54 protein-coding genes and 1 pseudogene (2 of these 55 only partly in view) are annotated in these 55,765 nt (G+C 72.0%); 21 read left to right on the forward strand and 34 right to left on the reverse strand.

The annotated features are described in order from the left end of the window. Nucleotides 1-2,446: the 5' portion of a S8 family serine peptidase gene (locus tag ACFYUZ_RS20280; protein WP_389311111.1), read on the reverse strand. It extends 1,136 nt beyond the left edge of the window; only the first 2,446 of its 3,582 coding nucleotides appear in the window; its start codon is at nt 2,444-2,446; the stop codon falls past the left edge of the window. Between the two features lie 918 nt (nt 2,447-3,364). After that, nucleotides 3,365-5,428, reverse strand: a complete 2,064-nt coding sequence (locus tag ACFYUZ_RS20285; RefSeq protein ID WP_389311113.1) for a SpoIIE family protein phosphatase — start codon at nt 5,426-5,428, stop codon at nt 3,365-3,367. Nucleotides 5,429-5,978: 550 nt separating this feature from the next. Here ACFYUZ_RS20285 and ACFYUZ_RS20290 point away from each other — a divergent pair. The 6 genes from ACFYUZ_RS20290 (at nt 5,979) to ACFYUZ_RS20315 (ending at nt 14,230) form a co-directional block, all read left to right on the forward strand. Further along, nucleotides 5,979-8,645 (forward strand): SpoIIE family protein phosphatase, encoded by a 2,667-nt coding sequence (locus ACFYUZ_RS20290; RefSeq protein ID WP_389311115.1) that lies wholly within the window; start codon nt 5,979-5,981, stop codon nt 8,643-8,645. Between the two features lie 122 nt (nt 8,646-8,767). Next, entirely contained in the window at nt 8,768-9,910 is a 1,143-nt protein-coding gene (locus ACFYUZ_RS20295) for an ABC transporter substrate-binding protein (RefSeq protein WP_389311117.1), read from the forward strand. 740 nt (nt 9,911-10,650) lie between these two features. Further along, on the forward strand, nt 10,651-11,487 hold the full coding sequence (locus ACFYUZ_RS20300) for an SAM hydroxide adenosyltransferase (RefSeq protein WP_389311119.1): 837 nt from the start codon (nt 10,651-10,653) through the stop codon (nt 11,485-11,487). A gap of 208 nt (nt 11,488-11,695) precedes the next feature. Next, on the forward strand, nt 11,696-12,571 hold the full coding sequence (locus ACFYUZ_RS20305) for an ABC transporter substrate-binding protein (protein WP_389311121.1): 876 nt from the start codon (nt 11,696-11,698) through the stop codon (nt 12,569-12,571). A 10-nt stretch (nt 12,572-12,581) separates the two neighbouring features. Beyond that, nucleotides 12,582-13,490: an amino acid ABC transporter permease gene (locus ACFYUZ_RS20310; protein ID WP_389311123.1), complete on the forward strand. Its 909-nt coding sequence runs from the start codon at nt 12,582-12,584 to the stop codon at nt 13,488-13,490. Next, nucleotides 13,487-14,230 (forward strand): amino acid ABC transporter ATP-binding protein, encoded by a 744-nt coding sequence (locus ACFYUZ_RS20315; protein ID WP_389311125.1) that lies wholly within the window; start codon nt 13,487-13,489, stop codon nt 14,228-14,230. Before ACFYUZ_RS20310 ends, ACFYUZ_RS20315 begins: the two co-directional genes overlap by 4 nt. A 200-nt stretch (nt 14,231-14,430) precedes the next feature. Here ACFYUZ_RS20315 and ACFYUZ_RS20320 read toward each other — a convergent pair whose 3' ends face one another. Beyond that, nucleotides 14,431-14,655, reverse strand: a complete 225-nt coding sequence (locus tag ACFYUZ_RS20320; RefSeq protein WP_389311127.1) for a hypothetical protein — start codon at nt 14,653-14,655, stop codon at nt 14,431-14,433. 159 nt (nt 14,656-14,814) lie between these two features. Here ACFYUZ_RS20320 and ACFYUZ_RS20325 point away from each other — a divergent pair, with 159 nt between their 5' ends. Then, a complete protein-coding gene (locus tag ACFYUZ_RS20325; RefSeq protein WP_389311128.1) occupies nt 14,815-14,949 on the forward strand; it encodes a hypothetical protein in 135 nt (44 codons plus the stop codon). A 193-nt stretch (nt 14,950-15,142) separates the two neighbouring features. Here ACFYUZ_RS20325 and ACFYUZ_RS20330 read toward each other — a convergent pair whose 3' ends face one another. From ACFYUZ_RS20330 to ACFYUZ_RS20355, 6 genes are all read right to left on the reverse strand, one after another. Next, on the reverse strand, nt 15,143-15,799 hold the full coding sequence (locus ACFYUZ_RS20330) for a histidine phosphatase family protein (RefSeq protein ID WP_389311130.1): 657 nt from the start codon (nt 15,797-15,799) through the stop codon (nt 15,143-15,145). Nucleotides 15,800-15,809: 10 nt separating this feature from the next. Next, nucleotides 15,810-17,510 (reverse strand): GMC family oxidoreductase, encoded by a 1,701-nt coding sequence (locus ACFYUZ_RS20335; RefSeq protein ID WP_389311132.1) that lies wholly within the window; start codon nt 17,508-17,510, stop codon nt 15,810-15,812. Nucleotides 17,511-17,527: 17 nt separating this feature from the next. Next, a complete protein-coding gene (locus tag ACFYUZ_RS20340) occupies nt 17,528-17,926 on the reverse strand; it encodes a sugar dehydrogenase complex small subunit (RefSeq protein ID WP_389311134.1) in 399 nt (132 codons plus the stop codon). 12 nt (nt 17,927-17,938) lie between these two features. After that, a complete protein-coding gene (locus ACFYUZ_RS20345; RefSeq protein ID WP_389311136.1) occupies nt 17,939-18,811 on the reverse strand; it encodes a thermonuclease family protein in 873 nt (290 codons plus the stop codon). Between the two features lie 211 nt (nt 18,812-19,022). Continuing rightward, entirely contained in the window at nt 19,023-19,613 is a 591-nt protein-coding gene (locus ACFYUZ_RS20350) for an Imm21 family immunity protein (RefSeq protein WP_389311138.1), read from the reverse strand. A gap of 148 nt (nt 19,614-19,761) precedes the next feature. Continuing rightward, nucleotides 19,762-20,163 (reverse strand): LysR substrate-binding domain-containing protein, encoded by a 402-nt coding sequence (locus ACFYUZ_RS20355; protein WP_389311140.1) that lies wholly within the window; start codon nt 20,161-20,163, stop codon nt 19,762-19,764. Between the two features lie 295 nt (nt 20,164-20,458). Between ACFYUZ_RS20355 and ACFYUZ_RS20360 the strand changes: the two genes are divergently transcribed. The 8 genes from ACFYUZ_RS20360 to ACFYUZ_RS20395 all read left to right on the forward strand — a co-directional run bounded on the left by ACFYUZ_RS20360 (nt 20,459) and on the right by ACFYUZ_RS20395 (nt 27,215). Next, nucleotides 20,459-20,950 carry a hypothetical protein gene (locus tag ACFYUZ_RS20360; protein WP_389311142.1) on the forward strand — a complete coding sequence of 164 codons (492 nt, stop codon included), beginning with the start codon at nt 20,459-20,461 and terminating at the stop codon, nt 20,948-20,950. A gap of 141 nt (nt 20,951-21,091) precedes the next feature. Further along, nucleotides 21,092-21,994 (forward strand): FAD-dependent oxidoreductase, encoded by a 903-nt coding sequence (locus tag ACFYUZ_RS20365; protein ID WP_389311144.1) that lies wholly within the window; start codon nt 21,092-21,094, stop codon nt 21,992-21,994. Nucleotides 21,995-22,092: 98 nt separating this feature from the next. Then, the gene (locus ACFYUZ_RS20370) at nt 22,093-22,236 is read left to right on the forward strand and encodes a DUF6126 family protein (RefSeq protein WP_389311146.1); all 144 of its coding nucleotides are present in this window, start codon (nt 22,093-22,095) and stop codon (nt 22,234-22,236) included. 164 nt (nt 22,237-22,400) lie between these two features. After that, entirely contained in the window at nt 22,401-22,583 is a 183-nt protein-coding gene (locus tag ACFYUZ_RS20375) for a hypothetical protein (protein ID WP_389311148.1), read from the forward strand. A 440-nt stretch (nt 22,584-23,023) separates the two neighbouring features. Then, a complete protein-coding gene (locus tag ACFYUZ_RS20380) occupies nt 23,024-23,341 on the forward strand; it encodes a hypothetical protein (RefSeq protein WP_389311150.1) in 318 nt (105 codons plus the stop codon). 110 nt (nt 23,342-23,451) lie between these two features. Then, a complete protein-coding gene (locus tag ACFYUZ_RS20385; protein WP_389311152.1) occupies nt 23,452-24,807 on the forward strand; it encodes a flavin monoamine oxidase family protein in 1,356 nt (451 codons plus the stop codon). An 870-nt stretch (nt 24,808-25,677) separates the two neighbouring features. Then, nucleotides 25,678-26,439: a peptidoglycan-binding protein gene (locus ACFYUZ_RS20390; RefSeq protein ID WP_389311154.1), complete on the forward strand. Its 762-nt coding sequence runs from the start codon at nt 25,678-25,680 to the stop codon at nt 26,437-26,439. Between the two features lie 17 nt (nt 26,440-26,456). After that, nucleotides 26,457-27,215 (forward strand): D-Ala-D-Ala carboxypeptidase family metallohydrolase, encoded by a 759-nt coding sequence (locus ACFYUZ_RS20395; protein WP_389311156.1) that lies wholly within the window; start codon nt 26,457-26,459, stop codon nt 27,213-27,215. Nucleotides 27,216-27,597: 382 nt separating this feature from the next. Here the strand turns inward: ACFYUZ_RS20395 and ACFYUZ_RS20400 are convergent, their stop codons facing one another. The 6 genes from ACFYUZ_RS20400 to ACFYUZ_RS20425 form a co-directional block, all read right to left on the reverse strand. Further along, nucleotides 27,598-28,152, reverse strand: a complete 555-nt coding sequence (locus ACFYUZ_RS20400; protein WP_389311158.1) for a hypothetical protein — start codon at nt 28,150-28,152, stop codon at nt 27,598-27,600. Next, the gene (locus ACFYUZ_RS20405; RefSeq protein ID WP_389311653.1) at nt 28,149-29,414 is read right to left on the reverse strand and encodes a molybdopterin-dependent oxidoreductase; all 1,266 of its coding nucleotides are present in this window, start codon (nt 29,412-29,414) and stop codon (nt 28,149-28,151) included. The genes ACFYUZ_RS20400 and ACFYUZ_RS20405 overlap by 4 nt, the downstream gene beginning before the upstream one ends. Nucleotides 29,415-29,551: 137 nt before the next feature. Continuing rightward, a complete protein-coding gene (locus ACFYUZ_RS20410) occupies nt 29,552-31,069 on the reverse strand; it encodes a glycosyltransferase 87 family protein (RefSeq protein WP_389311160.1) in 1,518 nt (505 codons plus the stop codon). Further along, entirely contained in the window at nt 31,066-31,809 is a 744-nt protein-coding gene (locus tag ACFYUZ_RS20415; RefSeq protein ID WP_389311162.1) for a methyltransferase domain-containing protein, read from the reverse strand. The genes ACFYUZ_RS20410 and ACFYUZ_RS20415 overlap by 4 nt, the downstream gene beginning before the upstream one ends. After that, complete coding sequence (locus tag ACFYUZ_RS20420; RefSeq protein WP_389311164.1) at nt 31,806-32,435, reverse strand: DUF2064 domain-containing protein; 630 nt, start codon at nt 32,433-32,435, stop codon at nt 31,806-31,808. The genes ACFYUZ_RS20415 and ACFYUZ_RS20420 overlap by 4 nt, the downstream gene beginning before the upstream one ends. Continuing rightward, nucleotides 32,432-33,127 (reverse strand): glycosyltransferase family 2 protein, encoded by a 696-nt coding sequence (locus ACFYUZ_RS20425; RefSeq protein ID WP_389311166.1) that lies wholly within the window; start codon nt 33,125-33,127, stop codon nt 32,432-32,434. Before ACFYUZ_RS20425 ends, ACFYUZ_RS20420 begins: the two co-directional genes overlap by 4 nt. A 125-nt stretch (nt 33,128-33,252) precedes the next feature. Between ACFYUZ_RS20425 and ACFYUZ_RS20430 the strand changes: the two genes are divergently transcribed. Both ACFYUZ_RS20430 and ACFYUZ_RS20435 read left to right on the forward strand, forming a co-directional pair. Continuing rightward, entirely contained in the window at nt 33,253-34,056 is an 804-nt protein-coding gene (locus ACFYUZ_RS20430; protein WP_389311168.1) for a response regulator transcription factor, read from the forward strand. Continuing rightward, nucleotides 34,053-35,174 (forward strand): sensor histidine kinase, encoded by a 1,122-nt coding sequence (locus tag ACFYUZ_RS20435; RefSeq protein ID WP_389311170.1) that lies wholly within the window; start codon nt 34,053-34,055, stop codon nt 35,172-35,174. The genes ACFYUZ_RS20430 and ACFYUZ_RS20435 overlap by 4 nt, the downstream gene beginning before the upstream one ends. 23 nt (nt 35,175-35,197) lie before the next feature. On the opposite strand, the gene ACFYUZ_RS20440 is transcribed toward ACFYUZ_RS20435, so the two are convergent. Continuing rightward, a complete protein-coding gene (locus ACFYUZ_RS20440) occupies nt 35,198-36,259 on the reverse strand; it encodes an NAD-dependent epimerase/dehydratase family protein (protein ID WP_389311172.1) in 1,062 nt (353 codons plus the stop codon). A 382-nt stretch (nt 36,260-36,641) separates the two neighbouring features. On the opposite strand from ACFYUZ_RS20440, the gene ACFYUZ_RS20445 reads away from it, so the two are divergent. Next, entirely contained in the window at nt 36,642-36,899 is a 258-nt protein-coding gene (locus ACFYUZ_RS20445; protein WP_389311174.1) for a DUF6400 family protein, read from the forward strand. Then, the gene (locus tag ACFYUZ_RS20450; protein WP_389311176.1) at nt 36,883-37,113 is read left to right on the forward strand and encodes a hypothetical protein; all 231 of its coding nucleotides are present in this window, start codon (nt 36,883-36,885) and stop codon (nt 37,111-37,113) included. The genes ACFYUZ_RS20445 and ACFYUZ_RS20450 overlap by 17 nt, the downstream gene beginning before the upstream one ends. Nucleotides 37,114-37,115: 2 nt before the next feature. Here ACFYUZ_RS20450 and hypE read toward each other — a convergent pair whose 3' ends face one another. From hypE to ACFYUZ_RS20525, 15 genes are all read right to left on the reverse strand, one after another. After that, nucleotides 37,116-38,156, reverse strand: a complete 1,041-nt coding sequence (gene hypE, locus ACFYUZ_RS20455; RefSeq protein WP_389311654.1) for a hydrogenase expression/formation protein HypE — start codon at nt 38,154-38,156, stop codon at nt 37,116-37,118. Nucleotides 38,157-38,205: 49 nt separating this feature from the next. Further along, a complete protein-coding gene (gene hypD / locus ACFYUZ_RS20460; protein WP_389311178.1) occupies nt 38,206-39,390 on the reverse strand; it encodes a hydrogenase formation protein HypD in 1,185 nt (394 codons plus the stop codon). After that, nucleotides 39,387-39,704 (reverse strand): HypC/HybG/HupF family hydrogenase formation chaperone, encoded by a 318-nt coding sequence (locus tag ACFYUZ_RS20465; protein ID WP_389311180.1) that lies wholly within the window; start codon nt 39,702-39,704, stop codon nt 39,387-39,389. Before ACFYUZ_RS20465 ends, hypD begins: the two co-directional genes overlap by 4 nt. Before the next feature lie 10 nt (nt 39,705-39,714). Further along, nucleotides 39,715-42,153: a carbamoyltransferase HypF gene (gene hypF / locus ACFYUZ_RS20470; protein ID WP_389311182.1), complete on the reverse strand. Its 2,439-nt coding sequence runs from the start codon at nt 42,151-42,153 to the stop codon at nt 39,715-39,717. Then, on the reverse strand, nt 42,150-42,845 hold the full coding sequence (gene hypB / locus ACFYUZ_RS20475; RefSeq protein ID WP_389311184.1) for a hydrogenase nickel incorporation protein HypB: 696 nt from the start codon (nt 42,843-42,845) through the stop codon (nt 42,150-42,152). The genes hypF and hypB overlap by 4 nt, the downstream gene beginning before the upstream one ends. Nucleotides 42,846-42,847: 2 nt before the next feature. Next, nucleotides 42,848-43,243 (reverse strand): hydrogenase maturation nickel metallochaperone HypA, encoded by a 396-nt coding sequence (locus tag ACFYUZ_RS20480; protein ID WP_389311186.1) that lies wholly within the window; start codon nt 43,241-43,243, stop codon nt 42,848-42,850. A gap of 135 nt (nt 43,244-43,378) precedes the next feature. Then, nucleotides 43,379-43,495: a DUF6893 family small protein gene (locus ACFYUZ_RS20485; RefSeq protein WP_373412864.1), complete on the reverse strand. Its 117-nt coding sequence runs from the start codon at nt 43,493-43,495 to the stop codon at nt 43,379-43,381. 20 nt (nt 43,496-43,515) lie between these two features. Further along, on the reverse strand, nt 43,516-44,046 hold the full coding sequence (locus tag ACFYUZ_RS20490; RefSeq protein ID WP_389311188.1) for a hydrogenase maturation protease: 531 nt from the start codon (nt 44,044-44,046) through the stop codon (nt 43,516-43,518). After that, entirely contained in the window at nt 44,043-45,440 is a 1,398-nt protein-coding gene (locus ACFYUZ_RS20495) for a hypothetical protein (protein ID WP_389311190.1), read from the reverse strand. Before ACFYUZ_RS20495 ends, ACFYUZ_RS20490 begins: the two co-directional genes overlap by 4 nt. Next, nucleotides 45,437-46,075 (reverse strand): DUF6084 family protein, encoded by a 639-nt coding sequence (locus ACFYUZ_RS20500; RefSeq protein ID WP_389311192.1) that lies wholly within the window; start codon nt 46,073-46,075, stop codon nt 45,437-45,439. Before ACFYUZ_RS20500 ends, ACFYUZ_RS20495 begins: the two co-directional genes overlap by 4 nt. Next, a complete protein-coding gene (locus tag ACFYUZ_RS20505; RefSeq protein WP_389311194.1) occupies nt 46,072-46,731 on the reverse strand; it encodes a DUF5947 family protein in 660 nt (219 codons plus the stop codon). The genes ACFYUZ_RS20500 and ACFYUZ_RS20505 overlap by 4 nt, the downstream gene beginning before the upstream one ends. After that, nucleotides 46,728-47,288: a hypothetical protein gene (locus tag ACFYUZ_RS20510; protein WP_389311196.1), complete on the reverse strand. Its 561-nt coding sequence runs from the start codon at nt 47,286-47,288 to the stop codon at nt 46,728-46,730. Before ACFYUZ_RS20510 ends, ACFYUZ_RS20505 begins: the two co-directional genes overlap by 4 nt. Next, on the reverse strand, nt 47,285-49,069 hold the full coding sequence (locus ACFYUZ_RS20515; RefSeq protein WP_030689662.1) for a nickel-dependent hydrogenase large subunit: 1,785 nt from the start codon (nt 49,067-49,069) through the stop codon (nt 47,285-47,287). The genes ACFYUZ_RS20510 and ACFYUZ_RS20515 overlap by 4 nt, the downstream gene beginning before the upstream one ends. Nucleotides 49,070-49,162: 93 nt before the next feature. Further along, nucleotides 49,163-50,245 (reverse strand): hydrogenase expression protein HypE, encoded by a 1,083-nt coding sequence (locus tag ACFYUZ_RS20520; protein WP_389311198.1) that lies wholly within the window; start codon nt 50,243-50,245, stop codon nt 49,163-49,165. A 56-nt stretch (nt 50,246-50,301) separates the two neighbouring features. After that, nucleotides 50,302-52,002, reverse strand: coding sequence for an enoyl-CoA hydratase-related protein (locus ACFYUZ_RS20525; RefSeq protein WP_389311200.1), 1,701 nt, complete (start codon nt 52,000-52,002; stop codon nt 50,302-50,304). Between the two features lie 260 nt (nt 52,003-52,262). On the opposite strand from ACFYUZ_RS20525, the gene ACFYUZ_RS20530 reads away from it, so the two are divergent. Next, a complete protein-coding gene (locus ACFYUZ_RS20530; RefSeq protein WP_389311202.1) occupies nt 52,263-52,646 on the forward strand; it encodes a hypothetical protein in 384 nt (127 codons plus the stop codon). A 45-nt stretch (nt 52,647-52,691) separates the two neighbouring features. Here ACFYUZ_RS20530 and ACFYUZ_RS20535 read toward each other — a convergent pair whose 3' ends face one another. The 3 genes and pseudogenes from ACFYUZ_RS20535 to ACFYUZ_RS20545 all read right to left on the reverse strand — a co-directional run bounded on the left by ACFYUZ_RS20535 (nt 52,692) and on the right by ACFYUZ_RS20545 (nt 54,749). Further along, nucleotides 52,692-52,973 carry a hypothetical protein gene (locus ACFYUZ_RS20535; RefSeq protein WP_389311681.1) on the reverse strand — a complete coding sequence of 94 codons (282 nt, stop codon included), beginning with the start codon at nt 52,971-52,973 and terminating at the stop codon, nt 52,692-52,694. Beyond that, a pseudogene (locus ACFYUZ_RS20540) lies at nt 52,956-53,601 on the reverse strand (alpha-galactosidase); the annotation flags it as partial. The pseudogene ACFYUZ_RS20540 and the gene ACFYUZ_RS20535, both read right to left, overlap by 18 nt. Before the next feature lie 518 nt (nt 53,602-54,119). After that, nucleotides 54,120-54,749 (reverse strand): hypothetical protein, encoded by a 630-nt coding sequence (locus tag ACFYUZ_RS20545; protein WP_389311204.1) that lies wholly within the window; start codon nt 54,747-54,749, stop codon nt 54,120-54,122. A gap of 237 nt (nt 54,750-54,986) precedes the next feature. Between ACFYUZ_RS20545 and ACFYUZ_RS20550 the strand changes: the two genes are divergently transcribed. After that, nucleotides 54,987-55,765: the 5' end (the start) of a phospholipase A2 gene (locus ACFYUZ_RS20550; protein ID WP_389311206.1), read on the forward strand. It continues 874 nt past the right edge of the window; only the first 779 of its 1,653 coding nucleotides appear in the window; the start codon lies at nt 54,987-54,989; its stop codon lies off the right edge, out of view.

Genomic DNA, 55,765 nt, shown 5'->3' on the forward strand with positions numbered 1-55,765 from the left:
AGGTGATCTCCTGGTCGCCGTAGCTCTCATAGAGCCGGCCGCGGGTGTCGTTCACGCTGATGATCATCAGCGCGCCCGCCGCCGCCGCGTTGTGGCCGCGTGTCGCGGCGCTGACCTCGTCGCTGCGGTCCGCGATGACGGCCTTGCCCCGGACGTCGATCCCGGCGTAGTCGCGGGCCGCGCCCCTGCCCACGTAGACGGTCGTCAACCGGCTGCGACCGTCCTGGAAGCGCGTGCCGTTCTGGCCGGTCAGCTCCACGTCGTGGCCGCTGCCGGTCTCCGCGTCGAGGAACTCCTCACGCAGACGCCAGCGCGTCATGTAACTGAACTCGCCGCTGGAGACCGGATCGGTCGACCCGAGGTAGACCGTGTCGTAGGAGGGCAGCATCACGAACTGGCTGTCGAAGCCCACACCGCCGGTGCCCGTGCCGTTCGGGAACATGCGGTGAAAATCGAGGACGGTCTGCGAGACCTCGGACTCCTTCGGCGCCCGGACGCTCGCCTCGTGTGCCTTGCCGGCGTCGAGGGTCACCGTCGTCGGCCCGTCCACCACCGCCTCGGGCTCGGCGAGGAACGCCGTCCCCAGAGAGTCGGGGCGGTCTCCCGCGACGCTCAGATAGGTCCACGCCATGTAGGTGCCCTTGGGCAGCCGCAGCGTGCGCCGGCCGTCGACGGCCACCTGGATCGGGGAGCGGTTGCCGTCGTACGTCAGGGAGACGGTGCCGGCGGCGGGCCGTCCTTGACGGTCCTTCAGCTCCAGGGTGAAGTCGTACAGTTCACGCTCCTTGGTGAGGGCGAAGCCCGTGTGGGCGGCGACCGCCCCGGTGGCCGCGTCGGTGGCGATGACCTGACCGGAGAAGACCGTGTCCGCGGGGACCGCGGTCGGGTCCAGGGTCAGCTCGACGTCGGCCGTACCGCCGGCCGGGACGGTGACGGAGGACGCGGCGAGGGAGTAGGCCGCGTCCCGGGTGTCCAGGGCCAGGTTCAGGGTGACCGCGGCAGGACCGGTGTTGCGGTACGTGATGGTGCGCTCCGCGGCAGCGGCCCCTGCGTGGGGCCACTTGTAGACCGCCGCCGGGACCGAACCGGTCGCCTCGATCGCGGTGTCCACGGCCTTGGCGACGTCGAGCCGACCCGTCCCCATCGCGTACGGGCTGTAGGCGTCGAGCTTCTTGGACGCGGACATCAGCGCGTTCTTGATCCGCTGACCGTCCCAGTCGGGGTGACGCTGCTTGAGGATGGCGGCGGCGCCCGCCACGTGCGGGGTGGCCATGGAGGTGCCGTTCATCGAACGGTACATGCCCCCGGTCCAGCCCGGCACCGCCTGCGACGCGGCGGCGTTGATCGCCACGCCGGGCGCGGAGATGTCGGGCTTCAGGGAGTAGGAACCGGTCAGCGGTCCCTGACTGGAGAAGGAGGCACGGCGGTCGGACTTGTCGACCGCGGCCACGGTCAGGGCCGCGGCCGCGGAGCCCGGGGAGCCGATGGCACCGGGCGAGGACAGGTTTCCGGCGGCGACCACGAAGAGCGGTCCGCCATCGGCCGACAGGGCGTTGAGGGCCAGGGCCTCCGGGGTGTTGCCGTCATCGCCGACCTGCGTGCCCAGACTCATCGAGACGACGTCGGCGCCTTGCGCCTTCGCCCATTCCATGCCCTCGACGATGCCCGATTCGGATCCGTGGCCGCTGTCCGAAAGGACCTTTCCCACCAGCAGTTCGGCGCCGGGAGCGACACCCTTGTTGACCCCGCCCGAGGCCGCGCCGGAACCGAGGACGGTGGAGGCGACATGGGTGCCGTGCCCGTGCCGGTCGGTCACCTCTTCACCCGGGATGAAACTCTTCGTACCGACGATCCGGTCCTTGACGTCCGGATGCGTCGCATCGATTCCGCTGTCCAGGACGGCGACCGTGGTGCCCGTGCCGTCGAAGCCCTTCGCCCAGGCGGAGGGGGCGCCCGTCTGCGGCACCGACTCACGGAGGTCGGCCTTCACCCGGCCGTCCAACCAGAGTTTGCCGATCCCCCCGTCGAGGGAGCGCGCGTCGGCCGTCGCGGGCGTGATGGCGTCCCAGAAGGCGCGAGCCCGGTGCTTGTCCGTCTTGAGGGCCGTCGCGTTGATCGACTCGAGGGTGCGGACCTTCACGGAACCGCGCGGAGCGGCGGCCGATCGTGCGTAACCGGGCCTCGAAGCGGTGGCGATGACCGGAATGGCGTTCGCGTGCGTGTCGTCCAGCTGCATCTCGGCGAGACGGGTGACGTTGAAAAGACGTGCGTCCAACCGGTCGGCGGCCAGCAGCGGCAGCACCTCGGAGGGCAGGACGTACGTGTCCTCACCGTAGCGCTGGATGTGCACTCCGCCTGTGGCCCCGTCAGGGCGGTCGACGGTCACGACGTCGTCACCACCCGGGAGCTCCCGATGGTGCACGACGTCACCGGTGATCAGGGTCATGTCATACATCTGCGCTTCGGTGGAGGCGGGTCCCTGTGATGCCCCGGGGGCTCCGGCCGTCGCCGTGTACGAGGGGAACAGCAGCCCGCCGCCTACAGCTACGGCGAGAGCGGTCGCCGTCAGCGCCGACCGGGGTCTGGGTATCGGTGTCATGGGGATGATCCAAACGGGAATCCACCCCTCCGGTAAGTGCTGGAGCGGGCGGCAAGCCGCCATGGCGTCAAACCGCCACGCGAACGAGGGGCCCTCTGGGTCGAGATCCCGGCGCCAGGCGCTGCGGTGACGCTCCGCCACATGCAAGCCCCTCCTGTCGGGATCCGGGGGGGCATGGGGCCTGACGGCCCACCAGGGCGGAGTGCGCTCGCCCTGTGCGCACGGTGGTCCGGTGCGGTGCTTGAAGCGATCGCATCGATCGCCTGCCGGTGATCGCGCCACCGCCCACCCATCGAGGCGCCGGTCCGGCGACAGCGGCTCGATGCTTCCCACTGGGCGTCGGTCAACGACTCACAGCAACAGACGATCAGATGACGCGCAGCCGCCGACCTCGTCCTGGATCAGGTCGGCCTGCGCAGCCACGAGTGCGGCGCGAGCGCGGAGCACCCACCCTTGGCCCCTCATGGAGAGGTCCCACGGGCAGCAGACGGTCCCCCGCGGGCTTGGCAGGACCTACGAGCTTCTTCGGCTTGCCTGCCCGCCGACAGACTCCACCGCAAACCGCCGCTCGACGAAGTGGAGGACCAAGAGAGGCGGGTAGGTCGCCGGCTCGCCGCGTGCTTCGTCCAGGACGTCGGCAAACTTGTCGGACACGGCACCACACTGCTCGGCACCCCCTGCATCGCCACCGTCCCGCACCAAGATCCGGACCATACGCGGTCCAGCACCCTGGAGCTGCCAAGCCACACCAGACCCGACGCCTCCTCAACGGGCGCGGCGGACGCGGGCGAGGACCAGAACCGCGTCGTCGGCCGGCGGGGCGGGCAGCAGGCTCGCGAGGACGCGGTCCGCCGTTGCTTCCAACGGGCCCGGGGCCCCGCCCAGTTCGGCGCGCAATGCCTTCAGACCGGCCTCGAGGTCCGCGCCTCGTGTCTCGATGAGGCCGTCGGTGTACAGGGCGAGACTCGCGTTCCCGGGGAGTTCGATCTCGATCGTCCGGAAAGGACAGCCGCCGACGCCGAGAGGGATTCCCAGGACGTCGTCGATGGTCTCCACCGTGCCGTCCGGCCGGAGCACCAGGGGCGGGGGGTGGCCGGCGCTGGCGATGCGGGCTCCTCCGCTTTTCGGGTCGTAGACGATGTACAGGCACGTCGCCAGCTCGATGCCGGCCTCCTGGGCGCATGCGTCGAGCTCGGTGAGGAGGTCGTCGGGCTCGCTGTCGTGCCTGGCCAGAGCCTTGGTGGTGATACGAAGGCGGCCCATGGCTGCGGCGGCCGACACACCGTGCCCCATCACGTCGCCCACCACGAGCGCGACTCGGCCGTCGGACAGGCTGATCACGTCGTACCAGTCTCCGCCGACCTCGGTGATCCGACTGCCGGGTACGTACCGGTGGGCCACGTCCACGTACGGGCTGGTCGCCAACGCGCTGGGCAACAGCGCCCGCTGCAGGGTGAGGGCGATGTCCTGGACGCGGCTGTACAGACGGGCGTTGTCCAGGCAGATCGCAGCCCGTGAGGCGAGCTCACCGGCCAGGCTGACATCGTCCCGGGTGAAGGCCGGCCGGCCCGTGGACCGGCCGAACATGGCGATTCCCTGGACCGTACCCCTGGCGATGAGCGGGGCGACGAGGACGCAGGCCAACCCGCTCTCGGCGAAGAGCCGTGAGCGTGACTCGATGAGGACGGTCCGGGCCAGGAGCTCCTCGTTCACCACGGCGGAGATGGCGCGACCGGTCCTCAGCATGTCGTGGATGACGGAGCCGGGCGGATACCGCACCGTCTCCACCCCGCTCACGAGTTCGGTGGCCGGAGGGGGCAGGATCGTCCCGGAGGCGATCCTGCGGGTGAACAGCGGTCGCGCCGGGTCGAAGTCCTCTGCCTCGTCCTTCCACTCCACGACTTCGACCACGGCGCCGTCGCAGAAGTCCGGCATCGAAGCGTCGACCAGCTCCTGGGCGGTGACGTTCACGTCCAGGGTGGTCCCGATGCGGGTGGAGGCCCCGTCCAGCAGGGCCAGCCGTCGACGGCTGGCGGTGGCTTCCAGGATGGCCTGTTCCCGGTCGGTCACGTCCAGCATCAGCCCGCCCACTCCGGGGCGCGAGCCGACCGCCTGGCTCAGGGGGAAGAAACTCACCGACCGCACCTGGTCACGGTCCGGATGCCCCCGCGGACGCATGCCCACCAGGGTCCCCACGACCGGTGCCCCGCCCAGGGCGACGCCGCGGAGCATGCGCCGGTACTCGCCGCCGTCGGACATGATCATGATTTCGTCCATGCGCCGCCCGAGGTGGGCCTCGATCGGCAGACCGTCCATGTCGGCGAGCGCCTGGTTGAGGTGGACGTAACGGAGGTCCTGGTCGAGCATGACCAGACCGATGGGGCACGTCTCGAAGAGGGCGTCGAGGAAGGCGAGGTTGGTCTTGACCCGATCGAGCTCGTCACTACGGCTCGCCAGGACCATCACCACCGAGGGTCCGCCGGATCCGGTCACGGAGAAGGCCCGGAAGCCGCAGTCGAAGACGGTGCGGTCACGATGCCGGGCCGGCAGCCGTCCCCTCCAGTAACCCTGGGTCCGGCCTCGCTCGGTCAGCCGGGAACACGGATCGGGGGCGCCCGGGGGGCCGTCGGCGAAGAGAACGGCGCCGGGCTTCGACAGGACGGCGGTGGCGTCATATCCGAAGAGGTCCCGCGCGCCGGGCCCCCAGTAACAGACGAGGTCCCCCTCATCGAGGCCGAAGACGGCCACGGGCACGCGCTCGAGCAGCGTCCCCGGCTCGGACCAGAACGGGCCGTGGATCTCCTCGCCCCCCGGCCGAGCCGATGGCACGGGATGTCCCCTTCCACTCGCCGTTCCATCCATTATCCGGACACCACGGGCATTCCGCGGCGCGAAGTGCGCCGTGGCGAGGACCGAGCCGGGAGAAACGCCCCCGGCCGCCGGTGGCCGGCTCAGCGCAGCAGGGCGGAAACGGCGGCCGGCACGTCGTAGCGCTCGTCCCGTCCCCCTCCGCTTCCCTGAACCGGCATGGCTTCCTGCACGGCGTGGGAGCGTGGGGGTTCCACATCAGCGCGGCGGCCCGGATCCCGCCCGCGCCCCCATGCGCCGCGCCGCGCCGCGCCCTCGCTCTGTGGGGGGGGAAACCCGGAGCGCCGGCTCGGCGACCGTCGCTCCCCGCTGCCGACGGCCCGTAGAGGTTGGAAAATAAAGTATGAGCGACCTGCTTGGACACGTCCGACGTCGGCTGCTCGGCTCGACCACGAGCTCTTCCTCTCCCCCTCGGCGTTCCCGCTCAGGAAGCCACCGGGAGCGTCAGGACCACGCCCAGCCCCCCGAGGGAGGGGCGCGGCGGCCGCAGCGTCTGTCCTCCCTTCTGAGCGTGCGCAGCGTGGCCGGCGAGGTGTTCCTCCTGCAGCTGGCCGTCGTGGTGCTGCTCGTCGCCGCCGCGGTGGTGGCGCTCGTGGTGCAAGCCCGGAGCGCCGGCATGGTGGACGCCCGGCACCGTACGCTCGCCGCCGCCGGAACGTTCGCGGAATCTCCGGGAATCGTCGCGGCCCTCCGCAGCCCCCATCCGAGCGCAGCGCTACAGCCGAGCGCCGAGGCGGCCCGGAAGATCGCCGGGGTCGACGGCATCAACGTGTACACACTCTCCGGGGTCACCCTCGCCCACAGCGACCCGCGGCAGATCGGGAAGCACGTCGTCGGTCCCTTCTCCAAGGCGGCGGCCGGCCAGTCCTTCACCGAGACCTTCGAAGGGTCCCTGGGACAGTCCGTGGTATCGGTGGTCCCCGTCAAGGACTCCGACGGCCGCGTCATCGCCATCGTCTCCTCCCCGGTCACGGTCCAGAACGTGCAGAGCATGGTGAACCGGCAGCTGCCGGTCGTCCTCGGCAGTGCAGCCGCGGTGCTCGCCCTGTCCGCGGGCGGAACCGCTCTGGTGAGCCGTCGGCTGCTGCGCCGGACCCACGGCCTGGGACCGGCCGAGATGACGAGGATGTACGAGCACCACGACGCGGTGCTGCACGCGGTGCGAGAGGGCGTGCTGATCATCGGCGGCGGCGGGCGGCTGCTGCTGGCCAATGACGAGGCGCGGCGGCTGCTGCGTCTGCCCGTGGACGCGGAAGGCCGCCCCGTCACGGACCTGGGTCTGGAGGAGGGAATCGCCGAGCCGATCGCATCGGGCCGTTCCGCGACCGACGAGCTGCACATGGCGACCGATCGGCTGCTGTCGGTGAACGTCCGGCCCACCGCCCCCTACGGGCCAGCCGGGACCGTCGTCACGCTGCGGGACACCACCGAGCTGCGGGCACTCTCCGGCAGGGCCGAGGTGGCCCGCGAGCGGCTGAAGCTGCTCTACGACGCGGGGGTGCGGGTGGGAACGACGCTGAACGTCGAGCGCACTGCGGAGGAACTGGCGGAGGTGGCGGTCCCGCGGTTCGCCGACGTGGTCACGGTCGACCTGCTGGACCCGGTACTGCGCGGCGAGGAGCCGACCGAAGCGAGCACCGAGATGCGCCGCACCGCCGCCGTCGGCCTTCAGGGCGACCACCCGCTCTACCCCGTCGGCGAGCTGATCCGGTTCGTTCCCGCCAGCCCCATGGCGGCCGGGCTGGCCGACGGCCGTGCGGTCCTGGAGACGGACCTGCGCGTCACCCACCGCTGGCGGACCCAGGACCCGGCCAACGCCCTGCGGATCCTGGACCGCGGCATCCACTCCTTGATCGCCGTGCCCCTGCGGGCCCGGGGCGTGGTGCTGGGGATGGCCGGCTACTGGCGGGGGCAGGACTCCCCGCCGTTCGACGAGGAGGACGTGTCCTTCGCCGAGGAGCTGACCGCCCGGGCGGCACTGGCCGTCGACAATGCCCGCCGCTACACCCGCGAGCACACCATGGCCGTCACCCTGCAGCGCAGCCTGCTGCCCCGGGGCGTACCGGAGCAGTCCGCCGTCGAGGTCGCGCACCGCTATCTGGCTGCCCAGGCCGGTGTGGGCGGCGACTGGTTCGATGTCATCCCGCTGCCCGGCACCCGGGTGGCCCTGGTGGTCGGCGACGTCGTCGGCCACGGCCTCCACGCAGCCGCCACCATGGGCCGCCTGCGCACCGCCGTGTACAACTTCTCCACCCTCGACCTGCCCCCGGACGAACTCCTGAGCCACCTGGACGAGCTGGTCGCCCACATCGACACCGACGAGCAGGAGTGGCAGGGGATCACCGGAGCCACCTGCCTGTGCGCCATCTACGATCCCGTCTCGGGGCAGGTGACGGCCGCCACCGCCGGGCATCCGGGTCCCGCTCTGGTCCGCCCCGACGGAACCGTGTCCTTCCCCGAGGTGCCCGTCTCCCCGCCGCTGGGCCTGGGCGAGGGCCTGCCCATGGAGACCATGACGGTCACCCTGCCCGAAGGCTCCCGGCTGGCGCTCTTCACCGACGGGCTGATCGAGAGCCGCGACCGCGATCCGGACGCGGGCCTGGCAGCGCTGCGCGCCGCCCTGGCCGGGCCCGCCCGCACCCCGGAGGAAACCTGCACCGCGGTGATCGACGCGATGCTGCCCACCAGGCCCAGCGACGACGTCGCGCTGCTGGTCGCCCTCACCCGCCGACTGGACCCCGCGCGGATCGCCGAGTGGGACGTGCGCCCCGACCCTGCGGCGGTGTCCCCGGTGCGCAACGCCTGCGCCCGCCGACTGGCGGACTGGGGCCTGGAAAACATCGCCTACACCACGGAGCTCATCCTCAGCGAGCTGATAACCAACGCCATCCGCTACGGCACCGATCCCATCCGGGTGAGGCTGCTGTACGACCGCAGCCTGATCTGCGAGGTCTCCGACGGGTCCAGCACCTCCCCGCACCTGCGCCGGGCCGAGGCCACCGACGAGGGCGGTCGCGGCCTGTTCCTCGTCGCGCAGTTCGCCGAGCGCTGGGGCACCCGCTACACCGCCCGCGGCAAGATCATCTGGAGCGAGCAGGCCCTCCTCGACGGGGCCGCGCCGCCCGCGGTGGATCTCGGGGAGGCGCTCCTGGCCGGGTGGGACGACGAGGGGCTCTGAGAACGCGCCGGTGCGGCAGCCGCGGGGAAGACAGCGGACACCACCGTCTGGGACTGCGCTGCCGAGGCCGCCGAACGTACGCTGGCCTCGATCAGTACGCGACCGCCCGTTATGGAGCCTTTGTGCCCGCACCTCGTCTCCGGACAGCCTCCGTCGCCGCCTGCCTGGTCCTCGCGGCGCCCCTCGGCGCCTGCGGAGAAAAGCCCGCCACCGCGCCCAGAGCACCCGCGGTGGCCACCTCCGCCGCGGACGCCGGCGGCATGGCAGCGCTGACCGCGGCGGCGAAGAAAGAGGGCTCGCTCCACGCGATCGCGCTCCCGAGCGACTGGGCCAACTACGGCGCAGTGATCGACGGCTTCGAGAAGAAGTACGGGATCAGGGTCACGGTGGAGGACCCGGAAGGTACCAGCCAGGACGAGATCAACGCCCTGAAGGAGCACAGGGGCGGAGGCCGCGTCCCCGACGTGATCGACGTGGGGGGCTCGTTCGCGCAGTCCGCGGCACGTCAGGGCCTGCTCGCTCCGTACAAGGTCGCCGCGTACGACGAGATCCCCGAGGAACAGAAGGACGACCGGGCCCGCTGGTACAACAACTACGGCGGTTACGTCTCGATCGGCTGTGACGCCAAGCGCGTCAAGAACTGCCCCGCGACCTTCGCCGACCTGCGCAAGCCCGAGTACAAGGGCATGGTCGCGCTCAACGGCGACCCCACCAAGTCCGGCTCCGCCTTCGCCGGGGTCTACGCGGCGGCCCTGGCGAACGGGGGTTCCTTCGACGACGTCCAGCCCGGCATCGACTTCTTCGCCGAGCTCAGCAAGAACGGCAACTTCATCCCGGTCGAATCCACCCCGGCCACGATCGCGAAGGGCCAGACCCCGATCAGCATCGACTGGGACTTCCTCAACCTCGGATACGCCGACGAATTCCGCGAGAAGGGCACGGACGTCGACTGGCGGACCGCCATCCCCTTCGACGGCAGCTTCGCCCAGTACTACGCGAACGGGGTGAACAAAGACGCTCCGCACCCCGCGGCGGCACGTCTGTGGCAGGAGTACGTCTTCAGCCCGGAGGGCCAGAACCTCCGGCTCGGCGCCTATGCGCGCCCCGTCCTCATGGACGCCATGGAGAAGGACGGCACCCTCGACAAGGCCGCCGCCGAGAAACTGCCGACGGTCGAGGGCACGCCGACGTTTCCGACGGAGGCGCAGAGGGAGAAGGCACGAGAGACCGTCAACCGCGGCTGGGCCGAGGCCGTCTCGAGCTGAGGGCCACGGGCGCTCCTGACCAGGCGTGCACCCGCCGGTCCGGGCCTCACACCGGTGGCCACGGCCCGCGCGGCCGCCGTCCGCCCCCCCCTACCGGCCATGCTCACCGTTTGGCGATCAGATCGAGGAGCTCGGCGAGCCGGTCCCTGACCGCCTCACGGTGGTGAAGGGCGTCCGGTGTCGACTCGGCGCTCGGCGGCACGCCCCGGCCGCGAAGACAGGAAGCCCGCGCGGCCACCGCCACGACCTCGGCCGGCGCGGCACCAGCCCTGCCGCCATGGTGCTCACCCGCATCGACCGCGAACAGTCCCACTGCGCCGGGTCGGGGCGGCGGCTGCCCACCGAGGCCGAGGGGGAGTACGCCGGGGGCGGGGCGGACCGGGGAAGCGATCGGCGGACGTGCTCGCCGGTCACGGCTCGCAAAGCGCCGAGCGATCCGCCCCACCAAGCAAGAGGCACAAAAATCGTGTCCACTATGTGGAAAGGTGCTTGAGACGACTTCCCCCGGTGCTACCGTGCACCTCATGCAGCACACCGCCACCCTCGCCATGATGCGAATGATGCCCCCGCCCCCGGAGGCGCTTCGCTAGCGAAGCCGTGTGCGCGCAGGACGCGACGGACCCTCCGGAGACGGAGGGTCCGTTTTTTGTCGTCCCGGCCCGCCACCGAGCCCGTCGGCCCCTGCACCTCGAACCCCTTCCATCCCGTGTCCTCCCTCGACAGAAGGACGAAGTACCGCCATGCCCCTTCCCCCGGTCGTCTCCCTCACCGACTGCGCCGACCCCAACGCGCTCGCCCGCCAGTCCGCCCGGATCGCCGCCCTGTTCGGCTCCACGCCGACCGTCCTGCCGCTCGACGGACCGGACCCGGAGGGCGCCGCCGCCCTCACCCTGCTCGACCTGCTCCGCTCGACGGACCTGATCGGTGGCCCGAGCCGACCGGTCGTGGTACTCGTCAACATCGCGCCGAGGGACGGGCACTGGCCCAACGGCGTGCCCTTCTGCTCTTTCCGCCACGGGAACCACCTGGTCGTCAGCACGCTGAACCAGCGGGTCCTCGCCCCGCTGGCGACCTACCTGGGCCTGAAGGAGGTCCAGGTCACCGATGTCCGCGAGGCACTGGAAGCCGCCGCCGCCGACTGGGCCGAGCTGACGCCGGCCGAGATCGAGGAGATGGTACGGACCCAGTTCCGGAGCCTCTGGTACGCGCCCCTGCTGGCCCGCTGGCTGGTGGACGGCCACCCCGTTCCCGCACGGCCGACAGCGGTGCGCCCGTCCGTCGCCGAAGACGTGCGGATCGCCGTCGTCGACAACTTCGGCAACTGCAAGCTGGACCGCCCGGCCGCCGAACTGCCCGGTTACGACACCGCCGAGAGCCTTCTCGTACGCAACCGGCTCGACGGCCGCGACGTCCGGGTGCGCTGTTACGACCGGCTCCCCGACGTCCCGCTCGGCGAGCCCGGAATCACCGTCGGGAGTTCCGGGGTCGGATTCGCCGAACTGGTGATCCGCGGCGGTTCCGCGGCGGAGGCGTTCGGACTGCGTCAAGGCGACCACGTATTCCATCTCACCAGCTGACATGTTATCAACGCGTTATCCCGGCAACGGTCTTCCAGATTGACGCCGGTCTCCGTGAGCCGGAATGCTGAAAAGCATGTCCGGAACTCTCCTGCTGGTACGCCGCCGCCACGTGGACAACGTGCGCTGTGCGGCCGACCTGTGTCGCTGAGCGCACAGCACCGGCCCTCCCTCCCGTACCTTTCCCGGACCTCTCGAAGGACCCCTGATGTCCCGTACCCGCATATCCCTGACGACCTCCGCCGTCGCCCTCGTCGCGCTGGCGGCGGCCGGCTGCGCGCCGCAGCCGCACAACACCCCCGAAGCGGGCGGACCCAAGGGCGCAGCCCGGTGCACGACCGACAGCCCGAGCCTCCACACGCGCGGCCAGCTCACCGTCGCAACCGACTCCCCGGCCTATGAACCGTGGTTCGACAGCAACACCCCGTCGAACGGAAAGGGCTTCGAAAGCGCCGTGGCCTATGCGGTGGCCGAAAAGCTGGGGTTCGAGCGCGACCAGGTGAAATGGGTCGTCGAGCCTTTCGCCCATTCGTACGCCCCCGGCCCCAAGCCTTTCGACTTCGACATCAACCAGATCTCCATCACGCCGCAGCGCGCGAAAGCCGTCGATTTCTCCACCAGTTACTACACGGCCAATCAGGCCATCCTGACACTCGACGGATCCGCGTTCGCGAAGGCCGGGTCCCTGAGCGCCTTCAAGGACGCCAGGATCGGCGTGCAGGTCGCCACGACCAGCTACCAGGCCGTGCTGGACCAGATCAAGCCCTCGAAGCAGCCGAGCGTCTTCAGCACCACCAAGGACGAGGTGACCGCGCTGCGGAACGGCCAGATCGACGCGGTCGTCACCGACCTGCCCACCGTCTTCTACCTGGCCGGGGCTGAACTGGAGAACGGCGAGATCGTCGGCCAGTTCGGCTACGCGGGCGGCACCCCCGAGAAGTTCGGTCTGCTCCTGCCGAAGAACAGCGGGTACACCTCCTGTGTCAACCAGGCCCTCGACGAGCTCAGGGCCGACGGCACGCTCGCCAGGCTCACCACGCAGTGGCTCTCCGCCTCGGCGAACGTCCCCGAGCTGAAGCGATAACGGGCCGGCTGTGGACATCGGCAAGACGGCCGTACCGGACCGGTCGGCCACCTCTCCGGGCACGCTCGACACCGGCTACCGACCCAGCGACCACGAACGGGAGCGACAGCGGTACCGCCGCTCCCGCAAGCGCCGCCACACCTGGGTCTCCACCCTCTGCACCCTGCTCGGCCTGGTGGCGGTGGGCGCGGCCGCGGTGGCCTCACCGGGCTGGGAGCGCGTCGACAGTCTGTTCTTCGACGGCGCCGAGCTCCGCTCCGCCTTCCCCGACCTCCTCCGGGGCTTCTGGCTCAACATCCAGATGTTCCTCGTCGCCGAGGTGCTGATCCTCGTCCTGGGACTGCTGATCGCCCTGGTGCGGGTGACCCGCGCACCGGGTCTCCAGCCGCTGCGGCTCGCCGCCACGGTCTACGTGGACGTCTTCCGCGGCGTACCGACCCTGCTGCTGGTCTTCCTCGTCGGCTTCGGACTACCGGCGCTGCAACTGCAGGGCACCCCCTCCGAGCCCTGGATCCTGGGCGTGATCGCCCTCACCCTCTCCTACACCGCGTACGTCGCCGAGGTGTTCCGGGCGGGACTGAACTCGGTCCACCCGGCCCAGCGGAACGCCGCCAGGGCCCTGGGCCTCAACGAGCGGCAGACCGTGCGGCACGTCGTCCTGCCCCAGGCCGTGCGCAACGTGCTGCCGCCCCTGCTCAACGACTTCATCGCCCTGCAGAAGGACACGGCACTGGTCGCCGTCCTCGGTCCGCTCGAGGCGCTGCGGGCCGCGCAGATCAAGGCTGACTACGATTTCAACTACACCCCGTATCTGGGAGCGGCCCTCTTGTTCATCGCGGTGACCATCCCGCTGACCCGCTTCGCCGACCGGCTCCAGCGGCGGGCGACCCAGCGCACCTGGGCGGGGGCGGGCCGATGAGCGAGTCGCTGCTGCGCATCCGCGGCCTCCGCAAGCAGTACGGGGAGCGGCTGGTGCTGCGCTCGATCGACCTGGACGTCGCCGAGCACCAGGTCGTCTGTCTGATCGGCGGTTCGGGTTCGGGCAAGTCGACCCTGCTTCGCTGCGTGGACCTGCTGGAGGTCGTCGACGACGGGACCGTCCACCTGAGTGAGACCGAGCTGACCGATCCCCGGCTCGACCCCGACGTCGCCCGCCGCCGGATCGGCATCGTCTTCCAGGCGTACAACCTCTTCCCGCATCTGAGCGTGCTGGACAACATCACGCTCGCGCCCCGCCAGGTCCACGGCGTCCCGCGCAGGAAGGCCGAGGCCTCGGCCCGCGAGCTGCTCGACCGACTCGGGCTCGCGGACAAGGCGCACGAACACCCCGACCGGCTCTCCGGCGGACAGCAGCAGCGGGCGGCGATCGCCCGCGCCCTGGCCACCGAGCCGGAGCTGCTGCTCTTCGACGAGATCACCTCGGCCCTCGACCCCGAACTGGTCGGCGAGGTCCTGGACGTCGTCGCCGACCTGAAGCGGCGCGGCCTGACCATCCTGATGGCCACCCACGAGATGGACTTCGCCCGGCAGGTCGCCGACCGGGTCTGCTTCCTGGAGGGCGGCGTGATCGTGGAACAGGGCACTGCGGAGCAGGTGCTCACCGCTCCGCGGGAACAGGCCACGCGGCGCTTCCTCGCCCGCGCGCTCGACCGTCCCTAGCGCCGGTTCCCGCAGATCGCGGAAGCCGGTCCCTCCTCCTGCCGCGGGGAGGGACCGGCTTCCTCCGTCAGTGGCGGAGCGCCGGTTCCGATGTCGTTTCCGATGCGGACTTCCTGCCCAGGTGGTTGAAGGCGGGGTTGGGCAGGACGGCGACGACGCAGCCGGTGCTGAGGCCCGGGTCCGGAACGGTTCGGGCGCTCTCAGGAAAGCGTGGTGGGAGTCGGCGCGGCGATGGGGATGATGCCGGCGCCGAGCGAGAGGGCGACCCCGAGGACGTTGTCGCCGCGTTCGAGGGTCGCGCCGACGAGGGTCTGGCCGCCGCCGGCGGCGACCGTGCCGAAGAGGGCGATGCCGGGGGATGGACCGTGGATGGTCAGGCCGGCCGATCGACCGCGCCACGCGGGGCGCGGGCTGGTGACGGGCATCGCTGCTTCTCCGGCCGAGCCGGTGGTCGTGGCCTACGGCGGACGCGAGGGGATCGACCTGCCCCAGCCGGGGACACGCAGGGCATGGATCACTCCCAGAACTTCCCGTCCCCCGCCGACTTCTCCACCTGGGGACCCCCAGGACCCACATCCGGGCCCATGACGGACCAGCCCCCTCCGAGGAGCCGCACCAACTGCCTCTTCCACTGGTCAGCGTGGGTGCAGCTGCTGTGCCAACAGCGGACGAAGAACCTGCTGGTCAGCTGCTCGCCGAAGAAGCTCGGCTTCTTCTAGGACCGCGAGGGAGGGCGTCTGAGCTGGGTTCTGCCCGGCAGGCGCCCTGTGGGCACGTCGAACCTCTCAGTGTGCGCGAGGGCATACGGCCGCATGACGGCGGGACCGGGACGGGACGCGCAGCGATGGCCGCGTGACACTTGAGGGAGAGAACCGCGTTCAGCGGCCCGGGTCCGAAGGTCCGGGCGTCGCGTCAGGCGGACTCGTTCAGGTGAGCAGTGTCGTTGAGGACGGCGAGGACCCAGCGGGTGTGGTGGTAGCCGTCCTGGCGTCGTTCGAAGCGGGTGAGGCCCGCATGGGAGGTGCCGAAGCCGATCGCCGGGCTCCGGCTGACCGGGATGCCGAGGAGGAGATGGCAGGCCGCGTAGAGGGTCTCGCCGTGTGCGGCCAGCAGGATGTGCTGACCCTCGTGGCGGTCGAGGAGACCCGAGAGGTGGCGGGTGGCTCGGGCCAGATAGCTGTTCCAGGGTTCGGCGCCAGGCGCGTACGGGCGGTCCGGGTGTGTCTGCGGTGGTCCTTGGAAGGCCGATTCGACCTCGCGCCAGGGCAGGCCGTCCGCTTGACCGTGCCGGGGGCCGTCGAGGCCCTGGTCGGTGACGAGGGGGAGATCGAGGGCCGCCGAGAGGAGGAGGCCGCTCTCCTGGAGGCGTCGGCGCGGTCCGGCGCAGACGGCGTCGATCCGCTCCTCGGTGCCCTGCGCAGCGGCGAGGCGGGCAGCCAGGCGTTCGATCTGGTGCCGCCCGAGGTCGGTGAGCCCGGTGCAGGTTTTCGGACCGCCGACGCGGCCCTCGACGTTGCACCGTGCTTCTCCGTGGCGGGCGATGACCAGCCGCGTGGTGATGGTCGTCATCGACGTGCGGTCACAGGCCGGCGGCGAGTTTGTCGGCCGTGCGGAGGGTGAGCGCGGCGAGGGTGAGGGTGGGGTTGGCTGTGCTGCTGGTGGGGAAGACGGAGTTGCCGACGATCCAGAGGCTGGGGTGGGCGTGGGAGCGGCCGTCGGCGTCGACGACGGAGGTGGCGCGGTCGGTGCCCATGCGGGTGGTGCCCATGGGGTGTCCGGCGCCGTTGTACTTCAGGGTGGGCTGGAGCGGTTCGACCTCCTCGGCGCCGGCGACGCGTTCCAGGTGCTCCCAGATGCGGCGTGCGACGGAGTGTCCGTAGGCGAGGGCGCGCTTGGAGTAGTCGTCGACCTTGAAGGCGATCTTGGGGCGGGGCACGTCGAGGCCGTCGCGCTGGTCGGAGAGGGTGACGCGGTTCGCTGGGTCGGGGAGTTGCTCGGTGGAGTAGCCGATCCTCATCATGCGGGTGACGCGTTCGGCGAGCTTGTGCCGCAGGTCGTCGCCGTAGTGCTTGAGGCGCTTGGCGGCCGGGTCCCACATGAGCTTGTCGAGGGCGGCACCGGGTGATTCGAAGCGGCCCCAACCGTCGTTGCCGATGGTCATGCGGAACGCGCCGGTGGTGCGTCGCCAATCGCCGTCGCGGAAGGTCTCGATGCTCAGAGTCGACTGGGGGCCGCGGAAGGGGAACACGGGCTGCCCGAAGAGACCGACGACCTCCTCGGCGAGGTGGTCCATGAGGTTGCGGCCGACCTGGTCGCTGCGGTTGTCCAGTCCGGAGATCAGCCACAGCTTCGGCGTCTCGATCGCGTTGAGGGCGAGGACGACGTGGGTGCCGTTGACCTGCTGCTCGGGGCGGTCGGTGGTGGTCCAGTCGCGGAAGACCACCGTCGGCGACGCCGTACCGGGCCGTGGGGCGAGGCGGGTGACGGTGCATCCGGTGCGTACCTCGACGCCGAGCTCGTCGCGTGCCCTGCGGACGTGGACGGAGGCGTCGTACTTCGCGCCGGAGGGGCAGACGGGGATGCAGCTGGAGTTGCCCTGGCAGGCGGGCCGGCCCTGGTAGTCGCGCGTGTTGCGGGCCTGCGGGGTGGTGACGACGGTGAGGGGCACCTCGTCGATCTCCGTGAGGGAGGCCAGGGCGGTCCGCACGAGCTCGTCGCCGTAGCTGGGGACGACGCCCGGCATGGGGAAGTCGGTGCTGCGGGGGGTGGCTTCCTCCCATTCGGCGCGGTTGCCGGACACGCCGAGTTCGTTCTCGGCCTGCGCGTAGAAGGGTTCGAGGTCGTCGTAGGTGAGCGGCCAGTCCACGGCGACGCCGAAGCGGGACTTCATCTCGAAGTCGCTGGGCAGAAAGCGGGGGCTGTTGCCGCGCCAGGCCCAGGTGCTGCCGCCGACCATGCGTTGGAACCCGCTCTTGTACAGGTCGGGGCCGGTCTCGACGTAGTAGCGGTTCATCGCGACGGGGTCGCCGACGCCGTCGGAGGAGGGCGCGTAGCCGTCCTCGTTGTTGCGCAGGGCGGCGTACGGCGAGGGCACGTTCTTCGAAGCGGACAGCTGGTAGGCGTCGACGAACGCCGCGCGCTGGGCGCCGTCGGTGCCGTTGTCTCCGGCGTCGATGAGCAGGACGCGGGCCTGGGGCTTGGACTCCTTGATCCGGCAGGCAGCGAGCGCACCGGCCACACCGGCGCCGACGATGACGACGTCGTAGGAAGCGGTGTCCATACGGGTGTGACCTCGTTTCAGGGGTGCTGGGCCCAGTAGCCGTATCCGCCCGGTACCGGCGCGGCGGAGAACGGGTGCGCCTTGATGACGTTCCAGACCAGCCCCTCGCGGTAGCGGGCCGGTGACTCGGGGCCGACCTGGGTGTTGTCGGGGCGGGTGAACTGGGCCGTGTACCAGATGGCGAGGGTCTCGCGGGCGACACGGGCCAGCTCGGGATCGGCGTTGACCGCCGCGAACAGCGCCGCTCCCGGGTCGGGCTCGCCGGAGACGCTGCGGTAGGTGTCGATCAGGCGAGTGAGCGCCGGCGCGTAGTGGGCTTCGAGGCGGGTGCGGTGCGCGTCGGCGGTGGCCTGGTCCAGCGGCGTCTGGCCGGTCAGGAGTTCGGACAGGGCGCGGAATTCCGCAGCGGGGGTCATGGCGCTCCTCGTTCAGTTCTCGACGAAGACGAGGTCCTCGGGCGGACGGGTCATCCGCACCTTGCTGTCGATGACCTCCACGATGGCGTCGAGGCCGGTGGTGGGATGGCCGGCGGAGATGATCCAGAACTCGTCCGCGGCCTGGTCGAGGAAGGCGGGGAAACCGGTCAGGTCCGCGTGGTGGGGGTCGCCGAGGTACAGGTAGTCCACCAGCCGCCGGAACAGCTTGGGCAGGATCACGACGTCGTCCTGGAGGGAGTCGATACCGGTGACGGTAGCGCCGCCGAGCGTGTCGTCGTCCTTCCACAGCCCCTTGTTGTCCGCCTGCGCCTGGCGCACAGCGGCGGTCAGCTCGTCGCGCAGGTCGGGGAAGAGGTTCGTGTAGTACGTCGGGTAGGCCAGGCCCTCTTTGAGGATGTGGTGGTTGAACGTGGTGCGCAGCAGCGCCTCGTCGACGTTGATCTGCGTGCCGCTGGTGCCCGGCGGCGTGCCCTTGCCGGCGAGGGCGATACAGCGCTTGTCGCGGCCCGCGCCGCGGGTGAGGATCCAGCCCGGCCGGGTCATGGGAGTTGCCGCGGTGACGGTCTCGTCCGGCAAGCGGTCGACGCTGGTGAAGCCGAGCCAGTCCGTCAGCGCGTCCCGGGCCGCTCGGGCGTGGAGCCACGGCTGATGGACCTCGGGGTTGCCGTTGCGCGAGTAGTGGGTTTCCAGCGTGTCGATGGCGTCCAGCCGCAGCTTTGCCTTGCCGGAGGCGTTGTGCTCGACCTTGTGGGGGCCGGGGACCAGGTCCCACTCCTCTTTCTCGTCCGGCTTGAAGGGGATGGTGTCCCCGTCCGCCCGGCTATTGACGAGGTGGTACGAACCCTTGATCAGCAACATGGGCATGTGGAGCGACTCTCTGGCGGGGGGCACGAAGACCGAACGGATCCTCACTCAGCGTCAGAGAGTAGGGGTGACTCGTGCGCGGAGAGTGAGAACACGCAAGGTGTTCGCTCGTTCAGCCTTCTCGGCCACGGCCCCTTGCGATCCGTGCATCGCCCATCCGCACGACCTTGCGCACCGCGACTGGCCGCACCCGGCCCGAAGCACGGCCCGTTCAGGATTCGGCGGGCAGGAGCTGGACCAGGCCGACCCCGTTCTCCTCGCCCACCCAGGCCTGCGTGGCACGGACCCTCCAACGGCCGGCGGGCAGCGGGACCGATGCCTCGGCGGGCATTCCGCCGTCGGGATACTCGACGCCCAGGTCGGAACCCGCTTCGGCAGAGTCCATGAGCACCGCCGGACCGTCCGAGACCCAGGTGCCGCACTCCTCCCACACCGTGGCCGGATCTGCGAGGACAGCGTCTGCCGCGGCGCTCAGGCCGGCCTCGGTTTCGGCGGCGAGCCACCGCAGGAACGCTCGGTGCTGGGGCAGATAGCAGCTGGTCGCCGGCTCGTCCGCCAGGACAAGTGCCTGCGCTCCGTGCTCGTCGATGCGGATCACCCCGGCCAGATCGTCCACCGCGCAGGCCCGGTCGTAGTCGTCCGGGGCCGTGGCGTCTTCCGCCATAAGGCCACTCTCCGCCGTGCACCCGCCCCAGGAAGCCAGGGCGGAGACGGGGACGACGACCAGAGGGCCACCCATCGACTCCACCCAGGCAGGGGAAGGGCCGGAGGCAACGTCGGCGGCGGATGAAGAGGTGATCATGCAGTCAGTGTGCCCTGGCCCACTGACACCGCCACCACACTCACGCAGCAGTTACGGGACAGCCTTGAGAGGTCCTGACAAAAGTCGTTGATGACGTGGCAGCGGATGCTCTTCGGTCTGCGCCTGCTCGCGACTTGTCCAGGTGCGTTCAGTCAAGGCTCGGATGCAGCTCGGGACGAGACGCCCACCAGGAGCGGTAGAAGGTGTTGCGGGGCACGCTGTCGAGATACGCGCGTCCCGCTGCCCGGTACAGCAGCTGGGCCCGGTTTTCGGAGAGCGCGGCTCGGTTCCAGGCGAGGCGGATGCGGCCGGTGAGCGGGTCGCCTGCCAGCGGGCGCAGTACCGTGCCCTCGGCGTGCGGCGAGGTCGGCTGGCACAGGGAGATGGCCCGTCCGGCGGCGATCAGACCCCAGCGCATCTCGCGGTCGGCGATCCGGTAGCGCAGCTTCGGCGTGAAGCCGGCTCTGCGACAGGCGTCGACCAGGGCCACTTGGCTGTCATCATCCTCCTTCACGATGATCGTCCAGGTTTCCTCCGTCAGGACGCGCATGATGGAGCCCGAGCCGCCGGGTCGGATGCGGTGCGGCCGCCCGGGCGCCGGCCGTGAGGGCGTCCGTCTCGCCCAGGACCTGGCCGGCCGCGTGAGCACCCGTCCGCCGGGCCTGATGACGCAGTACGCCTGACGCCACGAGTCGGCCACGGCATGCCACGACTGGAGGGGACAACCCGCGCCGCGAAGGAGGCCGGCGTCTTTCCTTACGGAGGGCGCAAGCAGCCGCCCCGCCCCGCTCCGTCGTCAGGCGGCGCATCTCGCTCGCCCGACGCAGGTCGTCCGATCGGACGGTGTGGGTCCCGAGGTACCCGGTCGCCATGCGGCGCGCTTCGTCGATCGTGACGTCGTCACCGGTCGGCGATTGCCGAGACGCGACGGCGAAGAGACGGTTGCCCGCCTCGAAGGCGAGCTGAAGGACGAGCCGGGGAGTGTCGGCCGACAGCAGCCCACGCTCCCCACGCGTGCGCCAGAGCCGGCCAGCCCGCACCGCGTCGAAATCTCGCACCAGCTCGCCGACGATCTCGCCGAGCAGCTCCTCGTCGGCGTCCGGGACGGCCCGCCTCCGCTCCATTCCATGCTGCGCCGTTGCGCGACCGGACGGGCCGACGCCTGGGCTGTCGACCTCTTCTCGAACACCATTCGAGATCACATCAGCCGCACCGCTCCATCCCCTCACGGGGAGGCAAACGGCACGCGGGAGCGGGACCGCCCCTTGTGCCGCGACGGCGATCCCGGCTTGACCGTGCCCGAGCCCAAACCTAAACTCGAATCAATTCGAGTTTAGGTCGCCGGCAGAGACCGAGCCCCTACGGACCCCGTTGTCACCTCAACCTCGTCCTCAGGCCCTCGCCCTCCCTGCTGTTCGGCGGCTACGAAGCGACCGCGAACCCGCCACGGGGCCGGTCCGGAAATGAGATGAACACATATGGCTACCCCTACCGAGCGTGACGTCGCGGTGATCGGCAACGGCCTCATGGGATCGTCGATCGCACGAGCCTTGGCCCGGTCCGGCTGGACGGTCACCGCGTACGACCCGGACACCGCACGCGCTCGGGCCCTGGCCACCGAGCTGCCGGGAATCGAGGCCGAGGCGGACCTTGAAACGGCGGTCGCGTCCGCCCGCTTGATCCTGACCTGCGCCCCGGCCTACGAGTCCGTGCTCCAAAGCCTGGAGTGCGTCGGGGACTGGGACGGCAAGACACTTCTCAACACGGGAACGAGTTCGACGGACGAGTCGAAGAAGGCCGGTTCATGGGCCGCCGAGAAGGGCGTCCCCTACATGGACGCCGCGATCCTCTGCTTCCCCCAGGACATCGGCACCGAACGCGGCTACGTCCTCTTCTCGGGGGATCCTGAGGCCTGGGCGGAGTACGAGAAACTGCTCGCCGCGCTCGGTCCGGCGATGCGGTTCGTCTCCGAGCAGGTGCAGGCCGCGAGCGCGGTCGACCTCACGATCGTTGGCGGAGTGTACGTCGCCGCACTGGCCGCCTATGTCGACGCCGTGGCGTACGCCCAGAGCCAGGGCGTCCCGGGCGATGTCCTCGACGAGGCCACCGACAAGGTCCTCGCGGCGTTGAAGGACGCGGCCGGGGAGGCCGTGGCGGCGATCGGCAGCGGCGACTTCACCACGAACCAGGCCACGCTCTCGGTGTTCGCCCATGGAGGCGAGACCTGTGTCGACGGCATGAGGAGCGCCGGGTTCAACGCGCATGTGCTGGCGGCCGCCGTGGGCAATCTCAAGGCGGCCGAGGCCGCGGGACTGGGCCGGTCGAGCTTCTACGCCCTCGCGCAGGTCGCCACGGGCGGCCCCGCCATCGCGCAGCACTAGCAAGGACGATTTCTCGGGCCGGATCGGGGGAAAGAGCGGCGCCCGGCCACCAGCCCTTCAACGATTCCGACCACCATGCTCCTGGGAGGGAAGCTTTCGTGAGCGGCGAGGACTCTCACACGGACCGGGCCGAAGAGAGGTGGAAGGCCAGGAGTGTCGCCTGGCGGGTGCTTTTCTACGTCGCCGGCACCTACCTGTTCCTCACCGCGGTGGGCCTCCTGGGCTCGTACGCGCAGAAGTAGCAGTTCCGGCCCCTACACCCTTTCGGGAGAGCGCCTTCATGACCGACGACGCCTGCGGCTCCACTCGCCACATCTCCCTCCAGGGATATTCCGGCAGAGCACGGTCGTGGCGGAAGGCGAGTTGGAGCCGGGTTCTCCGTGAGGCGAGCGTGGGAGCCCTGATCATGCTCGTTCCCACCCTCCTCCTCGGGTTCTTCATGTCCTGGGAGATCGGCATGGCCATCGTCCTGGCGACCGCGACTTCGGTGACGCTCGCCTCGATCTCGTTCACCCTCAGGGGGCATACGTTCGGATGTGCGGTCAAGAAGGGCATCGTTCTGACACTGGGGTGGTGGGAGCGGGTCTGAGGAAACGGCCGCTCGCGATGGCGGCCGACCGTTCGCCCGTCCGCCTTGCCGCCTCTGTGATGTGCGAGGATGCCCGCCTCCCCCGCGCCGAAGAGGTCGGCGACCAACGGCACACCGCAGCGGGAGCCCGGTCCGGAGCGGGTCTCGCCCCGTCGGGTTACCGCTTGCCGGCTTCCGTCACCGCGGCGGTCGGGATCGACAACTCGACGATCAGGCCTCGGCGCACCGCCATGGGAGGCCGGGAAGGCGACCGCGAAGGACACGGCGACACGGGTCCAGGCGACGGCGACCAGGGTGAGTGCCACTGCCGCCCGAGCGGCCGGTTCGAACGAGGAGCCTATGGGCCCAGGGCGCCACACCCTCACCACCGCGAGTGTCGGCACGCTTCTCCGGTGGCGCAGTTCGCCAGGCGTCCGGGGAACGCCGGAAGGCGCCGTCCCATGGCCGGCCGGCGATCTCGAGGCGGTCGCCCGCTCGATGAGAAGGACCTCGCCGCCCTGCGATCACGCACGGACATGGTCGCCGGCTACGGCCTCCCTCCGGAAGCCGCCGAGCACACCGACGCGATCCTCCTGGCGTTCCTCTCCGAGCCCCGGACCGTCGGCGAGATCTCCGATCGCCGTCTGGTCTACCGCTCGCACGTCCACGACCCTCACGTGCTGGCGGTCGAACGCCGCACCGCGGTACGGCACCTGAGCCGCTTGGTCGGCGCGAGCCGGGTCTCGGAGGTCGAGCCAGGACGGTTCCGGGCCACGTAACGCCCACCCGACGTCCGGGTGTGCCGGAGTCGCCATTTCCGGCGCTCTCGAAGTCGAGTCGAATTTCATTCGTTGATCAGTGAAGTAACGGGACAAGGAGTACAAGAGTCATGGCCGCAGTAGAAGACGGTGACGAGGAGACCTGCGACGTCGTGGTCGTCGGCGCGGGAATGTCGGGCCTCATGGCGGCCACGACTCTCGCGGACCGGACCGACGTCGTGGTGCTTGAAGCGGCGGACCGGCCGGGGGGACGCGTCGAGACGGTCCGGAAGGGCGAGTACTGGATCAACGTCGGCACCCAGTTCACGGAGGGGACGGGGCCGTTGATCGACGCTCTCCATCGGCACGGCATCGAGATGGGTTCCCTCGCCGACACGAGCGTGGCGCTTGTTCTCAACGGCGGTCTGGTCGACACGTCCGACCTGCTCGCCCTCATGCTCCGCACCCGCATGGGCTTCATGGACCGAGTCGGCATGGCCATGGTCGGTGCCCGCATCCTTGCCGCGGCGCCGTTCCTGGAATCGGACAGCCGCCTCGCGAAGAAGGTGCGCGCCGGGCTCGACACGCGTCCCGCATCGGACCTCCTGCGCGGTGTCCGCTCCGAGCTGACCCGGACCATGGTCCGCTCGTGGTCGGGGCAGTGGATGGGGTGCGAGCCGGAAGAGACGGCGGCGACCCAGCTCGTGGTGTCGATCGGACTCGCTCTGACGGACCCGGCGAAGGTGCCGAACTTCGCCCTGCCGGCCGGTGGCAACCAGACCTTGACCGACATCCTGGCCGCCGACCTCGGCGAGCGCCTTCGTCTCGGGGCGACCGTCCGGACGGTGGAGCAGAGCGGGGACGGCGTCGTGGTGGACTACGTCGTCGCCGGCCGCCCGACACGGCTGCGCGCGAAGCGCGCCATCGTCTCGGTCCCCAGCGACGTCGCGCTGCAGATCCTTCCCGGGCTTCCGAAGACACATCGCAAGGCGTTCGACGACATCCGCTACGGTCGGTACGTGATCGTCGGCTTCTTCACCGAGGAGGAAGGGCCTCAGCCCTGGGACGGCCTCCTCGCCGTGTCCACGCCGCAACTGTCCTTCCAGGCGATGTTCAACCACGCCGCCGCCCTGCGGAAGAACGGTCCGCGGAGGCCGGGTGGTGCGCTGGCGTGTTTCGCCGGCGGTGCCTCGGCCGACGCCCTGTTCGAACTCCCCGACGAGGAGATCGTCGCCCGGTTCTCCCGGGATCTGCTCTCGGTCTACCCCCAGCTCGAAGGGAAACTCGGCGACGGGGTCGTGCGACGCCACCGCCGCGTGGTGCCGTTCTGGACACCCCGGGGACGCGAGTCGTTGCCCGTGCTTCGCAACCCTCTCGGGCCGATCCATCTGGCCGGCGACTACCAGCTCGACATGCCGTCGCTCGCCGACGCGGCCACGTCGGGTGAGAACGCGGCGAAGGCGGTTCTGTCGAGCCTGGGCCGCTGACCCTCACCCTGGGGCAAGAAGGCCGGAGCAGGCGTCCCGGCCCCCGGGCTGAGAGCGGCGCACGCGGAGTGCCCGAAGCCGACGATCACCCTGTCCCCCGTGACGATCACCCTGTCACCCGTGAGGATGTCGCCCTCGGCTTCGGGCTCTCCTCACCTCGCCCCGTCTTCCGTCCACTTCCGCTCTGCGCGTCGCCGTGATCGCCGGCGGACAGGCCCGCCCGGTCGTACCGCTCGACGTGGACGCCCACACCTTCCAACGGGCCGTCGGACTCGTCGTATGCCCATGGATCTGGCTCCGGTGCTCCTGATCCTGCGCGCCGAGCGCGTACCGCTGCGGTGCGGGCCGCGCTCGACGTCGAGGGCGGTGCCTCCCGAACGGCCCGCCCGGCGCTCGGCTCCGGGTGGGCCGGGCCGGCGAGCCTGCGCAGGGCGGGCCTCGCCCTGCCCTTCCTGACGTACGCGGCCTCCTTCCTCGTCGGGGGTGACGGCATCGCGCTCCAGGACCTCGCCCACGCGATCCTCGTACTGACCGCGGCCCGGTCCGTTCCGGTGATGGTGTCGCTCACCGGCACCGATTTCACCCACGGGGTGTCGGCGGAACCGGTCGCCCGCTGGTTCGTCCGGCACCCGCGGCCCGAGGAACGGGCGCCGCCGCCGGGCCCCGGGCGGCGGTCAGGCACGTCAGCAGCCGCGCACCGGCGTCCCGGGCGTCCCGGGCCGTCCCGTATCGCTCCCAAGGGGCTCCGCACCACGGACCCCGACGACACCATGGCTTCAGTCATCAAGTCGCTTGTGGACATGCGACTTGGCCGTCTCGGCGCGCGTCCGCCGAGACGTCGGCATCGACCCGCGAAGACAAGGACTCGGAGTGATACCCATCGGTACGGCCCTTCCGGCCTCCCAGGTGCCGGCCCCCCGGCTGCCCGTCGCCCGCGCGGCACTCGTGCTGTTCGTCGCCCTGCTCGCCATGCTGGCGCCCTCCGCCCCCGCACACGCCCTGGACTCCACCACCTGGCTCCAGCGCAATCTCGCGGGGATCGGTTACCTGCCGTACAGCGGCATCGACGGCGTCTACGGCTCCCAGACCAGCACCGCGGTCCGTTCCTTCCAGCACGACAACGGGCTGGCCGAGGACGGCGACTACGGCAGTCGCACCGAACTCGCCCTGCACAACAAGGTGATGGAGGTACAGCGCAAGGTCGGCACCACCGCCGACGGTGCCTACGGCGACGGCACCAAGTCCAAGGTGGCGGCCTGGCAACAGGCGAACGGCCTTTCCGCCGACGGCATCACGGGCCCCGCGACCATGAACGCGATGCGCGTCGCCCGCACCGTGAAGATCACCGCTCAGTGGAAGACCACCGAGCACGACTGGTCCGTGAGCGGCCAGTTCGACTGCCTGGACAACCTCTGGATCCGCGAGAGCACCTGGAAGGTGTACGCGACGAACCCCTCGTCCGGTGCGTACGGCATCCCGCAGGCCCTGCCCGGCGACAAGATGGCCGTAGCGGGAGCGGACTGGCAGACCAACCCTGCCACCCAGATCGAGTGGGGCCTCGACTACATCAAGTCGCGGTACGGCACCCCGTGCGCGGCGTGGTCCTTCTGGCAGTCCCACAACTGGTACTAGAAGAAGAGGACTCGACCATGACATCCGACCTCTCCCGACGCTCGCTGCTGCGCTACGGCGCCGGCGCGGTGGCCGCCACCGGTCTGGCCGTCGGCACCGGCCTGGCCCTCGCCGGCCCGGCCGCCGCCTACAGCTGGCCCGCACAGCTCTCCCAGGGCTCCAGCGGTGCGGCCGTCAAGGAGCTCCAGATACGGATCGCCGGCTGGGCCGCCGGCTCGGCCCAGCAGACCTTCGTCTCCCTGGACGGCGACTTCGGTCCCGGCACCGAGGCGGCACTCCGTCGGTTCCAGGCCGCGTACGGACTCACCGTGGACGGGGTGGCGGGGTCGGAGACGTTCAGCCGGCTCAACGCCCTGGAGAGCTCCGACGGATCGACCGCGCACTTCGACTTCTCCGAGTTCGAGAGCAAGGACGGCTCCGGCTTCTCGGGGGGCAAGGTGAGCGCCACGACCGTCAAGGAGAACGTGCGCCGCAACATGTACAAGCTGGAGGCGCTCCGCAGGAAGTGCGGCGACCTGGCCGTCACGGTCAACTCCGGCTTCCGCAGCATCTCCCACAACGCGTCGGTGGGTGGTGCCGCCAACTCCATGCACCTGTACGGGATCGCCGCGGATGTCGCCGTCTCCGGCCTGTCCACGAAGACCGTCTACCAGAAGGCCGAGACCTGCGGCTACTCGGGCCTGGAGACCTACACGGTCTCGTGGCAGCACGTCGACTCCCGGGTCGAGTACCCCTACGGATCGCAGTCCTGGTGGTGGCAGGACGGCGTGGCCTGACCCTCCCGCTCCGTACCTGTCCTCCGCACGGCATCGCGGAACCCGGCCAGGGCCCACGCGGGGCCGACCGGGTCGTCCCGCCGCCCTCGGTCACGCGCGTTCTCGTCGAGGGCGCGGCGCAGGCCGAAGGGCGGCTCCGGGCAGCAGGGGCGATCCGGTCGTGCCGGGGACTCCACGCGAGGAGCGAACGTCTCCGGCACCACCGGTCTCAGTCCGGCGAGCGGGATGTCGGACGTCAGCCGGGTCAGCGCCCGGGCGGCGACCAGCCCACCGACGCTCCGTGCGGTGCCGTGCAGTGCCGTGCCGTGCCGTGGCCAGGAAGCCGAGACCCGCCGCTCCCACCCGCGCGCCCGCCACGATCCACGGCCGTCGTACGAGTCCCTCACTTCCCGGCTCCGTCCTGCCGCGCCCGGGCCCTGGCCTGCGCGCGGGCGCGGGCCCGTGCCTTCCGTGCGTCCCCGCCGCCGTTCCAGAGGCGTACGGCGAGGACGGCCGCCGAGGCGGCGAAGAGGCAGGCGGTGATCAGCAACCACCGCCCCAGGAAGACGTCGGCCGGCAGGCCGGTGGTGACCGCGTAGTGGCCGACCTGACGGAGGATCAGAGGCCAGTACACGAGCAGCAGGACACCGGAGACGAAGGCGGGTACGCGGACGTGGTTGACCCCGATCCGCGGCCTGCCCCGGGCCCCTCCCGAGTGGTTTCCCAGGACGCGTTGGACGGCGATGTCGGTGACCGCGTACAGCGGCAGCAGGACGAGGTCGTGCAGGAGCGCCGCCCCGACGAACCACACCGCCACGCCGAGGGCGTCCCCCTTGAGCAGGCGCAGGCCGGCGTAGCAGGCCAGGGCGAAGGAGACGACGACGAGGAGCAGATGGAGGGGCGAGGCCCCGTAACGCCGGCGGAAGGCCGTGGTGACCGCGTGCGGGGAAGGTGTCATGCCGGTTCCCCGAAGGTGAGGCGGGTGACCCACTTGGTGTTGTGGACGCCGGGAGCACCGGGAACGATCACCCGGGCCGGATAGCCGTGATCGTGGGAGAGGACGGCGCCGTTCACCCGTACGGCCAGCAGGGAGCGGGCGTCGCGGACCTGGTGGGCGCCCAGGACGACCGAGCTGAACGACCCGCCCCGCTGCACGGACTCGACCAGGACCTGCGGGGTGTGTGCGCCCAGACCGACGAGGGCGGCCAGGTCGGTGAGGCGGACTCCGCTCCAGTGCTGGTCGGGGGTCGACCAGCCTTCCACGCAGGCGATGGGCAGCAGCGCCTCGTTCTGCCGCATGGTCAGCAGCCGGTCGTAGGTGAGGTCGATCTGGCGGCCCGCGCCCCGCACGGTCAGCCGCCACGCGGGGCCGATGTCGCTGGGGCGGATGCCGACGGAGGCGGCGGTCTTGTTGATCTGGAAGCCGTTCGGGCCGGAACCGGGGTCCTGGCCGTGCGGCGCCAGCAGTGCCGTCTGCCGGAACCAGCCTCCCACGCTCTGCCCGGCGGTCACCGCGAGCAGCGCCAGCGAGCCCAGCCCGACCATCCCGAGCGCGCCGCGCCGGGAGATCGTGGGAGCGGCCGGGCGCGGCGAGACGAGGCCGGCCGCCTCCTCGCTGTCCGGGTCGGGCCGGCGCGGCCCGGCGCGCAGGGCCCGTACGGCCCGCCGCAGCCGGAAGGCCACGTGGACCACGAAGGCGCCGATGAACACCCAGGCCCCGTACAGGTGGAGGGTGTAGAAGGAGCCCGGGAAGACGTAGTGGAGCTGCACGTTGAGGATTCCGGTGACGAACTCGAAGCCGGCGCCTCCCACCAGCAGGAGCAGGGAGAGCCGCTCCAGGGCCTGGGCGGCCGACCGCACCGGGGGCCAGGCGAAGAGCTTCGGGATCACCGACCACAGTTTCGCCAGGAGCACGGGTACGAGTGCGATGCCGAGGGTGACGTGGACGCCCTGGGTGACCCGGTAGAGCCAGTAGGGGGAGGTCGGCCAGGGGAAGAGGTGGAAGCCGAGCCATCCCTTGTCCGGGGTCTGGTCGTTGACCGCCGCGAGGTTCGGATCGTACGCGGTGTACGACAGCAGGCCCGTCACGAAGAGGACGGTGATGCCGAAGAGCATGACGAGCCCGAACACGGCGGTCAGCCATGGACCGCGCAGCGGGCTGCGCCAGAACTCCGGGCGCGACGGGCCCCGCGGCGGGCCGGCCGCCCACCCGGAGGCCATGGTCGAGCGGAGCCGGGCGAGCCGTGCCGGGCTGCCGTCGTCGGGTGCCGTTCCCGCGCGCGCCGGGCCCCCGGGGGTGGGGGCCCCGCCGTCGTTCGCACCCGTGGAGTGCTTCCTCTGGTGCCGCATTCCAGGGCTCACCGGGCCTCCCCCGCCGAGAAGAAGACGACCCTCCGCCTGTGCGAGAGGGTTCGTGACACGCCGACACGGGTGGCCCCGTGCTGTCGCCCGGCCGCGCGGGGGTCCGGCTGCCGGGCCTCGTGGCCGCCGAGCCGTCGTCCGGCGGGCCGGTCCGCGGGGCGGCGTGGTCCCGCGGATCGCTTCCTGGCCGCCCAGCCGCCCACGACGGCCAGCGCGGCGACGGCGTACGTGACCGTGCCGGCGTCGGCCACCACGCGGCCGGTGACGTAGGCGGCCGCGCCCGCGATCGCGACGCCCAGCCACTCCCAGCGGCCGTCGAGCGCCACCAGGGCGACCAGGAGGAGGGCGTACCAGGAGTAGCCGGGTGTCGTCAGGAGGAACGCGGTTCCTGTGACCAGCAGGGCACCGCTCCACGGGCGCCCGGGGTCGCCCCGCCGGATCACGTACAGGCTGACGGCGAGCATGCCCGCGACGACGCAGGGCACGGCCCAGGAGTCGGGGAACAGCAGGCGCAGCAGCGCGTAGCGGTTTCCGGAGGAGGCGTCCTGGTAGCCCTCCTCGTCGGCGTAGCCGCCCAGGTAGCCCAGGACGGAGGACCGGGAGAGCAGGACGTACGGCACGTACAGGGCTGTGAGGACGGCGGCGACGGGGAGCAGGACGACTGCCGCGTCACGGACGCGGCGTACGCCGGAGAGGGCTCCGGGCAGCAGGACGGCCGGGAGGAGTTTGACCGCCGTGGCCAGGCCGAGCACCACACCGCCCCAGGTCCGGTGGCGGACCGTCAGGCCCAGCGCGGCGACGGACAGCAGGACGGCGAGGACGTCGGCGTGGGCGTTGTTGACGGCCTCGACGGGAACGGCCGGGCACCAGGCCCAGTAGGCGGCCGTCCGCGGATCCCCTCTGCGTCGCAGGATCCGCAGCAGCACCGACGTGGTGGCCACGGCGAGGACGGCGCCGCCCGCTTGGAGGGCCTTGTGGCGGACGCCGTCCGGAGAGAGGGCGTGGACGAGGAGGAAGTACAGCTCGCCGGCCGGAGGGTAGATCGTGTGCGCCAGGGGGCGGTTGATCCGCGTGCAGGCGCCCTCGGAGAGGGGCGCCAGGCCGGGCTTGCCGCACTCCGGCCCGGTGGGGAACAGCCAGCCGTCCCGGTACGGCACGAGGGCGGTGTCGGCCGGGGCGTGGTCGTACGGGGAGATGCCCGCCGCCTGCACGCGGCCGTCCCAGGCGTAGCGGTACGAGTCGGTGCTGGTGCGGGGCGCGGCCGCCAGGCCCGTGGCGGCGACCGCGATGCCGCCGAGGAGGACCAGGGCGGTGGTGTGCCGGGCGGGTACCCGGCGCAGGGACCAGGCGGCAGCCGCGAACAGGGCCCAGCACGCGGCGTACAGCCAGGACAGGCCCGCCGGGTCCGTGACGTAGCCGTCCTCGCGGACGGTGAGGACGAGCGCCGCGCCCAGGGCTGCCACGACGGCGGCGGTGACGGCGGTGGCCCGGAGGGGGGAGGCGGGGTGCGTCACTGCGCGGCTCCGGGAGGGGTCGGGGCTTCCACCGGCGTGTGGTCGCGCGGTGCGACGGGCACGAGTTCGGCGAAGTGCCGGGCGTCCACCGTCCAGCTCCGGACGGCCCGCCAGCCGCTCGCCCCGGCGTGCCGCAGCAGTGCCCCGCGGCCGACCCTGGCCCAGGGGAAGGGGGCGCCGAGGGTCCCGCGGCCGTCGTCGAGGCGTACCTCGCACCGCTCGTCCACCTCGACGGGCGCGGCCTCGACGAGGAGGCGCCCGCCGGGGGCCAGCAGCGCCGCGACGCGTTCCAGGAGGGCTGCGGGGGCGCCGCCGATGCCGATGTTGCCGTCCATCAGCAGGGCGGTGTCCCAGCGCCGTTCGCCGGGCAGGGGCTCGAACACGGAGCGGCACAGGGCCGTTCCGCCCCGGCGCACCGTCTGTGCGACGGCGGCCGGGGTCACGTCGATGCCGAGGGCGCGGCGGCCGCGTTCCGCCAGGGCCGCGACGAGCCGGCCGGGTCCGCAGCCGATGTCGAGGACGGCACCGTGGCAGCGGGCCAGGACGCTCTCGTCGGCGGTGTCGGTTCCGGCGCACCAGCGCTGGACGTCCAGGGGCAGCAGCCAGCCGTCCGTCCGGTGCAGGAAGAGGGGGCCCCGGCCGGTGCGCAGGGCCGACGCGTAGGGGTCCGCACGCCAGGCCAGGGCCGGAACGCCGCGCGGCTCGGGCGTGGTGGCGGCCGTGCGGGTGACGGTGGTCATCGTGCCACCGACAGGTCGGCGGTGAGTTCCCGGTGGAGTGCCGCGAACCGCCCGGTCGGTGCCAGAGCGGCCACCTCGGCCGCGTCCGCAGCGGTGTCCACGTCCCTCAGCCGGGGCAGCAGGCCCGTGCGCAGTCCGGCCGCGCGCAGCCGCTCGTACTGCACGGCGCCGGTCTCGGGTACGGACATGGGTACGCCGAGCAGCAGCGCCGGGTCGGGCTCCGCCAGTCCGAGGGCCCAGAAGCCGCCGTCCGCCGCGGGGCCGAACCAGGCGTCGCGCTCCTCGAAGTCCAGCCCGGGTGCCAGGAGCTCGGGGGTGACCTGCGGTGTGTCCATGCCGATCAGCAGCACCGGGCCGGCGCAGGCGGCGAAGGCGGCCGCGAGCCGCTCGTCGAGGCCCCCGCCGCACTGGGGCACGACCTCGAAGCCGGGAGGCAGCCACGGGCCGGGGGTCCCGTCCAGGGCCAGGACGTGCCGGTCGACAGGGGTGGCCGCCGCGGCGGCCAGGGTGTCGACGAGGGCGGCCTCGGCAAGGGCCGCCGCCTCGTGCGGCGCGAACGGCGGGGTGAGCCGCGTCTTGGCCCGGCCCGGGACCGGTTCCTTGGCGATCAGGAGCAAGGTGGTCACCGCGCACCCCCGAGGACCGCGGAGGCGGTCGGCGGTTCGGCGAGCACGGCGCGCATGTCGCGGACCGCGTGCCAGGTGCCCCGCCACGTGCCGGTGACCTTCGACTTCCCGGACCTCGGCAGGTAGGGCACGTCCTCCTCCCGAACCCTCCAGCCCGCGTCCGCGGCCCTCACGACCATCTGGAGCGGGTAGCCGGACCGCCGGTCGGTCAGCTCCAGGCGAAGGAGCGCCTCCCGGCGCGTCGCGCGCAGGGGACCGAGGTCGTGCAGCCGGAGCCCGGTGCGACGGCGCAGCATCCGGGACAACGCGAGGTTCCCGGCGCGGGCGTGCGGCGGCCAGGCACCCCGGCCCTGGGGTCGGCGCCGCCCCAGGACCAGGTCGGCCTCCCCGGCGGCGACGGTCCGGACGAATCCGGCCAGCAGGCCGGGGTCGAGGGAGGCGTCGCAGTCGCAGAAGCAGACGTACTCGGCGTCGGAGGCCAGGAGACCGGCGTGGCAGGCGGCCCCGAAGCCCCGCCGGGACTCCGTCACCACCGTGGCTCCGAGAGAGCGGGCGAGGTCGGCGGACCCGTCGGTGGACCCGTTGTCCACGACCAGGGCCCGCCAGCCGGCGGGGATGCGGGCGAGGACCCAGGGCAGTGCCCCGGCCTCGTTCAGACAGGGAAGGACGACGTCCACGGTGTGTTCGGTCACGACTGCCACCGTAGGAACTCCCGCAGGACATAGCGGACATCGACTCCTTACGAAACTCGGACGTCGGCCGTATGGGGTAGCCCCGGTGCGGACGGCGGGGGCCGGATGCTGCCAGGCTTGCCGTCATGAGCACGTCCCCGCCCACGCCACCCGCCCGCGTCCTCGTCGTCGACGACGACCCGACCGTCGCCGAGGTCGTCACCGGCTACCTGCGCCGCGCCGGCCACGACGTCGAACACGCCGCCGACGGGCCCGCCGCCCTCGACGCGGCCGGCCGCGAGGGCCCCGACCTCGTCGTCCTGGACCTGATGCTTCCCGGCATCGACGGGCTGGAAGTCTGCCGACGGCTGCGCGCCGAGCGCCCCGTGCCGGTGATCATGCTCACCGCACGCGGGGACGAGGACGACCGGATCGCGGGCCTGGAGCTGGGCGCGGACGACTACGTCACCAAACCGTTCAGCCCGCGCGAGCTGGTCCTGCGCGTCGAGTCCGTACTGCGGCGCAGCCGCGCCACCGCCCCGGCCGCCGCCCCCGCGGTGCTGAGCGCGGCCGGCATCGGCGTCCACCGGGGGACACGCCGGGCGACCAAGCACGGCAGGGACCTCACGCTCACCCTGAGGGAGTTCGACCTCCTCGCCCACTTCCTCACCCACCCCGGCCGGGCCCACGGCCGCGAGGAGCTGATGCGGGAGGTGTGGGGCTGGGAGTTCGGCGACCTGTCCACCGTCACCGTCCACGTACGCCGCCTGCGCGCCAAGATCGAGGACGACCCGGCCTCCCCCCGCCTCATCCAGACCGTCTGGGGGATCGGCTACCGCTTCGACCCGACGGGGACGGGACCGACAGAACCGACGGGTCCGACGGGTCCGACGGGTCCGACGGGTCCGACAGGTCCGACAGGTCCGACAGGACCGGAGGAAACCCGATGAAGGACATCCTGCTCATCGCGGCCTTCGCCCTGGGCGGCGCGGCCTGTGCCGGCGGGCTCGGCGCGGTCGCGCTGAGATTCCTGCGCCACCGGTCCGTCGCCGTCTCCCTGACCGTGGTCGCCGGGGTGGCCGTCACCGCGATGCTCGCCGGCACCCTCGCCGTCGCCCAGGCGATGTTCCTGTCCCCGCACGACCTGACGGTCGTCACCCTCGTCGTCGCCATGGCCGCCGTGGTCTCCCTCGGCACGGCGCTCGTGCTCGGACGGTGGGTCGTGGCCCGCGGCCGCGACCTCGCCCGCGCGGCCCGGGACTTCGGCGAGGGCGGCAGCTTCGCCGCGCCGCCCGCCCGGCCCACCGCGGAGCTGGCCGCCGTCACCCGCGAACTCGCCGCCACCAGCGCCAAGCTCGCCGCGTCCCGGGAGCGCGAACGCGCCCTGGAGGCCTCCCGCCGCGAACTCGTCGCCTGGATCTCCCACGACCTGCGCACCCCGCTCGCCGGACTGCGGGCCATGGCCGAGGCCCTGGAGGACGGGGTGGCAGCCGAACCCGCCCGCTACCACCGCCGGATCCGCACCGAGGTCGAGCGCCTCGACACCATGGTCGGCGACCTCTTCGAGCTCTCCCGCATACATGCCGGGGCCCTCGAACTGACCCCCGGCCGCGTCTCCCTCCAGGACCTGGCGGCCGACGCCCTGCTGGGCGCCGACCCGCTCGCCCGCGAACGCGGCGTACGGCTGTGCGGCGACGACATCGCCCACGTACCGGTCGACGTGGACGGCAAGGAGATGACCCGAGTCCTGGCGAACCTCCTGGTCAACGCCATCCGCCACACCCCCGCCGACGGCACCGTCGCCGTGAGCGTCGGCCGGAGCGAGGACACCGCCGTGCTCTCCGTCACCGACGGCTGCGGCGGCATCCCCGAGGAGGACCTGCCGAAGGTCTTCGACACCGGCTGGCGCGGCAACCCCGCCCGTACGCCGCCCGCCGGCGCGGGGCTCGGCCTGGCGATCGTACGCGGCATCGTCGAGGCGCACGCGGGGCGGGCACGGGTGGCCAACGTCCCCGGCGGCTGCCGCTTCGAGGTGACGCTGCCGCTGGCGGGCGCCGCCGACGCCTGAAGGGCGGGGCCGGCGCGGACGGCTTACCCCACCCCGGCCGAAGCCCGCTGACCGGCGCGGGCGAACTCGGCCATGCCCTCGGCGAACCCGACCCCGGGAAGCCAGCCCAGCTCACGCCGCAGCCGCGACGAGTCGGCGGTGACGTGCCGCACGTCCCCGAGGCGGAACTCGCCCGTCACCACCGGTGCCGGGCCGCCGTGCTCCGCCGCGAGCGCCGCGGCCATCTCCCCCACCGTGTGCGGGTCACCGCTGCCCACGTTGTACGCCGTGTGGTCACCGGCCGGCAGGTCCCCGATGCCCGCCAGCACGACCGCGTTGGCCCCGGCGACATCGCGGACGTGGACGAAGTCCCGCCGCTGCCCGCCGTCCTCGAACACCCGCGGGGCCTCGCCTCTGGCCAGCGCCGACCGGAAGAACGAGGCCACACCCGCGTACGGGGTGTCCCGCGGCATCCCCGGCCCGTACACGTTGTGGTAGCGCAACGACACGGCCGTGCCCCCGACGGACCGCGCCCAGGCGGCGGCCAGGTGCTCCTGCGCCAGCTTCGTCGTCGCGTAGACGTTCCGTGGGTCGGCCGGCGCGTCCTCACCGACCAGCCCGGGCACCAGTTCGGCCGCGCAGCGCGGGCAGCGCGGCTCGAACCGGCCGGCCTCCAGGTCCGCCACCGCCCGCGGTCCCGGCCGCACCAGGCCGTGCTCGCGGCACTCGTACCGGCCCTCGCCGTACACCACCATCGACCCGGCCTGCACGAACCGGCGCACCCCGGCGCCGGCCATGGCGGCCAGCAGCACCGCCGTGCCCAGGGCGTTGCAGGCGACGTAGTCCGGCGCGTCCGCGAAGTCCTTGCCCAGGCCGACCATGGCGGCCTGGTGGCAGACGGCGTCCACGCCGCGCAGGGCGCCGCGCACCGTCTCCGCGTCCCGGACGTCGCCCCGGACGAACTCGGCGTGCGACGCCTCGGGGGCCTGCGGATGGGCGGCCGGCAGCAAGGCGTCGAGCACCACCGGCGTGTGTCCCCCGGCCGCCAGCGCGGCGACCACCTGCGAGCCGATGAACCCGGCTCCTCCTGTGACGAGTACTCGCATGCCCCGCACGCTACGGAATCCCGGCCACGGGCCGCGGTTCCCGCACCGGAGCGTAAGACTTCCGTCAGACACCGCGTCCCGCCCCACGGCCGACGCGTCGGTTCGCGCCGCCTGCCGCCGAGGTCCCTTCCGGAAGGTTCGCCGAGAGGGTTTCGGCGCTTTCCCCACCGTCCTCGGCCCCTCGTCATCCGCTGTCGGCGCACCGGTCGCCCGGCGGAACGGCTCGGCCCGGACCACGACCGCCCGCCGCACCCTGCGCGACCGGGTTCGGCATGAGGTGCGCCACAGGGGCCGTCGAAGGCTGCTCGGGCGCTTCCGTGGACGCCCTGTGCTCTGGTAGACGTGGTGGCCCACTTGTTCGATTCGCCCCGAAAGCACCCCCATGAACCACGACCCCGGTCCTCGTTCCGACCTAGTCGGCTTCAGCATCGACCTCACTGTCGAGGAGGCACGTCGGCGTGCCGAAGTCGTGGCGGCCCTCGGGCCCGACTGGGACCCCGTGGCCGTCCTGCGCGAGGAGGAGGCGGCGCACGCCCTGCTGTACTCGGGCTTGGACGAGGAGCAGCAGAGGCTGCACGCGATGCTGGTCGCGGCCGGTGTGCTGCCCGGGAAGGGGCCGGGACGTGCGTCTTCCGCTTGATCCCCACGCCGACCCGGCGCGGCGGGCCTGGGTCGCGTGCCCGGGCTGCGACGACGCCCGTGACTGCGCGACCTGCCTGGACCGCCGGAACTGCCGGAACCACTGGCGCTATCTGATCGGGAACGAGGGGCTCCGGGTCCACCTGCAGTGCCCGAACTGCACCCACACGTGGACCCTCGACACCTCCCGTGAGCGACGCGGTCGCCGGGCCTGAGCTCAGCAGATCCGCGGCAGCTGCTCTCCGAGCGGCATGTCGACGATGCGGGTGCCGCCGAGTCCGGTACGCGCCACCACCGTGCCCGGGTGGGTCTCGACCGCTTCGCCGATCACCGCCGCCCCGGTGCCCATGGGGTGGGCGCGCATCGCGGCCAGCACGGCGTCGGCGTGGTCACGCGGGACGAAGGCCACGAGCTTGCCCTCGTTCGCCACGTACATGGGGTCGAGGCCGAGCACCGCGCAGGCGTTGCCGACCGCCTCGGGGACCGGGACGGCACGCTCCTGGATGACGACGCCCGTGCCCGACGCCGTCGCGATCTCGTTCAGCGAGGCGGCCAGGCCCCCGCGCGTGGGGTCGCGCAGCACGTGCAGGTCCCGCGTGGCGGCGAGCATCGCCTCGACGAGGCCACCGAGCGGTGCGCAGTCGCTGTTGATCTCGACGCCGAATTCGAGGCCCTCCCGCACGCTCATGATCGCCACGCCGTGCATACCGATCGGGCCGCTCACGATCACCACGTCTCCGGGCACCACCCGTTGCGGGCGCAGGTCGACCCCGTCGGGGATCAGCCCGACCCCCGAGGTGTTGATGTAGACGCCGTCGCCGTGACCGGCCTCCACGACCTTGGTGTCACCGGTGACGACCTGGACGCCGGCCACGCGCGCCGCCTCGCCGAGGGCTTGCGCGACGCGGGCGACCACGTCGGTCTCGACGCCTTCCTCCAGGATGAACCCGCAGGAGAGGTGGCTCGCCCGGGCACCGCTCATGGCGAGGTCGTTCACGGTGCCGTTGACGGCGAGGTCGCCGATGCTGCCGCCGGGGAAGAACAGCGGGCGCACCACGAAGGAGTCCGTGGAGAACGCCAGGCGGGCGCCGCCGATCCGGATCTCGGCCGCGTCCGCGGTGTGGGCGAGGGCCGGTCCGCCGTAGGCGGGGGCGAAGACGCCCTCGATCAGCTCGGCGGACAGCGCGCCTCCGCCGCCGTGGCCCATGACGATGCGTGGGTGGTCGCGCAGGGGCGCCGGGCAGGTCCAGGCGAGCATGTCCGGTGCCGGCTGCGCGGCGTCGGCCGCCGGGGTGGTGCTGACGGTGTCAGGCAAGGGGGCTGCCCTCCAGGGAGGCGGTGACCGGGGACGGGGTGCCGGGGGCCGTGCGGGCCGGGGCGGGGGGCCGCTGTCCCGGGGTTCCCGCGTCGAGCCGCCGGTAGAGGTAGTAGGCGGCGCAGGCGCCCTCGCTGGACACCATCGTGGCGCCGAGCGGGGAGCGGGGCGTGCAGGTGGTGCCGAAGGCCTCGCACTCGTTCGGTTTCAGCAGGCCCTGGAGGACTTCGCCGCTGCGGCACTCGGCGGGCTCGCGGGTGTCGATCCCCTCGACGGAGAAGCGGTGCTCGGCGTCGTGGTCACGGTAGCGTTCGGACAGGCGCCAGCCGCTGTCCGGGATGACGCCGATGCCGCGCCAGGCCCGGTCGGCGACCTCGAAGACATCGCTCAGCATCGCCTGGGCCGCCGGATTGCCCTCGGCCGTCACGGCGCGCTGATAGGCGTTCTCGACCCTGTGCTCGCCCTGCTCCAGCTGGAGCAGGGTCCTGCGTACGCCTTCCAGGATGTCCAGCGGCTCGAATCCGGTGACCACGATCGGCACCCGGTGGCGTCGCGCGAGCTCCGGGTACTCGGCCGTGCCCATCACGCTGCAGACGTGGCCGGCGGCGAGGAAGCCCTGGACGCGGCAGTCCGGGGACCGCATGATCGCGTCGATCGCCGGGGGGACGCGGACGTGGGACACGAGGAGGCTGAAGTTGCGGATGTTCCGCTTGCGCGCCTGATGGACCGTCATCGCGTTGGGCGGCGCCGTGGTCTCGAAGCCGATGCCGAAGAAGACCACCTCACGGTCGGGGTTCTGCTCGGCGATCCGCAGCGCGTCCAGCGGGGAGTAGACCACCCTGACGTCGCCGCCCTGCCCGCGGACCTGGAACAGGTCGCGGCCCGTGCCGGGGACGCGGAGCATGTCGCCGAAGGAGCAGAAGATCACCCCTGGCCGGGAGGCGATCTCCAGGGCCTTGTCGATCATCTCCAGCGGAGTGACGCAGACCGGACAGCCCGGGCCGTGGATCAGCTCGATCTCGGGCGGCAGGAGCTGGTCGATGCCGTGCCGGATGATGCTGTGGGTCTGGCCGCCGCAGACCTCCATCAGGGCCCAGGGGCGCGTCACCGTCGCGCGGATCTCGTCGAGCAGCCGGCCCGCCAGGTCCGGGTTCTGGAACTCGTCGATGTACTTCACGGCCGTACCCCTCCATGGGCGTCGTCCTGCGCCTGCCACTCGTTTCCCGCGGCCTCGGCGGCCTCCCACGGGTCTCCGAACTCCTCCTGGAGCAGGCCGAGGGTCTCGAACAGCTCCAGCGTCCGCCGGGCCGACTCCTCGTCGAGCCTCTGGAGGGCGAAGCCCACGTGGACGATGGCGTACTCACCGGGCTTCAGGTCCGGCAGGTACTCCAGGCACACCTCCTTGACCACGCCGCCGAAGTCGACCGTGGCCATCCGGGTGCCGTCCCGGTCCTCGACGTCCAGCACTCTTCCGGGTACCGCCAGACACATGGGTGTCTCCTCACTCTCGCTCTCGTCGTGGCGTGCCGGGGGGCGCCCCGTCCGTGAGCCGGGCGGCCACGACGAGCTGGCCCAGAGCCAGACCGCCGTCGTTCGGCGGGATCCGACGGTGGCGCAGGACGGTGAAGCCGTCCTCCCGCAGTCCTTCGGCGCAGGCCGAGGAGAGCACCGTGTTGGCGAACACTCCCCCGGTCAGGGCGACGGTCTCCACGCCGGTCTCGCCCCGGGCGGCGGCGCAGACCACACGCACCAGTCGGGCCACGGCGCGGTGGAACCGCGCCGCGACGACGGCTGCGGGGGTGCCGTCCAGCACGTCGGCGACCACCGCCGCCAGAAGGGGTGCGGGGTCGGCGGCGAGCGGGGCGCCGGTCCGCGGCGAGCCGAGCCGGAAGGCGTAGCGTCCGTCCTCGGCCACGGCGGGTGCGCGCAGGGCCGCGGCCTCCAGCTCGATCGCGGCCTGCGCCTCGTATCCCGCGTGCTGGCGGATCCCCGCGAGGGAGGAGACGGCGTCGAAGAGGCGCCCCATGCTGGACGTGGGCACGCAGTTCAGATCGCGCGCCAACTGCCTTTCCAGTACGGGCAGTTCTCCGGGAGCGCAGGCTCGTGTGCAGGGCAGTGCGTGGTCGGCGGCGAGGCCCGCGGCCCGCAGGTGGGACAGAGCCATGCGGTACGGCCGCCGTACGGCCGCGTCACCACCCGGCAGGGGTACGTAGGCCAGGTGCGCGAACCGTCGGAACCCGGCGTAGTCCGCGAGGAGGAACTCACCGCCCCACACGGCGCCGTCGAGACCGTAGCCGGTGCCGTCGAAGGCCACGCCGATCACGGGAAGGGTGCCGTCGAGACCGTTCTCGGCCATCGCCGCCGCGACGTGCGCGTGGTGGTGTTGCACGGGGACGACGGGCCGTCCCGCCGCGTGTGCGCGGGCCCAGCGGGTGGACCGGTAGGCGGGGTGGCGGTCGGCGGCGAGCAGTCCGGGCCGTACGCCCGTCACGGACTCGAGCCGGCACTCGGCGGAGGCGAGGGCGAGCTGGGTGGCGAGGTCGTCCATGTCCCCGATGTGGGCGGAGAGCCATGCCTGACGTCCGGTGCCGAGGCAGAAGGTGTTCTTCAGGTCGCCTCCGACGGCGAGGGCGGGGGCGACGTCGACGGGCAGCGTGACCGGCAGCGGGGCGTAGCCCCGGGAGCGGCGGAGCGTCAGCTGTTCGCCGTCGCAGACGCGGACGACGGAGTCGTCGCAGGGCACGTGGATCGGTCGGTCGTGCAGCAGCCACGCGTCCGCCAGGCCGGCGAGCCTGGTCAGTGCCTCCGCGTCGTCCGTGACGATGGGTTCGCCCGCGAGGTTGCCGCTGGTCATCACCAGCAGGCGGGGCCCTTCCCGGTCCGCCGAGCCGAGGCCGAGGAGGAGGTGGTGCACCGGGGTGTACGGGAGCATGAAGCCGAGGTCCGGGCTGCCCGGTGCCACCGCCCGCGCCGGCGCGGCCCCGTGGCGCGGCCGGGCGTCGTCGCGGCGGCGCAGCAGGACGACGGGCCGGACGCCGCCGGTGAGGAGTGCGCGTTCGAGCGGGCCGAGGTGCACGAGGGGCTCGATGTCGGCGAGGTCCGCGGCCATCATCGCGAACGGTTTGTCACCGCGCGCCTTGCGGCGGCGCAGTTCGGCCACCGCGTCGGGGTTCGTCGCGTCGCAGGCCAGGTGGTAGCCGCCGAGGCCTTTGACGGCGAGGATCGCGCCGGAGGCGAGGATCCTGCGCGCGGCGGCGACCGGGGCGTCGCCCGGGTCGGAGGCGGGGCAGGCGTCCGGATCGGGGCCGCAGGGGGCCGGACCGTCCGGCGCCGTGACCAGCCGCAGCCGGGGGCCGCAGCGGGGGCAGGCGACGGGCTGCGCGTGGAAGCGCCGGTCGGCCGGGTCCGCGTACTCGCGGGCGCAGTCCGGACACATCGGGAAGCCGGCCATGGTGGTGTGGGCCCGGTCGTAGGGCAGTCCCGTGACGATCGTGAACCGCGGGCCGCAGTTGGTGCACGTGATGAAGGGGTGCAGATACCGCCGGTCGGCCGGGTCAGCGAGCTCCGCGAGGCAGTCGTCGCAGGTGGCGGTGTCCGGCGGGACGAGGGTGCGGACGGCGCCGCCCCGGCGGGAGGGCACGATCGTGAATCCGCTGCCGCCGCTCGCGGTCACCTCGGCCGCCTCGACGGACTCCACCCGGGCCAGGGGCGGGGCGTCGGGCGCGAGGCGGGCGCAGAAGGACGCGACGTCCGCGGGGTCTCCCTCGACCTCCGCGACGACGCCGTCCGCCGTGTTGGTGACGTGGCCGGACAGGCGCAGCCCGGTGGCGAGGGCGTAGACGAAGGGCCGGAAGCCCACGCCCTGCACGACACCGCGGACGACCACACGGCTGCGCCGCGGGGCCACGGCGGGGGCGGGTCCGGGCCGCGCCGTGGTCATGCTCCGGCCCGGGCCATCGCCGGGGTGTGGACGCGGTTCCCCTCGGCCGTCGCGAGGGCCCGGTCCAGCAGCGCGCCGGCTCCTCGGCCGTCGCGCACCGAGCTGAGGACGACCTCTACGCCGGGGTTGACCTGCTGCACGTGGGCGCGGAAGGCCGTCTCGTCGAACTCCGCGGCCTCGGCCATGTCGGTCTTGGTGACGATCACCAGCTGGGCGAGGCCGAACGCGGTGGGGTACTTGAGCGGCTTGTCCTCCCCCTCGGTGACCGAGGCGAGCACCACGCGGAGGGACTCCCCCAGGTCGTAGCCGGCGGGGCAGACGAGATTGCCGACGTTCTCGACGAACAGCAGTCGGACGGACTCGGGCAGCCAGTCGTGCAGGTGCCGGGCGACCATGTCGGCCTCCAAGTGGCAGAGGCCGTCGGTGAGCACCTGCTTGACGGGGGCGCCCGAGCGGGCCAGGCGGCGGGCGTCGTTCTCGGTGGCCAGGTCGGCGGTGAGCGCGGCGGCGGTGACGCCCCGTTCGCCGGCGAGGCGCAGTTCGCGCTCCAGCAGGGCGGTCTTCCCGCTGCCGGGGCTGGAGAGCAGGTTGATCACGGTGGTGCCGCGTGCGTTCAGCTCGGCGCGCAGGATGTGTGCCGCGGCCTCGTTCTTGGCGAGGACGGCGCGCTGGAGATCGACGGCTCGGCACATGCTCAGCTCTCCTCGGTGATCGGTCGGCGATGTCGTTCGTGCGTCGTTTCGGGGCAGGCCCAGCGGACCTCCCGGATCTGGAGTTCGCGGCCGGAGACCAGTTCGTCGGCGGCGGCGCCGCAGCCGGGACAGAGCAGCCGGGGCGGCATGCCGACCGCCCAGTCCTCGGCGCACGGTGCGCAGCGCGCGGTGCCCGGGACGGTACGGGTGATCAGCTCGGCGCCCTCGACGACGGTTCCGGCGCAGGCGAGTTCGAAGCAGAAGGCGAGGGCGTCGGCGACGACGCCGGCCAGCTCGCCCACGTCCAGCTCGACGCTGCTGACACCGACGGCCCCACGGGACTTCGCCGCGGCCTCGACCTGGTCGACGACGGCGACCGCGAGGGACATCTCGTGCATCGGTCTCCGTCCTGGGCGCGGGGGTCTCGGGCGCCATTAGAGAACGGGTGGCGGCGGGGGCGCGCCCGGCGCGCCGGGACCGGACGGCGGTGTCGTCCGTTCGGTGCAGCCGCCGCCACCGGGCCCGCGGGCGGGTCACATCCTGCTGATGCGCAGATAGCGCCGGATGTCGGGGAGGACTCCGGCCACGACGGCCACGACGGCCAGGGCGGCGGTGGCGGCGACTGCGGCGCCGAGGACGTTCCTGTGCATGGGACTCTCCGTTTCGGTGTTCATACGGCGGCTTCCTGGCGGACCAGTTCGGTCACCACGCGCACCGCCTCGGGCACGGCGGCGGCGACCTGCGGGCTGAGCCCGATGCCCTCGTCGAGGCAGGCCGGCTCGCAGCCGACGACGAGGATCCGCCGTGGCGGCGCGGCGCCGGTTCCCGCGCACAGGGTGTCGAGCAGGGCGAGGACGGCGTCGGGGGTCATCCGGTGGCCGTCGAGCGGCGCGGGCTCCGTGCCGCGGGCGCGGTCGCCGGCCGCCGAGGCGTCGATCAGGTGGAGCGTCCCCGGTTCGCCGCCGCGGGCGGTGACGTCGACGAGGACGAGGGTGTCCCAGCCGTCGAGGAGTTGGTAGGCGAGGTGGACGCCCCGGACCCCGACGTCGGCCAGCTCGACGGAGGCGGGGAGCTCCTCGCGGGCGAGCCGCCGCAGGGTCTCCACGCCGAAGCCGTCGTCGCCGAGGAAGATGTTGCCCACCCCGGCCACGAGGGTGCGGGCCGTGCCGGGTGCCCGGGCCTCGGGCGCGGGGCCGTTCACACGTCCTCCAGGGCTTCGACCTCGTCGGGCTGGAAGTAGAGGAACCGGCCCTGTTCGCGGCGGATGTCGGCGCCCGGGTCGTCCTCCACGGTCACCGCGACGTGGACTCCGCCGTCGACGTCGTGCAGGACCGCCTCGACCAGGGCGCTGCGCCCGTCGAGGAACAGGTCCTGGGCGTCCGTGCGGCGCAGCCGGGGACGCAGGACGACCCTGCTGCCGGCGCGGACCTCACGTCCGTCGACGAGGACGTGGTCGCTGCCCGGATCCACACCGGTGTCGCTGCCCGGGTCCCACCAGGGTGTCTCCGGTTCGAGGATGTTGCCGGCCGACTTCGGGGGCCCGGTGACGCTCTGGAGACTCCGTACCGCTCCGTGCAGACGCTCCAGGACTTCGGGCGGCATGGTGTCCGCCAGCTCGATCACGGCCGCGGCGCGGGCGTCGGTCCCCCTGGCCTCGCGCTTCTCCTCGTCGGTGAGGGCCGCCGTGCGCAGGGCGAGGATCTCGTCGATCTCGGTCGCGTCGTAGAGGGCGCCGGGGCTCTCGGGCGCGATGGCCGGATGGTCCTCCAGGATGATCGGTGAGGAGAGCATCAGGTCGTCGCGCCCGGGTTCGCCGGCGAGGACGGGCCAGGTGTGCAGGTTGCGGCAGGCGGCGACGGCGCCCTTCGCCCACTCCGGCGGGTCGGTCATCGACAGGAACGAGCCGCCGTCGATGCGGAGCAGCGTGTGGGCGGCGACGAGGGAGTACGGCAGTGCCGCGTGGCGGTCGGTGTCCCGCTCCGCGGTCCAGTCGCTGGTGTTCTCCACCGTGACCGAGAGGCGCTCGACGCGGTACGGGCCGTCGAGTTCGGCAGCCGAGATCCGCAGGGTGCCGCTGATCTCCTCGCGGCGGCGCACGAGTCGGCCGAGGACGCGTCCGTCGGTGTCGGTGATCTCCTCCGTCTCCTCGGCGGCGGGGCGGGTGAAGGGCAGGGCGGTACCGTCGCCGCGCAGTTCGGCGACGGGGACGACGAGGGTGACGCGCTCCTCGACGCCCTCGTCCCAGGCCACCAGGACCCGGTCGGCCAGCCGGAGTTCGCCGGTCGGAGCGAAGGTCCCGTCCTCGCGCAGTTCCTCGACGGTACGCCGCTGGGCGCGCAGGAAACGGACCTCCACGGCGAGTTCGGCGCCGGTCCTGGGCTCCATGAGGCACTCGGTGAGCTGGAAGTCGTGCTCCTCGGCCGAGGCGCTCCAGGACGGCGGCACCAGGACCCCGAACTGCCAGCGGAGCCGGTTCTTCGCGGCGGACGCGCGGTACGGGTAGAGGACGTACCCCTCGAAGAGGACGGCGTCGGCGACGTGCCGGGCGACGGCGAACCGCGCCTCGGTGCCGGGGGTGAAGGCGACGGTGGTCATCGTGTCCTCTCCCCCGCCGCTTCGAGCAGGGACTCGACGGTGGCCTGCCACGACGGGAGGGCCCGGCGCGAGCGGTAGGCGAGCAGGGCGTCCATCGCGTCGCCCGGAAGCCGGATCCATCCGCAGCCGGGGAAGTGCTGGTCGATCATCTCGCGCCACACCTTCACGGGCATGCGGTGGGAGACCTCCTTGTCCCAGGGGACGGGCTCGACGTGGAAGCCGCCGGCGCCGGTGAAGGCGGTGCCGGAGAAGAGCAGGAGCAGCGGGACGTCGCCGTCGGAGAGCGCCCGGAAGTAGCGGGACGCGGCGATGTCGGTGTCGTAGGTGCACGGCACGACGAGGTCGGTCTCGATCTCGCCGGTGAAGCCGGGCACCATGACGGAGGCCTGGGCGAACTGGACCGGGTTGAGGCTGCTGCCCCACCGGGAGCGTTCGCCGAAGAGATCGCCCAGGGCCGCGGCCTCGTGGTCGTCGTAGCCGCGCCGGGCGGGTTCGACACGGATCTGGCAGCGCAGGGCCATGGCGTGGACGCGGGTGCCGCCGGTGGCGGTGATCCGCAGCCGGAACACGAGCGTGGGTCCGGCCGCGTAGGCGTCGGCGCGGACGTCGGTGCAGCTGAAGGAGAACTCGGTCACGGCCGGCTCCCCTGCGGCTCGCGGGCCAGGCCGCGGACGTGGGCGAAGAGGGCGTCGAGGTCGGCCCGCGCCTCCGCCCCTCCGTCGAAGCCCTGCCAGTGCAGTCGCATGCGGCCCACCAGTTCGTAGCAGAGGTCGATCGGCACGAGGAAGCACTCGGTGCGGCCCTCGTGGCGGCGCAGCAGCAGGGCCTCGACGTCGGGTTCGAGGTGGGCGGCGAGCCGGGTGGCGTCGAGGACGGACCGCCAGGCGTCCTCCTCCAGTTCGCTCTCGGTGGCGCCGGCGGGGCTCGGGTAGAGCACCACCGGCCGGCCGAGGGCGGAGTTGCGGAAGAAGAACGCGACCGAGACCGGGATCCGCAGCGACTCCCAGGCCCGTTCGTCGATCCGGTGGCCCGGGTCGCTCAGGAAGCGGCCGGGGACCGCCCGGAACCGCCCGGGGGAGGCGGCGGAGCGGTCCATGAGCTGCGCGCACGGGCCGCAGGCGCAGACCAGGGCCCGCTTGTCCGTGTCGACGAGATGCGGGTGGCGCTCCTCGGCCGCCAGCGGGGCGCCGCACAGTTCGCAGCGCTCCTCGCGGGGCGGGCGGGGAGTGGTGAACCGGCGCAGGCCGGTGGGCGCCGGGGGCCGCACGGCGCTGTTCGGCGGCCCGTTCACCGGGCGGCGGCCGATGAGCGGCCGTCCGCGCCCGCGGGGGACGGACGGGTGCCGATCTGGAGCAGTGCCGGTTCGCGCGGGGCACCGCCCTCCAGCTCCACGCCGGTCACCTCGGGGGCGAAGCAGGCGAGGGCGTCCGCGGCCGCCTGCCGGACGGACTCCTGGGTGCCGGAGCAGCCGCAGCCGGTCGAGGCGGTGGCCCGCAGCCGCAGCACGCCCGTCGCCGGGTCGAATCCGGCGTTCTCCACGGGCTGCGGCAGGGCGGACAGGGCGCGGTCGATGCGGGTCGGCGCATCCTCGGGGTGCAGTCCGTGCAGGTTGAGGAGGCTCGCGACGAGTTCGTCCGCGAGCAGCGGGCCCAGCGGGTCGGCGGGCGGACGGGCGGCGGGGCGCCCGAGGAGCTCGACGATGCGGGCGATGCCGCTGCCGTAGAACTCCATGAGGACGCGTACGACTTCCTCCGTGGCCGCGCAGGCCTCGGCGTCGCCGTTCTCGGCCAGCCGGTCAAGGACCTCCTCGACCCGTCGGCCCGCCTGTTCGGCGGTGGTCGCGCTCATCCGGCCAGGCCGCTCAGGCCGGTGGGCACGTGCATCTGCTTCACGGTCCGGCCGTTGCCCGTGTACATGTGGACGCCGCACGGCAGGCAGGGGTCGAAGCTGCGCACGGCGCGCATGATGTCGATGCCCTTGAAGTTCTCGGGCGTGTTCTCCTCGAAGATCGGGGTGTTCTGCACCGCGTCCTCGTACGGACCGGGGGTGCCGAACGTGTCCCGCGTGGAGGCGTTCCACGGCGTCGGCGGGTAGGGGTGGTAGTTGGCGATCTTGCCGTCCCTGATGACCATGTGGTGCGAGAGGACGCCCCGTACGGCCTCGGTGAAGCCGACACCGATGGACTCGTCGGGCACTTCGAACTTCTCCCACGTCTGCGTGCGGCCGGCGCGGACCTCCTCCAGGCCCTTCTCGGCGCAGTGGAGGGCGACGGCGGCCGCGTACGCCTGGAAGTAGGTCCGGGCGCGGTTGCGCTCCAGGGCGTTGCTCCACTTCGGGATCTTCCACTCGAAGGTGGTCTCCGGCTTGGTCATCGTCCGGGGGAGGTTGATCACGACGCTGTGCCCGGTGGCCTTGACGTAGCCGATGTCGACGAGGCCGGAGAGCGCGGTGGACCACAGGCGCGCGATGGGGCCGCCGCCGGTGTCCAGCGCCAGGTGGTCCTTGCCGTCGAACCAGCGCGGGGACATGACCCAGCTGTACTTGTCGTCGAAGTTCCGCTTCTGCGGGGCCGGGATCGTGTGCTGGTTCCACGGGTGGCGCGGGTCGACCGGATTGCCCAGCGGATCGTGGGTGACGAACTGCTCCTGGCCCTGCCAGTCCTCGTAGTACGAGCTGCCGAGCAGGATGCGGATGCCGAGGTTGATCTCGGTGAGGTCGTTGGTCACCAGCTTGCCGTCGACGACGACACCGGGGGTGACGAACATCCGCCGGCCCCAGTCGGTCATGTTGGCGTAGGTGAAGTCGCAGTGCTCGGGGTCGTTGAGCGCGCCCCAGCAGCCGAGCAGCACACGGCGGCGACCGACCTCCTCGTAGCCGGGCAGCGCCTCGTAGAAGAAGTCGAAGAGGTCGTCGTGGAGCGGGACGACGCGCTTCATGAACTCCACGTAGCGCATGAGGCGGCTCATGTAGTCGGTGAACAGCTGCACGGACGCGACCGTGCCGACGCCACCGGGGTAGAGGGTGGAGGGGTGGACGTGCCGCCCCTCCATGAGACAGAACATCTCCCGGGTGTAGCGGCTGACCTGGAGCGCCTCGCGGTAGAACTCGCCTTCGAGGGGGTTGAGGGAGCGCATGATGTCCGCGATCGTGCGGTAGCCGTGCTCGGCGGCGTGCGGCGCCTCGGTGCGCTCGGCCAGCTCCAGGACGCCGGGGTTGGTCTCGCGGACCATCTTCTCGCAGTAGTCGACCCCGACCAGGTTCTCCTGGAAGATGTTGTGGTCGAACATGTACTCCGCGGACTCGCCGAGGTTGATGATCCACTCGCCGAGGTGCGGGGGCTTCACGCCGTACGCCATGTTCTGCGCGTACACCGAGCAGGTCGCGTGGTTGTCACCGCAGATGCCGCAGATGCGGCTGGTGATGAAGTGCGCGTCGCGGGGATCCTTGCCCCTCATGAAGACGCTGTAGCCGCGGAAGACGGAGGACGTGCTGTAGCACTCCGCGACGCGCTTCTGCTTGAAATCGATCTTCGTGTGGATGCCGAGGCTGCCCACGATCCGGGTGATGGGGTCCCAGGCCATCTCCACCAGTCCGGAGCCGTCACCCGTCGTCTTCGCAGGAGATGCCATGGTCGCTTTGGTGCCCTTCGTGAGCTCTTCGTCTTCGCGAACAGTGGGGTTGGATGGGGGTCTAGCGGGATGCGCGGTGCGACGGCGGGACGGTCACCAGGGCGGCCGGTAGCCGGTGGTGATCCGTTCACCGGTGTGCCGCCACTTCGGCTCCTTGTCCACGGTCCTGGACGTCATGCTCCGGAGCCGGCGGATCACCGAGCCGTACACACCGCTGGCGGATACGGAGACCTTGGCACCGGGAGGTTCGTCCATGAACGGCATGAACTTGTCCGGGAATCCGGGCATCGTGCACGCGATGCAGATGCCGCCGACGTTCGGACAGCCGCCGACACCGTTCATCCAGCCGCGCTTGGGAACGTTGCACTTGACGACCGGCCCCCAGCAGCCCAGCTTGACCAGGCACTTGGGAGAGTCGTACGTCGAGGCGAACTGGCCCTGCTCGTAGTAGCCGGCCCGGTCGCAGCCCTCGTGCACGGTCGCCCCGAACAGCCAGGTGGGGCGGAGCTTGTCGTCCAGCGGGATCATGGGTGCGGAGCCGGCCGCCTGGTAGAGCAGGTAGGTCAGCGTCTCCGCGAAGTTGTCCGGCTGGATGGGACAGCCGGGCACGCACACGATCGGGATGCCGGCGTGGGACTTCCAGTCCCAGCCGAGATAGTCCGGGAGGCCCATCGCGCCGGTCGGGTTCCCCGCCATGGCGTGGATGCCGCCGTACGTGGCGCAGGTGCCGATCGCGACGACGGCGAGGGCCTTGGGGGCCAGCCGGTCGATCCACTCGCTCGTGGTGATGGGCTGGCCGGTCTCCGGGTCGTCGCCGAAGCCGCTCCAGTAGCCCTCCTGCTTGATGGCCTCGTTCGGGATCGAGCCCTCGACGACCAGCACGAACGGGTCGATCTCGCCCCGCTCCCCCTTGAAGAACCACTCGATGAACGTGTCGGCGCCGCCCACCGGGCCGCACTCGAAGTCGATCAGTGGCCAGTGGACCGCGATCCTGGGCAGCCCGGGCAGCCCCGCGAGGGCGATCTCCTCGATGCTGGGCTGCATGGCGGCGGTCAGGGCCACCGAGTCGCCGTCACAGCTCAGACCCGCGTTGATCCAGAGGATGTGGATCGGCTTCTCTTCGCTGCCGGGTGCGGCACCCTGGTCCTCGACCGGGGCCGGTTTCACTGCGCTCATGGGTCGCCTCCTGAGGAGGGATGGGGCAAAGGCCTCGTGTCGGGCCTGGGTCTTGCTTAACAGTCGGCCGATCCGCCCGCGCCCGCACCTGGGCCGTTCGGGAGCGGCGCTCGGGAGGCCTCCTTCCGGACGAAGGCCCGGCGCCGTGCGTGGTAGCTCGCGGCGGGATCGTCGAAGATCGTCCGCATCCGGGAGAGCTCCCGTTCACGGTGGGCCGCAAGGGGAGCGACGGACTCCCGGCGCTCGTGCTCCGCCTTCTTCGCCGCGATCCGCTGCTGGAGACCGCCACGGGACGCCAGACGGAGGGCCAATCGGGTGATCTCGGCGGCGAACTCCCCGGGTCCGCAGTCGACGACCCGGTCCACCAGCCCCATGTCGAGCGAGGCCGCCGCGGACACCGGCCGGGCCTCTTCGGTGAGGCGCGCGGCCAGGGCCTCGCCCACCTTCCCGGGCAGGGTGCGGGTCCAGTACTCCGATCCGTACAGGCCCATGCGCCGGTAGTGCGGATTGAGCACCGACCCGGAACGGCACCAGACCTCGTCGGCGGCGAGGGCGAGCATCACTCCGCCGGCGGCGGCGTTGCCGCCGATCGCGCTCACGACGATCCGGTCGGTCGTGGTGAGAACCGCCTCGACCAGGTCGTTCATGGCGTTGATGTTGGCCCAGGACTCGGCGGCGGGGTCGGCGGCGGCCTCGATGACGTTCAGATGGATGCCGTTGGAGAAGAAGTCGCGCTGCCCGCCGAGCACCAGGACGGAGGTGGGGCGCCCGCGGGCGGTCTCGTACGCGTCCAGCAGGCGGCGGCACTGGTCGGTGCTCATCGCCCCGCCGGGGAACGCGAAGGACAGGACGCCGACCGGCCCCTCCTCGCGGTACGTGATGTCGGACCAGGTCCGTCGGCCGGGCGCCGGGGCGGCGGGGGCCGGCAGTTCGGGGAGCTCCGGCAACCGGCCCGCGAGGGCCAGGGTGGCGGGGAGCTTGCAGGCACGCGGCCTGCCGGGGCCGGTGCGGGCACGGATCTCGGGGATCCACACCGCGCCGTCCACGGTGGCGCGGCAGACCGCGCCCGCCCGGGTGGCCAGCAGGTCGCCGGGCCGCCCGCGCAGACCGTCCTCCGCGTGGCCGCCGTGCAGGAACCACTCGGCGCCGAGCAGCCGGTCCGGTACACCGGGCTGCGAGTCGGCGGCCCGCAGGGTGCGAAGGACGGTCTCGGTGGTGTCCTCGCCCCACGCGATCCGACGCTCCTCCTGGCGGAGAGCGGGACGGACGCGGATCCCGCCGGTCTGCGGACGCGGTGTCGTCCCGGCGGCGACCCTCTCGACGGCGAGGAGCACGGCGGCCACGGCGGCGTCGGACAGCTCGTTGCGGTACAGGTCGCTCTTGCCGACCTCCGGCACGCGGAAGGTCTCGGAGGCCCAGACGTCGCCCGCGTCCATCTCCTCGTCGGCCTGGAGGACGGTGACGCCCCACTCCTCGACCCCGTCGTGGATCGCGTGGTCCAGCGAGGACGGGCCGCGGTCGCCCACGGGCCCCGGGTGCACGATCAGGCAGCGGTGCGCCGTCCACACGTCGCGGGGCACGACGGCCTTCAACAGGGGGGCCACGACCAGATCGGGCGTGTGGCGCGCCACCGCCTCGCGCACGGCCGTCCCATCGGGGGTGACCTCGACGGGAACGGTGTGCCCGCGGTCACGCAGCTCGACCAGGACGCGCTGGGTGAGGCTGTTGAAGCTGCTGGCGACGAGCAGGATGCGCATGGGCGGCCTTTCCGGGTCGCGGGGGACGGTGCGGCCCTGGGAACCGCGGTCCACCAACCGCCTGCGATCATCGGGCAGCACGAGGCGGGCAGCGGGGTGGCGGAGCCCGCACCTCACCCGTTCGAGGTGTGCGTCCGACCGATTGGCGGCCTGATCGCCGCGGTGCGCCGTCCAGGAGACGCGCCCCGTGTCCCGTGGGAAAATCAGAGTCCTACGGGTATGCGCACGCATGCCCCTCGCACGGACAGGCAGGTCGGCTCATGGCCGAGAAACCGAAGTCCTCCAGGCCCTCGCGCGGCGAGCCGAGCCGCGACGGTATGGCCGGACAGCACGGCTGGTCCCCCGATGTGGACGAGACGCGACAGCAGGAGAACCCGAGCGCTGCGCGGTCCTTCCACCCCGAGAAGCATGCGCCCCCGCCCGGCAAGGGACGGAAGGCCGCCCGGGAGGAAGAACGGGACGTCCCCGGCGACACCGTCCGCAGCGACACGGCCAGAGGCGAGAAGCGGGGCCGCTCGTCGGAGAAGGGCATGCGCGACACCGGCCGAAGGGGCCGGTCACAGCGCCCCAGCGGCACGAAGGACGACTCGGCGTTCACCGGCGTGAACCCGGACGACGACTCCTCCGGTCCCCGCCCGGGCTGACACGACTCCGAGGACGAAGGGCCACCACGCCGTACGGAACGTTCCTCACCGCCGCCGGATGAGACGAGGTGTGTTCCCCGTTCCGAGACGCGGCACGGCACGGCAGCAGGGCGCGTGCGCCGTCTGAGGCTCCGGCCGGCAGGCGACCGTCGCCTCGGCCCGGTCCGCGTGGTCGTGGCTCACGACGTCCCCGGCGTCGGTGACGACGAGGCGCACGGTCTCGGCGCCCGGGAGGTCGGGGCCGGCGCCCACGGCGACGTCGTCCGGGTCGGCCCACCGGTGGACGCCGGCTCGACGCTCCGGCCGGCCGGGGGCGGAGAGCCGCACCGACACCTCTCGTGTCGCCGTTACGACCGAGGGCGGTCACCGTGGTGGTGACGGTGGAGTCCGTACCGGCGGTGAGGAACGAGGAGCCCGCCTGGCCCAGCTCCGCCGCGGGCGGATACGACGCCCAGCCCACGTCGGTGGAGAGGCGGACGAGGGCGGTGCCGTGGGCGGGGACGGTGGCCGACAACGTGTCGGCGACGTTGTGGCTCGCGTGCCGCCACAGATCGCGCACCGTGTACGCGCGCGGGCCAGGCCCGCCGCCTTCGCGGGGGTCGCGATGCGCCGGGGCCGGTCCGACTCGTTGAACAGGGCGATCGACCGGCTGCCATCCGCCATCGGCTTGGCGATCACCCACCGGCCGCCCTCGGAGCTGGTGACCTTGCCCTGCCTGCCCGACGGGTCCTGGTCGACCACGATGACCTCGCGGTTGCCGAGGATGCCGAGCGTCGCCGTACTCGTGGCCGGGGGTGCCCGGGAATCCGAGGCCGTCGCAGGTGTGGGTGCCGGCGCTGGTGTGGATGCCGGATTCGAGGCCCTTGGAGTGGACGTAGTCGGCGGCGGCTTTGATGCCGTTCGGGAAGCGGGCCGGGTGGGGGACGAGCGTGCCGTCGGCGGCGCGGTCGGGCAGCACCCGGCGAGTCCGACGGCGAACCGTCGGCGCGGGGCGCGGGAGCGTGGTGCGGTGGGCACGGGACGGCCTCCGTGGCGAAGGAACGGGACGGGTACGTGCGACTGTCAGGCCGGCAGGCCGACCGCTCGCTCGCGGTTACGGCGCTCCCTACGAAGGCAGCGGGCCCGCAGGAACGCCCGCGGCAGTCCCGGGCATCCCGGCCGGCACCCGTCCAGAAGGGCCGGAAGAGGCCCCGCACCGTCCGGTGCGGGGCCTTCACGCGTGCTCGGTCGCCGATCGCGGGGCCGAGGCCGGCGGCAGGGTCACGCGGGGGAATCCAGTCATCCGCGGACATGTCTGATTGCTGACGCAACTTCGACTGCAAGCTCCGCGGACAAGCGTCCCCAATGACCCGGCGCCCCCTAACTCGCCGCTACAGCACCGATTTAGGACACTATCTCCCATTCATGGGTAACGTGGCGTCGCCGATCGTCACTCAAAATGAGACACGACATGTGACCTAGCTCACAATCAACTCATGATTGGCGGTGGATATTTGCAATATCGAACGCTCCATCCGCAGGTGCGACGCACGCCTCGACCTCCGTCAGCTCCCCCTTGGCCGTGCCGTCCAGGCACAGGCGCCCTCCCTTGTCGCGGAGGTCGAGGACGAACTTCGTGACCGCGCCGGACCGCTTCAGGCCGTGGATGCGCCCGTCGATGTAACCGAGGCCGTTCAGCACCTTCCTGACCTGGGCGGGATCGGGCTGCTCGAGCTTCAGGACCGCCTCGGCCACGCGCTGTTCGTGCTGGACGCCGGCGCACCAGTCACGGGCGTCCAGCTCCACCTCCGGACCCGCCGTGGGGGCGCCGGGCTCGACCGCGCCGCCCGGCGGCGGCTTCACCGTGGCACCGGGCGGCGGCTCCACCGGAGCGGTCGGCGCCCGGCCCTCCGGAGCGGGCGCCGAATCCCTCTTCGTGCCCGGCGGGGGGCACTCCCGCGCCACCTCGTCCAGCATCTTGGCGAAGGCCGCGTCCTTGCCCGCCGAGACGGCATCGACCGGCGTACCCCGCCCTCCCGGGGGATCCGACTGCTCGGAGCCGCAGGCGGCCAGGGTCAGAGCGGCGAGAGCCGTCACCGCGATGGCGCGCCGACGGCGGCGCATTACGGGGTCAACTGCCCTGATCCGGGCTCGGGTTCGCTTCATGCGCCCAGTCTTGGGCCAGGCCGCACGCGCCACATGAGTACGCGTACTCAACCTCGGGCGGCGGCCGGAGATCTTCACTGCTGCAAGGAAGCGGAATCAACTGCCCCTGTTTACAAGGTTCTTGTGGTCGCGATCGGCGCGGGTCTACGGTCCGCAGCGATCAAGAAACACACCTACGACACGAGGGGGGAACTCGTGCGCAAGACAGCTCTGCCTGTCATGACCGCGCTCTCCATAGCGCTGCTGCTCCCGCAGCAGATCGCCGGAGCCGCCGTCATCGAGCAGCCGCGGGCCGCGGCCGCCACGGTCGATCCGCCGCTGGCCGACGGGGAGATCCAGCAGGTCGGTCCCGGCCTGTACTCCACCGCGGAGAAGTCCTTCGAGCTGTACGAGACCGATGTGGCCGAGGGCCTCATGGGCCGTACCCACACGGTGACCGAAGGCGCGGACGGAGTCGCCAGGCCGGAGTCGGCGCCCTCGACCCGTCCGGACCAGGGCGTCTTCGGCCCCGGGTGGGAAGCCGGGTTCCTGGGGGGTCAGCTCAACCGCAAGCTGGAGCAGAAGGCCAACTCCGTCGTGGTCACCGACCTCGACGCGAAGGTCTCCGTCTCGTACGCCCTGAAGAGCAGCATCGACTACCCGAGCGGCGGCGGCGTCAAGAAGTACGAGACCACCACCGGCGACAAGCTCACCGAGACCACCACGTACAACGAGGCGACCGGCACGCTGGTGACCACCGCGGTCGAGACCCTCGCCCCGGCCACCGGCACCCCGGACACCGACGTGACCGGCGACGAGGACGCCGGCGCGGCCATCGGAATCGCCAACCTCACGGCCACCTACAACTGGAAGCAGGTCGCTCCGGGCACCGACAAGTGGCGTGTGACCAGCCTGGGCAACCTGGCCGACGGCGCCACCGACACGGTCTCCTACGACACCAAGGGCCGGGTCGCCACGGTCAGCGAGCCCGCCAC

Source organism: Streptomyces sp. NPDC004266, from assembly GCF_042874095.1.
In the GTDB taxonomy this organism is placed as follows: Bacteria; Actinomycetota; Actinomycetes; order Streptomycetales; family Streptomycetaceae; genus Streptomyces.

Coding starts and splice junctions, on each gene's coding strand:
- ACFYUZ_RS20300 (WP_389311119.1), top strand. CDS start 10,651: ATGCCCCTTCCCCCGGTCGTCTCCCTCACCGACTGCGCCGACCCCAAC.
- ACFYUZ_RS20305 (WP_389311121.1), top strand. CDS start 11,696: ATGTCCCGTACCCGCATATCCCTGACGACCTCCGCCGTCGCCCTCGTC.
- ACFYUZ_RS20315 (WP_389311125.1), top strand. CDS start 13,487: ATGAGCGAGTCGCTGCTGCGCATCCGCGGCCTCCGCAAGCAGTACGGG.
- ACFYUZ_RS20320 (WP_389311127.1), bottom strand. CDS start 14,655: ATGCCCGTCACCAGCCCGCGCCCCGCGTGGCGCGGTCGATCGGCCGGC.
- ACFYUZ_RS20325 (WP_389311128.1), top strand. CDS start 14,815: ATGACGGACCAGCCCCCTCCGAGGAGCCGCACCAACTGCCTCTTCCAC.
- ACFYUZ_RS20330 (WP_389311130.1), bottom strand. CDS start 15,799: ATGACGACCATCACCACGCGGCTGGTCATCGCCCGCCACGGAGAAGCA.
- ACFYUZ_RS20335 (WP_389311132.1), bottom strand. CDS start 17,510: ATGGACACCGCTTCCTACGACGTCGTCATCGTCGGCGCCGGTGTGGCC.
- ACFYUZ_RS20340 (WP_389311134.1), bottom strand. CDS start 17,926: ATGACCCCCGCTGCGGAATTCCGCGCCCTGTCCGAACTCCTGACCGGC.
- ACFYUZ_RS20345 (WP_389311136.1), bottom strand. CDS start 18,811: ATGCCCATGTTGCTGATCAAGGGTTCGTACCACCTCGTCAATAGCCGG.
- ACFYUZ_RS20350 (WP_389311138.1), bottom strand. CDS start 19,613: ATGATCACCTCTTCATCCGCCGCCGACGTTGCCTCCGGCCCTTCCCCT.
- ACFYUZ_RS20355 (WP_389311140.1), bottom strand. CDS start 20,163: ATGCGCGTCCTGACGGAGGAAACCTGGACGATCATCGTGAAGGAGGAT.
- ACFYUZ_RS20365 (WP_389311144.1), top strand. CDS start 21,092: ATGGCTACCCCTACCGAGCGTGACGTCGCGGTGATCGGCAACGGCCTC.
- ACFYUZ_RS20375 (WP_389311148.1), top strand. CDS start 22,401: ATGCTCGTTCCCACCCTCCTCCTCGGGTTCTTCATGTCCTGGGAGATC.
- ACFYUZ_RS20380 (WP_389311150.1), top strand. CDS start 23,024: ATGGCCGGCCGGCGATCTCGAGGCGGTCGCCCGCTCGATGAGAAGGAC.
- ACFYUZ_RS20385 (WP_389311152.1), top strand. CDS start 23,452: ATGGCCGCAGTAGAAGACGGTGACGAGGAGACCTGCGACGTCGTGGTC.
- ACFYUZ_RS20395 (WP_389311156.1), top strand. CDS start 26,457: ATGACATCCGACCTCTCCCGACGCTCGCTGCTGCGCTACGGCGCCGGC.
- ACFYUZ_RS20400 (WP_389311158.1), bottom strand. CDS start 28,152: ATGACACCTTCCCCGCACGCGGTCACCACGGCCTTCCGCCGGCGTTAC.
- ACFYUZ_RS20405 (WP_389311653.1), bottom strand. CDS start 29,414: ATGGCCTCCGGGTGGGCGGCCGGCCCGCCGCGGGGCCCGTCGCGCCCG.
- ACFYUZ_RS20415 (WP_389311162.1), bottom strand. CDS start 31,809: ATGACCACCGTCACCCGCACGGCCGCCACCACGCCCGAGCCGCGCGGC.
- ACFYUZ_RS20430 (WP_389311168.1), top strand. CDS start 33,253: ATGAGCACGTCCCCGCCCACGCCACCCGCCCGCGTCCTCGTCGTCGAC.
- ACFYUZ_RS20435 (WP_389311170.1), top strand. CDS start 34,053: ATGAAGGACATCCTGCTCATCGCGGCCTTCGCCCTGGGCGGCGCGGCC.
- ACFYUZ_RS20440 (WP_389311172.1), bottom strand. CDS start 36,259: ATGCGAGTACTCGTCACAGGAGGAGCCGGGTTCATCGGCTCGCAGGTG.
- ACFYUZ_RS20445 (WP_389311174.1), top strand. CDS start 36,642: ATGAACCACGACCCCGGTCCTCGTTCCGACCTAGTCGGCTTCAGCATC.
- hypE (WP_389311654.1), bottom strand. CDS start 38,156: ATGCTCGCCTGGACCTGCCCGGCGCCCCTGCGCGACCACCCACGCATC.
- ACFYUZ_RS20465 (WP_389311180.1), bottom strand. CDS start 39,704: ATGTGTCTGGCGGTACCCGGAAGAGTGCTGGACGTCGAGGACCGGGAC.
- hypF (WP_389311182.1), bottom strand. CDS start 42,153: ATGACCACGGCGCGGCCCGGACCCGCCCCCGCCGTGGCCCCGCGGCGC.
- hypB (WP_389311184.1), bottom strand. CDS start 42,845: ATGTGCCGAGCCGTCGATCTCCAGCGCGCCGTCCTCGCCAAGAACGAG.
- ACFYUZ_RS20480 (WP_389311186.1), bottom strand. CDS start 43,243: ATGCACGAGATGTCCCTCGCGGTCGCCGTCGTCGACCAGGTCGAGGCC.
- ACFYUZ_RS20485 (WP_373412864.1), bottom strand. CDS start 43,495: ATGCACAGGAACGTCCTCGGCGCCGCAGTCGCCGCCACCGCCGCCCTG.
- ACFYUZ_RS20495 (WP_389311190.1), bottom strand. CDS start 45,440: ATGACCACCGTCGCCTTCACCCCCGGCACCGAGGCGCGGTTCGCCGTC.
- ACFYUZ_RS20510 (WP_389311196.1), bottom strand. CDS start 47,288: ATGAGCGCGACCACCGCCGAACAGGCGGGCCGACGGGTCGAGGAGGTC.
- ACFYUZ_RS20515 (WP_030689662.1), bottom strand. CDS start 49,069: ATGGCATCTCCTGCGAAGACGACGGGTGACGGCTCCGGACTGGTGGAG.
- ACFYUZ_RS20520 (WP_389311198.1), bottom strand. CDS start 50,245: ATGAGCGCAGTGAAACCGGCCCCGGTCGAGGACCAGGGTGCCGCACCC.
- ACFYUZ_RS20525 (WP_389311200.1), bottom strand. CDS start 52,002: ATGCGCATCCTGCTCGTCGCCAGCAGCTTCAACAGCCTCACCCAGCGC.
- ACFYUZ_RS20530 (WP_389311202.1), top strand. CDS start 52,263: ATGGCCGAGAAACCGAAGTCCTCCAGGCCCTCGCGCGGCGAGCCGAGC.
- ACFYUZ_RS20545 (WP_389311204.1), bottom strand. CDS start 54,749: ATGCGCCGCCGTCGGCGCGCCATCGCGGTGACGGCTCTCGCCGCTCTG.